We start from the raw sequence: 57671 nt of genomic DNA on the forward strand, positions 1-57671 counted from the left end.
GGCGTCGGCGGAGAAGCCGCCGAACACCACCGAGTGCACGGCCCCGATCCGGGCGCAGGCCAGCATCGTGATCACCGCTTCCGGGATCATGGGCAGGTACACGGCCACCCGGTCACCCTTGACCACGCCGAGGGATTCGAAGGCGTTCGCGCACCTTTTGACCTCTTCGGTGAGCTGCGCGTAGGTGTAGCTGCGGGTGTCGCCGGGTTCGCCCTCGAAGAAGATGGCCACCCGGTCCCCGAGCCCGTTTTCGACGTGCCGGTCCAGGGCGTTGTACGCGGCGTTGACCCGCCCGCCGACGAACCACTTCGCGAACGGCGGCTCGGACCAGTCCAGGGCCTGGCTGAAGTCCGTGTCCCAGTCCAGCAGTTCCCGGGCCTGCCTGGCCCAGAACGCCGGACGGTCCGCGTCCGCCTCCGCGTAGACCCCGGCGCCGACGACCGCGTTCGCGGCGAACTCCTCGGTCGGCGCGAACTTCCGGTTCTCATGGAGAAGATTTTCAAGGGCATCACCATCCTGCTCGGGACGGCCTGGTGGCGTATGGACGTAGTTTTCGCGCATCTTGTTAGTTCCTCGTTTCTCTGGGTTGTCCCGCCAACATGGAGGATCCTCACGCGGCACCTCCCCACTGTCCCATCGGGCGAGTTGCGTGACAGGTCAGCTCCTTCTTAATGACGGGGTCTTTCGATTGTCTAGTGACTGAGCCACAAGCGATGCGTCGAACTGGTGCGAAGATGCAACGTCCTGGTGTGAACGCACGACTCGGCCATATATCAGTGAAAAGACTGGGTCCAGCACCGAGGGTTCGAGCCCGCTCGCTGTAGCCAACGCGCGGAGCTCGTTCAAATGCTCGGCCTCGCGCTGGGGATCTGAGGCAGGAAGCGAGTGTTTAGCCTTGAGCTCGCTTACCTGTCGTGTGATGTCGAACCGCACCGCAAGAACGTGTAGCAGGGCGCTGTCGATGCTGTCTACACTTGCTCGAAGTTCAGCAAGTTCCGCGGCTGCATTCCCTTCGGCTTGCGATGGTGAATCGGGCGAGGACATGACCTAATCTTTCATGATGAAAAGCTACGGGGTGACGAAACCTTGGTCCCATCGAGAGCTCGGGCGATCCAGTCAAGTCGTTCGAGCGGCATCATTGCGTAGTGATAGAAGTCAACACTGGACGCTCCTGCGGCACGCGCGGCTGAAACCTTGGCCGCGAGGTTCCCCTCGTCTGAGCAATCAGGCTCGAGCGGCCGGAGCCCGTACGAGATCGGCACGTCCTCACCGAGCAGAGCGCGGTAGCCTCTCATCATCGTGTCCGCCCGCTCTGGGTCATCCGTGTAGATCAGGGCGAGATACTCGTCGGCAGCGCCTGCCGCTGCCCGTGGATCGATCCCGAGTCGTCGCGCGGCCGTCGATGTCGCCTCCTCCGGTGTGACATCGGTCATCACGTGCGACATCGCTCCCGAATGATCGATGAAGCCGAGACGCACTCCGTTGGCCATGGCGACATTTGTCATGTCTCTGGTCAGCGCGGTGATCGTCGCAACCCGCGAGACTGCGTACCGGTCGAGGTCCTCAATAAGGGCTGCCTCGAACCCGACCGTCGCCCCGGCCAGTGCGGCATCGATGGCGTAACGGAGCCCGGTCTCGAGCGATGGGACATCAACCCCGTGCAATGCCCCCGCTGCGGCGCATGAATCGCAGAAGCAAAGCCCTAGCGCATAACGCACCTGGCCGGGGATGTCGATGAGGTACCGCTCATGGTGCTCGCCGTGCTCGAAGGCACGATAGTGCAGGCACTCTGCCAGCAAAGTCGAGATCGGGTAGCTACAGATGTCGGCAGTGAGCGCTGCGAAATGGTCTTGCACGAGCGGATTCGACGGACATAGATCACCCCGCATCCTGTCCCCGAAGACGTTCCTGACGGAGGTGTCAGGAACCGTTGCGCTCAACCTTGAATTGTGCGAGTAAATCGTCCACGCTTTCACGTCAGTGCCGCGCCGCTCGGCGGCATCCGTCACCAGGCCGAGTACGTCCACACCGTCCGCGTCACTAGCAAGGGGAGGAGCGAATCCGCCGGGGTACAACTTCTTGTTCGGCCTGAACCAGGCGATGTCTCCCTCATGACGGTAGACCCGATGGCGCGGGTTGTGCGGGAAGACGTCCCGGGCGTTGTGATAGGTCGCCGACAGCGAGATCGTGTCCACGCCAGCCCGGGTCGTGACGTTGTCAAGCACCGTCTCGACACCCTCGCCGACGATGTCTGTGCCGAAGACGAACATCGACGATTTCATGCTCTGCTCCTGTCGTTCTTGCGGAACACCGTTCCGGCTTCCGCTCCTGTGTCTTCGCCGTCGCAGACGACGATCCTTCCATTGACCACAACGGTGCGCACGCCGGTCGAGAATTGGTGCGGCCGGTCGAAATCAGCCCGATCGGAGACAGTCGCCGGGTCAAACAACACCAAATCTGCCGCTGCCCCCGCTCTGATCACCCCACGGTCGCTGAGGCCCAGGCGCGAAGCGGGAAGCGATGTCATTTTGCGCACCGCATCTTCGAGCCCCAAGACCTGCTCCTCACGAACATAACGACCGAGGATTCTCGAGTATGTGCCGTAGTTTCGCGGGTGCGGGCGCCCGCCCGCCTCCGGGCTGAGGGTCCAGCCGTCGCTCGCAATTGCAGTGAACTCGTTAGCCATGATCGTCCTGAGATTCTCTTCGGACTGGCCGTGCACAACCGTCAGGATGTCGCCGCCCGCTGCAGCCAGCATGTCGAGAACAGTGTCGACCGGTTCCTGATTCCGTCGTCCCGCCACCTCCGTCAGCGTCAAGCCGATGTACTGGGCCAGCGGTCCTTCCGGGACCTCTGCGATGACAACGGAGTCCGGTTCGAACACCCGCAGCCCTGCGATGAGGTCTTCCGGCCGTTGTGCGGCAATCACCTCGCGGATCGCGGCGCGCTGCTCAGGGCTCGCAAGCCGTTGCTGCATGGCCGGGACGCCACCGACGAGCGCCCAGCGCGGCAGGATGACCGCGAGGGTTGTACTACCGGCGGTGTATGGGTACTGGTCGAGCATGACATCGAGGCCACCCGCGCGCGCCGATTCGATGAGCGCGAGCGAGGCAGCGAGCTTCGGCCAGTTGTCGCGCCCCATGATCTTGTGGTGACTCAACTGCACCGGAACGTGCGCCCGCCGCCCGACATCGAGTGCCTCTGCCACCGCTTCGAGGAGTGTCGTCGCTTCACTCCTGATGTGCGTGGCATAGAAACCGCCGTAAGGTGCCACTGCCTCGGCGACAGCGACCAGTTCTTCCACGGCGGCTGCGCTGGCGGGCGCGTAGGTCAGACCCGTCGACACTCCGAAGCCACCGGCCTGCATCCCTTCCGCGACGAAAGCCTGCATCGCCTTGAGCTGGGAGGCGTCCGGCGCGCCGGTGTCGAAGCCCATCACCGTCATCCGCACTGTGCCGTGTCCGACGAGGCAGGCTACGTTTGCGGCGAGAGGGAGCCCATCGAGCAGTTCCAGGTACTCTGCGGCGCTGCTCCAACTGCCCCAAGGCAACCCCGCGTCGAGGAAGCCGCTGTACTCGCGCAGCATGTCCGCGTGCTCCTCGACGACTGGGAAGGGCGAAAAGCCGCAATTGCCGGTGAGGTGCGTGGTCACGCCCTGCAGAGTCATCGAAGGCGCCCGGGGGTAACTCGGCAACGCGAAGTCCGTGTGGGTGTGCAGGTCGATGAACCCAGGGCTCAACACCATCCCGCGCGCGTCGATGGAGACAGCCGCGCCGCCCGTGACCGAACCGACGGCGTCGATTCTGCCGTCGACCACAGAGACGTCGGCGGTGAAGGCGGCCGCGCCCGTCCCGTCAACGACGCTCGCCCCGCGAAAGACGATGTCAGGCATCTTGGAGAACCGCCATAACGCTCACTTCGACCAGGACGCCGGGCCGAAGCCCGCAGTAAATGGTGGTGCGCGCGGGACGCGGCTCTGAAAAGAACGGGGCGTACGTTTCATTGAACTCGGCGAAGTCGTCGACGTCGGTCAGGTAGGCGCTGGTGCTGATGACATCATCGAACGTCGCGCCGGCCGTGGTCAGGGCAGCTTCGACATTCGCCATCGCGAGCCTGGTCTGGGCGGTGACTCCCTCAACAAGTGAGCGATCGGGAAGGTATCCGCACTGACCGGCGATGGCGACAATGTTGCCGATGCGGACACTGGCCGAGTACGGGCCCCCCGGCGCCGGACCGTCGGGGACGGGGTTTGCAATTCGAGTCATGTGTGACCTCCTGGTCAGAAAAATGTGAGAACACCGTCGACGACGTTCCAAGCGTCGTCGACCAGCGGAATGAACGGCATTTTGTCGAATGCGCCGCAGGGATGCGAGAGTCCCAGTGCGACGATGTCCCCGGGAGCGATCGACACGGAGGAACCGACGGACATGAACGCGTGCTGGTCCATCATCCCGGTGACGATGCAGTTCTCGAGTTCGGCGATGGAGCCGTCCCTGCGGTGCACCCGCATGGGCAGCGGCATCTCGACGTCGTACGGAACATCCCTTTTTCCTGTGCCGAGAATGACGAGACCGGGCTCAGGCACAGAGAGCACCACGGCCCATGACTCCAAGGCATCACGCAGGCTCAGCGTCTCGTCGGCTTCGCGTCTGCCGTCAAGGGGTGACAGCCGGTGATACCGTCCTGCATCGTGCGAGAGATAGCATCCGCTTCTCAGAACAATACGGGGAACAGCCGTTCCGGCCGGCCAGTTCGTGAAGCTCTCCACAACGCGGTCGAAATACACGCTCCCGCCGGCGCTCACGATGACCTCGTCTCCAGCGAACAATCCAGCGGAAGAGAGCGAGACCACGAGCCCGCGCACGGCGTTGAGCAAGTCGTCGACGGCGGCGATGTCTTCGACGGACGCCGACCGGCCAGCGAGCCCCTCGTAGGTTTCGACACCGACCAGTTCGAGCGTTTGCGATGCGGCGATCGATTCAGCCAGGCGCATGGCATCGGCAAAGTCGCGGATGCCTGTCCGTCCCCCTGGGACGCCAACCTCGAGCAACACGGGCAGACGCCGCGTCGTGAGCACACCCTCGAGCGCCGCATCCATCACAGCAACCGTCTCGATCGAGTCGACGAGGCAAATGAACTCGAAACCGGCATCGCGCTCAAGTTGCCCGCCGACCCACCGAAGCGCATCCGCTTCGACGAGTTCGTTCGCAAGGATGACGCGCGGAACCCCGAACTGACGCATGATCTGAACCTGACCGGGCGTGGCGGCTGTCATCGCCCATGCCCCGGACTCAAGCTGCCAATCGAACAGCTGCGGGCTCATCGTTGTCTTACCGTGCGGTGCGAGCGAAACACCGTTGCGCTCACAATACGCAGCGAGCGTGGCAATGTTGTGTCGGACCGCCTCAACGCGAAGCGTGGTGACCGGGAGTGAGAGATCCCCGCCCGCCACGTTCCAACCGCGCGAACCGATCTCGGACAACGTCACAGTCGCCCCGAGCGGGACTCCCTTGTATCTCCAGTCGAGCGTCGCGTGCTCGATCGTCGAGAGATCCATGATCAGGCGACCGGGTTCTGCGCGATGACTGTGTTCCGGAGCGTTCCGACACCCGGAATGCTGCTCTCGACCACATCCCCTGCTCGAATGACGACTGCCCCGGGGGTTCCTGGGGAGATGATGTCGCCGGGGTACAGCGGCATGACCTTGCTGTGGAAGCTCACCAGGAAAGCAGGGGAGAACGTCATCTGGGAGACGGTGTTCTCTCGCCAGACTTCGCCGTTGCGCACCGTCTTTACCACAACGTCCTCGAGGCTGCCGTCGTCGCCGAGGACCTCGTCGAGGGGAACAATCTCTGGGCCGAACGAGAAGAACGACGGAAAATTCTTCGAGCGCGTCAAGAAGCGGGGGTTGCGCTGAAGGATGTCTTCTGCGGTCTGGTCAAGGATCGGAACGACCCCCCAGACGTAGTCAAGAGCCTCTTCTTCTGAGACATCGCGGCAATAGCGGCCGATCACGATGCCGAGTTCGGCTTCTGCAGTCACCCGCTCGCTCTGCTCGGGAAGCACGATCTGCCCGTCCTGGCCGATGATCGTATGGTCGCCCTTCATGAACGACGCCGGCTCTGTCGGCACGTTCTCCGACAAGTCCCCGGCGTGGGCCCTATAGTTCAGCCCGATTCCCCAGATCTTGCGCGGCGAGCGGTAGGGTGCGGTGAACACGACGGTCTCACGCGCCGTGAACACCTCATCAGGGGCGGCCTCTGCAGCGGCACAGGCTGTCGCGAACAGTTCGTCGTCCAGAAGCGTCATGGCGTCACCGCTGAAACCGGGGACCAGGTCCTCAACCGTGGCCACCCCTCTTCCCGGGTGCACGATGACCGCTTTCGCGTCGTCTTTCTGCATGATCGTTGCGAGATGCATTGTCATTTCCTTCACCTATTCCGTCAGTACCAAAGTTCTTTGTTCACGATGTTCTCGAGCGGTGCACCTTGGACGAATGCCTCTGCATTGCGCTTCAGCACCCCCAGGCGCCGATCGTCGATATAGGGCCCCACCACGGCGACATGCGGTGTCAGCAGCGCGCGCGGTTGCCGCCAGAGCGGATGCTCGGGCGGGAGCGGTTCGACCTCGAAGACATCGAGCGCGACCGAGCCGAGAGCGCCGCGATTGAGGGCGTCGTTCACGGCCTCAAGACTTACCGTCGGACCTCTGCCGATATTGACGAGCATCGCGTGGGGTTGCATCAGGGCGATCCGGCGAGCGTTGATGAGTCCCTCACTTTCGGGAGTGTGTGGCAGGGTCAGCAGCACAATGTCTGCGCCCGGGAGAAGGGAATCGAGCTCGTCAGGTGTGTGCATGGCCACCACGCCCTCGGGAGGTGACGCCAGCTGCGGATCGACCCCATGTACGGTGACACCAAAAGCCGCGAGCATCCGCGATATCTCAGCACCGATCGCGCCTACCCCGACCACAAGGGCCGTCGAATTCTGCAGATGAATGACATCCGAGTCGGCCAGATGCCGGTCCCAGTCGCCGTCAGCCTGCTGTCGTATGTAGACAGGGATGTTCCTGGCGAGTGACAGCACGAGTGCGACGGCGTGGGTTGCGACGTGGTCGTTGTAGATGCCCCTGAAGTTGGTCACGGTCACGGGATGCGCGGTGAGCTCGTCGAAGAAGTAGCCAGGGGGCGGGGCAGCCATCGGGGCCTGAAGCCAGCTGAGCCTGTCGGCGACGGCGAGCATCCTGCGGTCGAGCGTGCCGTATGCGGCTTCTGCAGCGGGGAGCACTTCCATCGCCTCGGCCTCGTTTTCGGCGATTACAACCTCCAGTCCGTCGATTGACGCGAGCTCGGCTGCCCAGGACAGTGTCAGTTCAGACTGCGGGGGAAGAATCACCATTCGCTTCGTCATGCGCTGACCTCCGAGGCCGCATGCTCGAGCCGGTTCCGCCAGTCGGCGAGGCCGGCGTAGGCCACCAGGTTGTGTTCGAAGATTTGCGCCCACCGGGGGGCGAAGTTGGGACTGTCGCCGCCGATGTGGGGTGTGATGATGAGATCGGGGCAATCCCAGAGCGGCGAGTCCTGCGGCAGCGGCTCGGGATCGGTCACATCGATGCCCGCACCGCGCAACTCGCCGTCACGGAGTGCAACGAGCAATGCGTCGCTGTCAACGAGTGGTCCTCTGCCGACATTTACCAACCACCCTGCTCCGAGGAGGGCGAACTCCTCTGCTCCAATCAACCCGCGGGTCTCGTTCGTTGCGGGGGCAGTGATCATCAGGATGTCCGCCCAGCTGCACAGCTCGTGCAGGGCCCCAGGCCCGCGAACCACCGGGACGCAACCCTTATAAGTCTCAGGTGTGCGCTTCAGGCCGGCGACCTCCATTCCCCACGCGATCGCCCGGCGGGCGACCTCCTCGCCGATGCGGCCGAGCCCGATGATCGCCATCTTCTTGCCGCAGAGCTCGTCCACCGTCATCGGCGACCATCTGTGGGCCTCGGAATTGCGAACGGACTGGCCGATTCCCCTCGTCACTCCGAGGAGCAGTGCGAAGGCGTGCTCGGCGACGCACGAGGCGTGCACTCCGTGCGCGGTAGTGAGTTCGATGCCATTCCGGCTGAAATCCTCAAGCGGGTACTGGTCGGTGCCGGCGCCGTTCCCCGCCACCCAGCGGAGGCTCGGGGTCAGGAAGTCGTCCCTCCAGTACGAGGTGACAAGCACCTCTGCACCTGCGGCAAGTTCTGCAGCGACGGCATCCCGATCGGGGGCGAGTACGACATCCAGACCCCGCAAACCCTTCACGGTCTCGGGAACGCCCGTCGGGCATCCGGGATCGACCACAACTCTTATCATCGAATTCCTTTCCATCAGACTGTTGGTACCCCGGCGCCGCGAATGCTCTCGCTGCGCGGATCAAGTACGTCACGGACGGCGTCGCCGAGCACGTTGAAGGCGAGCACGAGTGCAACCACCGCGACGCTCGGCCCGAGCACCAGCCACGGCGCCACCGTGATGTAGTTGCGCCCGGTCGACAGCATCCCTCCCCAGTCCGCCTGGGGAGGACTTACTCCCAGGCCGAGGAAGGCCAGCGAAGCGTAGGCGAGCTGGGCGGTCGACATACTAAGCGCGGCGAGCACGATGACCGAGGGAAAGACGTTCGGCACTACGTGGGTCCAAAGGATCCTGAGTGGCCGGACGCCTGCCAGCCTTGCCGCATCGAGGAACTCGCTCGTCTTGATCTGCAACGTTGCTGAGCGACTGAGTCGCACGAATCGGGGAATGTAGAGCAGCGAGATCGCGAACGAGGCGTTCAAAAGGCTGGGGCCCATGACCGCGACGATGATAATCGCAAGAAGCAGTTCGGGGAATGCGAACATGACGTCCTGCGATCGGTTGATTAGGCCGTCGACGGCGCCGCCCGTGTACCCGGCGATGACACCGAGGACGAGTCCGATCACCAGGGCGATGCCTACAGACAGCAGCGACACTGTCATGGCGATCTTCGATGCGTCGATCACTCGGCTGAAGACGTCACGGCCTAGGTCGTCGGTGCCGAGCCAATGAGCCGCTGACGGCGACGCGAGGCTGTCGACCACGTTGCCGACGTTGGGGTCGTACGGTGTGATCACCGGCGAGAGGACGGCCAATAGGGCGAAGATCAGCACGACGGCGAACGACACGACGGCTGCGCGGTTGCGCCCAAGCCTTCTCATCGCACCGCTCTTGCCCGATCGGACCCGTGGCAGGCGCACGGTTTGGGGTATTGTCTTGCTCATCATCGCCTCTGTCGTGGATCGAGGATCGGGTAAAGGGTGTCGATTACCGCATTTATCAGCACGAATGCGATGGCGAACACCATGGTCGTCGCGGTAACGGCGGGGTAGTCGCGATTATTGATCGCCTCGAGCAGTCCCCGGCCGAGGCCGGGAAGCCCGAACAACTGTTCGACGACGATCAGCCCACCGAGCATCACGCCGAGCTGGAAGCCCAGAAACGTCACAAGCGGGGGGAGTGCGTTCCGGAGTGCGTGCAGATAGTGGATCCTGTTGCTGCGTACGCCGACAGCTCTCGCGGTAACGATGAACGGGTTCCTGAGCACCTCGAGCATGGCGCTTCGGGTGAGCTGCATCGTCATAGCTGCAAACGGGAGCGTGTTCGCGATCACGGGAAGCGCCATGGAGCGAAGGTTCCCTAGCGGATCGTCCGTGAAGGGGATGTAGCTCACCTGAAACAGATCAGGCGCGACCGCCGAGACCACAAGCAGCAGAACAATACCGATCACGAAGACGGGAATCGAAAAGATTGTCAGCAGAACCGCGCGGGCGGCGACGTCCGCCCGTTTGTTGGCGTGCACTGCGGCGATGATGCCGATGGGAACTCCCACGAGGGTCGAGAAGACGAGCGTGAGGATCGCGAGGTCGGCAGACACCGGGATCTGCTGGGCGAGGTCGGCTGCCACGCTTCGACCCGTGATGGGCGATGTCCCGAAGTTTCCCTGCACGGCCGAGGCGAGCCAGTGGAAGTACTGGACGATGAGCGGCTGGTCGAGTCCGAGCCGTTGCCGCACCGCCTCGAACTGCTGTGCCGTGGCCCCCTCCTGTCCGACGAGCACACTGGTCATGTCGCCCGGGATGAGGGTTCCGAGCGTAAAGATCAGCACGGAGACCACAAGCAGCACGGTCGCCAGGCTGAGGACTCGTTTGGTGATGATGCGGGCGATCATCGGGGCACCTCCTGGATCGTCAGTTTCGCTTCTCCAGGGAAGTGGCAGGACACCATGCGGCCGTCGCCCGCGGGTGCGAGCGGCGGCTTGATCTCTTCGCAGATCTTTTGCGCGAGAGGGCAACGGGTGCGGAAGCGGCATCCGCTGGGGGGGAAAAGGGGACTGGGGACGTCACCCTCGAGCACCACGGAATCTCGATGACGCTCGATTCGGGGGTCCGGAGTGAGGGCAGATGCCCTCAGTGCGACCGAATACGGGTGCAGCGGACGCGCCACGAACTGCTCGGACGTCGCCGCCTCGACGATCTCGCCAAGGTACATCACGACGATCCGGTGGCTGATCGCCTGGACGGCCGCGAGATCGTGGCTGATGAAGAGGTACGAAACCCCCAGGCGGTCCTGAAGGTCGACGATAAGGTTTAGGATCTGGGCCTGGATCGAGATGTCGAGTGAGGCGATGGACTCGTCGTGCACAACGAGGGAAGGATTGGCGATGAGCGACCGGGCGATGGCGGCTCGTTGCTGCTGTCCGCCCGAGAGCTGGTGCGGCATGCGTCCAGCCATCTCAGGCTTCAGTCCGACCAGTGACAGCACTTCGGCGATTCGGTCGTCGGATGTCCGGGCCCGTCGCGCGCGCAGGGGTTCGGCGATCGCCTGCCCGACTGTGCGCCGCGGGTCCATCGAACTCGCAGGGTCCTGAAAGACCATCTGAAGGCCCAGGCGGCGCTCGCGACCCTCCTGCCCCCGGGCCCAGATGTCACCGCCGTCGACCTCCACTGTCCCGTCCGACGGCTTCATCAGCCCGACGACGAGCCGGGCGACCGTGGACTTGCCGCAGCCGGACTCTCCGATCACGCCGAGTGTCTCTCCGCGGTTGATGCTGAAGGAGACGCCGTCGACGGCACGCAGGGTCTGTTCTCTGCCACCGACTCTGACGGGAAAATGCTTCTTGAGGTCGCGCACCTCGAGCAGTGAGGTGGTCGATCGGGTGTCGACAGGTGCTGTGGTCATGATGGCTCATTCGGGATCAGGGCTGAGACGGGCTTGCCGGTTTGTTGCACGACCAGGCAGCGCGTGCTGCGCCCTGGCTCGATCTCAACCAGGTCTGGGTGCGTTGTGCGGCATTGGTCTTGCGCGAAGCGGCAGCGGTCAGCGAAGCGGCAGCCGCTCGGGACGTTGGCCATGTCCGGCGGAAATCCGGGCAGCGTGGGTAGCTTGCCTCGCACGTGGTCTGCCCGGGGAAGGGAATCAAGAAGCCCCGCGGTGTAGGGGTGAAGCGGCTCAGCGAAGAGGGGTTCGACGGGCGCCTGCTCGACGATTTCTCCCGCATACATCACGGCGACCCGATCACACATCTTCGCAACGACGCCCATATTGTGGGTGATGAGAAGCAAAGCGGTGCCGCGCTCGTCGGCCAGGCGCTTCATCAAGGCGATCACCTGCATCTGGATGGTGACGTCAAGTGCCGTTGTCGGCTCGTCTGCGATGAGCAGCTGGGGACTGTTGATCATGCCGATGGCGATGACAACGCGTTGGCGCATGCCTCCGGACATTTGATGGGGGAATGAGGCGCGTTGCCTGGCCGGGTCCGGCATCCCGACGTCAGCGAGGGCCTGTTCGATCCGGGCTTCAGCCTCCCGGCCGGTGGGGCCCCCATGGGCGCGAAGCGCCTCTGCCAGTTGCCATCCCACGGTAAAGGACGGATTAAGTGCCGTCATCGGGTTCTGGAAGACCATGCCGATGTCAGATCCCCGGACCTCCCGCAGCTGCTCGGGGCTGAGCTCCTTAAGGTCCTTGCCGTTGAGCCGGATCTCCCCGGCAACGATCCGGCCGGGCTGGGGCACGAGCCTGAGGATCGAGTTGGCCGTAACGCTCTTGCCCGAGCCCGATTCTCCGACGAGGCCGAGGGTTTCTCCTGCCGCCACGTCGAAGGTCACGCCGTCGACGGCGCGGACATCGCCGGCAGGGGTGGTGAACCAGGTCTTCAGGCCGCGCACTGAGAGCACAGGCGCCTTCGTGCCCGACCCGACGGTGGTCTCGTCTGTGTCGTGCGTCCGGTCGGTGTCAGTGGTATTCATAAATCGTCTCCGCCCATGAAGTGGTGGATTCCGCCGTCCGGGTCGATGCAACGACCCGGACGGCGGAGGTGGGGTGCTACTTGACGACGACGGCGGTGAGGAACTGCCGCGCGAGGGTCGGGTCCGGCGTCGCAGATGTGACGTTCGGGCCGTAGGCGATCATCGCGTTTGGCGCAGCCACCGCGATGTCGGGGAATGTGAGTTTGTCTTCCAGCTGCATGAGCGCCTGCAGGTTTGCTCCGTACGCGGACGGGTCGTCCTGCGCGGCTTTCTGCATCAATGCCGTAACCTCAGGCGGTGTTGCTCCCTGCCGTCCCGGACGGGGGGACAACAGTGACATTGGATCGCCGGTGAACGCGTAGACGTTGTCCAGGATGTCGTAGTTGGCCTTGTTCTGGTGATCGAGCCACACCGCGTTCTGTTCGGCCTGGATGGTGACGTTGATGCCCGCTTCCGCCAGTTGTGTCTTCACGAGGTCGGCGAACCGGTCTAGGTAGGTCCCGTATCCGGCGAGGTGTGTCAGCGTGATGCTAATGCCATTGGGGAAGCCAGCTCCTGCGAGCAGTTGCTTTGCCTTGGCCACGTCGCGCGTTTGGTTTGCGAGCTGGTCGAGCGGGAGGCCCCACGGTGTTGATCCAGGGAGCTGCGCACTCGGCGCTGCCTGACCAAGGAAGGCGCCCTTCACGATGGCGTTACGGTCGAGAGCGAGTGAAATCGCCGCCCTGACGTCAGGGTTGTCGAACGGAGCGCGGCCGGAGTTGATGTTCAGGCGAATGGTGTTGGTTCCCGGAACACTTGAGACCTGCACTGTCTTGCTGTTCTTAAGTTGCAGGGCGTTCTCAGCGCTCGGGAAGATCAGGTCGACCTGTCCCGACTGCACCGCGGCCACCTGGGCAGCCTGGTCCGGCATGTACTTGACCTGAAGGTCCGTGTACTTTGGAGCGGCGCTGGGGTTCCAGTAATTTGGGTTGCGCTTGAGGACCAGTTCGCTGTTCGGAGCATAGGAGACAACCTCGAACGGGCCGGCGCCGAGGACCTGGGTCTTGAGGTCGTGAGACGCTGCCCATGCCTTGCTCACGATGCCTGAACCGATCAGGAACGGGCTGCCGAGGTTGAGCAGGAAGCCTGCGTCGGGGTTATTCAGCTGGAACCGCACGTGCGTCGCGTCGACCTTGGCGACCGATGCCAGGTTCAGGAACCGCGCCTTGGCGTAGGGCAGTCCGTCCTTGAGCAGTCGCTGGAAGGAGAACTCGACGTCGTCAGCGGTCAGAGGGCTGCCGTCGGAGAACTTCGCACCGCTCCGAATCGTGAAGTCATAGGTCTTGCGGTCGCTGCTGATGGTCCAGTCCGTCGCGATCTCCGGCTGGACCTTGCCCTGGCCGTCGACCTTGACGAGACCGTTGTAGACAAGCTGCCAAGCATACATGGTGGCAATCTGCGACGACTGGATCGGGTCGAAGGTCTGTGGCGGGACCGTCTCGGCGACGACAAGTTTAGTACCTGTACTAGCCTTGTTTGCCGTGGATGAGGTGCTGCCGCCGCCGCAGGCAGTCAGCAGGGTGAGCGCAAGCACTCCAAGGACGGCAACTCCTCTTAAACGTGTTAATCTCATAGGTGTCATATCCTCTCTAGGGCTGAATCACGGCTTCAACGTGATCCAAGGGACCCCAGGGTCGACGGAACGGTCGACCCTGGTAGGGGTATTTCGAGGTGGAATACATGTTTCGGGTGCGGGCTCTTCGTGAGCCCGCAGTGCAGTGCGGCGCGGGCTACATACTTGAGATGAGGCCTCCATCCACGCGAATCTGGGCGCCGGTCACATACGAGGCTCTGACGCTGCTCAGGAATGCCGCGACACTCCCGAATTCTTCGGCCGTGCCGTACCGGCCGGCGGGAATGCTCTTCTGGGACCGCTCGCGTACGTCGTCCGGAGTCGTGCCCTCGCGTTTCGCCTGTCCGGCGTCCAGGGATATGGCGCGTTCGCTCGCTATTCGCCCTGGGAGGATCATGTTGACGGTGACACCGTCTTGCGCGACCTCGCCCGCGAGTGTCTTGAGATAGGCGGCAAGCGCCGATCTGGCAATGTTCGACTGTGCGAGGTTGGGGATCGGCTGGTTTACGCCACGTGATCCGATTCCGAGGATGCGCCCCCAGCCGTGCGCGCGCATTGTCGGCAGCACCGCCTGGACGAGGTCGATCTGTGCCATCAGCAACGCTTCGATCGTCGACTTCATCTGGTGCGACTGCAGGACCGAAGCCTGCCCTGCGGGCGGCCCCCCGGAGTTGAGCACAAGGACATCGATCGGCCCGAGCGTGGAAACGACCTGGTCGATCGCAGCCGTCCGGCTCGCGGCGTCAGTGAGGTCCAGTTCGACTCCAACAGCTGACGGCATCCTCCCCGCATGCGTGCGGGCGAGATCGCCCCTTCGGCCGGCGACCGCGACGGACGCTCCCTCATTACTCAAAGCCTCTGCGATTCCGAGCCCAAGCCCGGACGTCGACCCGACGACGAACGCCACCTTGCCTTGGAGACCGAGTTCCATCACAACACCCCCGCTTCGTTGACGGCCGCCAGTTGCGCGGAAAGCAAGGGAATCAGTTCGTCCGGCATGACCTGACTCGGCGGGCGCACTGCCCTGTTCTCGAAGAGCCCTCGTTCGACGAATACTGACTTGCGAATTGCGAGGCCGACCTTGGCCTGTGCCTCGAAGTTAACGAGCGGCATCCAGGGAAGGTATGCCTCCCAAGCGGCAGTGAATCCGCCACGGTCGAATGCCTCGACGACGGTAACGAGCGCTTCAGGGTACGAGAACCCGGTCATCGCCCCCGCCGCTCCCGCCGCGAGCTCGTCAAGCAAGCCGAGGCCTCCCAGGCCGCCAAATACGGGAACAGTAGTGAGGGAGGTGAGGCGGCCGATGGCGACGGCCGTCGGTGGCGCTTCTGCTTTGATCCCGACAACGAAAGGACTCGCGTTGACGACGGTGGCGAGTGCATGGTTCGGAATCGTCACGCCACTCGCGACAGGATAGTCCTGGACGAGGATGCCTGCGCCCGTCGCTTCGTGGATGGCCGCGAAGTGTGCCGCAAGCTCGTCGACGTCGTTCGTGTTCACCTGCACCATGAGCGCGGGTTTGGTTTCTCCACAGACAGCAAGCAGTCGGGTAGCTCTCGCGATCGCGGTGTCCGTCTTGAGGTCGGGGAGGCCAAGCACGAGGCGCATGCCAGGGGCATGCTCGAGTGCGATCTCAACAATGCGTGCACTCTCAACGTCGTCGAGCTGTGCGCCCTCGCCGAAAACACCGAGCAGGACGAGCCCCTGTGCTCCTGCTTCCCGGTATAGATCAATGAGATTCCGCAGGCCCTGTTCGTCTACGGCAAGCGATTCGCCCGTGAACGGTGTCGCCATGACACCCCAGAGTCCGCGGTTGAGAAGATCCGACGTCGTGTTCATCGGGCAGACTCTCCCTGGTCGAAGACGGCGAGGACCATCGACATCACATGACCGACGTGTTCCTCCATAGCTTCTCCCGCGATGTCCACTCTGCCGCTTGCGATCGCCTCCGCGATCCGTACGTGCTCCTTCGCGCAACTCACGGAATCATGTTGTGTCATCGGAACGTCCCGCGCACGGAGCGCGGACGTCAGCACGAGAGCATCGTCGATCGCGGTGTTCAACAGGTCGTTCCCCGAACAGAGCGCGACCTGGCGGTGGAACTGGGCGTCAAACTCCCTGAAACCCTGCGCGTCTCCGGCAAGCGTCTTTGTGAGCGAACCTTCTGCGAACTCAGCAAGGAGAAGCATCTCGTTGTCCGTGCGCCGCGTTGACGCAAAGCGCGCCGACGCACGCTCCAGGCTGGCACGAAGTTCATAGGCCTCGCGGATCGATTCGCGCGAGGGCTGCACGACCTGCAGTCCAGAGCCGTTGGGCGAGACAAGGCCGATGTGCCTCAGCCTCAATAAAGCTTCGCGAACTGGGGTCTTGCTCACCTGCAGCTGGGTCGCGAGGGACGCCTCTGAAATCTTCGTTCCTGGAGCCAGCTCCTTATTCACGATCGCCGACTTGATCTGTTCGAGCACAAGACTCGACAGACTTTCGGGCCTCGTGCCCAAGGGCAATAACTGGGGAATGGTCACTGATTACTCCGTCCCTCGTTTGTTTTGACTTCGTTCCAACAGCGGTTCGTATAACGCATGCTAGACACTGTATCTGAGATATCGTATTCTGCGATAGACCCCTGGCGAAAAGAAAACCCGCTGACCGAGATGAAGAGAAGAAGCGAAAATGTCGACTGAGTCTGCACATCGTCCCGTCGTACTTGTCACCGGTGCCACCGGCTATATGGGGCGACAGATAGTTCCGGCGCTTCGGGATCGCTACCGCTTGCGCCTTGTTGATGTCGCGGATCCTGGCGGCGAGCACATCGAAGTTGTTGATCTTTTTAAATCGGACCCTGCCGCGTTGACGGTTCTTTTCGAGGGGGTCGACACGGTTGTTCACCTTGCGTACAAACATTCCGCACCGGGGAGCAGTTACGACAACAGTGTTCCTGCTATCGACAAGTTCGAGGTCGAGTTCGGAAACCTCCGCATGGCGCAGAATGTGTACAGGGCCGCCTTCGATGCTGGAGTGCGACGCGTCGTGGTCGCGAGCTCCAACCACGCCGCCGACTGGTACGAGCACACGCTTGTGCACCGTGGACTCAAAGACGTCGTGGAACCTTACGAACTTCCCCTTGCCGACAACTTCTACGGCTGGTCCAAGGCTTGCTACGAACATCTCGGCTTCGTCTACGCTTGCGGAGGCCTCGGGCGGTCCCTTGAGGTCGTGCAGGTCCGGATCGGCGCTCCGCGGGACCTCGATGAGGACACCTATTCCGCAGACGAGCCCCCGGCGCCTCAGCCCGGTCCGGCGTTCCCGACCGGTATTGCGCGCTTCAAGCGCGACTTGGGCGCATGGCTCTCCCAGCGTGACGCGCAACAGCTCTTCATCCGCTGCATCGAGACCGAGAACATCGAGAACGAGCACGGAGTGCCATGGCAAGTCGTCTACGGCATCAGCAACAACACCCGGGCATTCTGGTCCCTCACGTCGGCCCGGCAGGTGTTCGGCTTCCAGCCTGTGGATGACTCGGAGGTCCGCTACGAGGCAACCGTGCAGAAGCTGCTAATGCACGGCGGCATCGCAGGCGGACGGGTGGGGGCGTGATGAACGAGCTGAGCTTCTTCGACTGCAACGCCTTCATCGGCCAGCCGTCCCTTGTGAAGTACTTTCCCGAACGCGTCACCGTCCCCGTTCTTTCAAAGGAATACGACCGACTGGGAATTGCCAGGGCGCTCGTCACCCACGTCGCCGCAAAAGAATATGCCCCGGCGGTCGGAAACGACCTGCTGCGTCAAGAACTGGCAGGGGCTGATCGCTTCAGTCCCTGCCTCACCCTCATGCCCCCGCTCACCGGAGAGCTCTGGCAGCCCGAAGACATTCTCGACGAGCTGCGCCAACGCGGGGCACTCGCTGCACGCCTATTCCCATCGCTCACGGGACACAGGTACCCGTTCGATGTTCGCGTGATCGGAAGCATCTGTGAGGTGCTCGAGACAGCTCGGGTGCCGCTCTTCGTCGATTTCGAACTCGGCCGGCGTGACGAAGCCGACTGGGTCGGACTCTACGACCTGGCCGACGCTTACCCCGGGCTTCCGATCGTGGTGATCCGCCCGGGCGGCAGGAGCGACAGGGGGCTCTACCCGCTCCTCACACGATCGGCCAACGTTTACATCGAGAGTGGGGGGTATTGGGTGCACAACGGCATCGAAAAGATCTGCGACGTTTTCGGGGCTGAGCGGATCATGTTCGGCTCGGGATTTCCGTACTGGACCCCGTCCGGCGCAGTCTTCCACGTCGCGACCGCTGCTGTCTCAGACAGCGAGAAGGCCTTGATCGCCCACGGTAACCTCGATCGCCTCCTCTCGGAGGTGAACCTCTGATGGACCTCACATACAAGCCGTACTTGAAGACGTCACCGATCATTGACGGGCATGCCCACATGGGGCACTACCGCAACTTTGCGATCCCCAACAATGATGCTGACGGCATGATCGCCCGCTTCGACGCTGTGGGTATCGATGTCGCGTGCGTCAGCCACCACGCCGGGATTTCGGCAGACCACGAATACGGCAACAGCATGGTGGCGGATGCTGTCCGTCGCCATCCGAATCGCCTCGTCGGGTTCTGCGTGATCAACCCGAACTACCCCAAGACCGCTGCGAGCGAGATCGCCCGGTGCTTCGGGCAGCCCGGCTTTCGCGGTTTCAAAGTCCATCCCGAGCTTCATGGGGACTATCCGCTGGACGGACCTGGCTACCGGGCGATGTGGGAGTTCGCCAATGCGAACGGCCTGCCCGTGCTTTCGCACAGTTATTTCGGCGGCGACCGCCTCGCGACGTTCGAGAGCGTTGCCTCGAAATACCCCGACGCTACTATTTTTCTCGGTCACGCGGGTATAGACCTCGGAGCGGACAACGCTCTTGCCCTCCTCGATCGCACGAGCAATGTTCTGCTCGACATGACGGCGATCCAGCGCCACTGCAGCGCCGTAGAGTACCTCGGAAATCGAGCTGACCCGACCCGCCTGACCTGGGGGTCCGACAGCCCGTTCATCGACCCTGGCATCATTCTCGGTGCGGTCGTCCATGCGGACATCCCCGATGAGGTCAGAACGGCCATACTGTATGAAAACCTCGCACGCGCCCTGAAGATAAAGGTGGTTGACGGCGTCATCGAGGAGGCTGACCGATGAGGATCGTGCGCATTGAGGCGATTCCCCTGAGGGTACCGCGCGAACGCCCTGACCAGAGCGCTTTCGGCACGCGGGCATACACAGAAGCCGGCATTGTGCGGATTGACACGGATAACGGCATCACCGGGTGGGGCGAGATCTGTCTCGTTTGGTGGCGGATGGGCAGCGGCCTGTGCAGGGACGTGAACCGCCTGCTCGCGCCCGCCCTTCTGGGAGAAGACCCTCGCGCTGTGTCCCTTCTCTGCGATCGGATGGGAAAGCTACTCCCGGGGCGTGAGGATGCCCCTGCCATAGCGGGTATTGAGATGGCGCTGCTCGATATCTGCGGAAAAGCGGCCGGGGTTCCGGTGCACCAGCTGCTCGGCGGGGCCTACAGGGACCGTATCCCCGTCAGCTACTCCCTGCACATTAAGGCTCCCGAAGCGATGGCCGCAGAAGCAGGGCACTATGCGTCAGCGGGATACGGCACACTCAAAGTGAAGATGGGCCGTACTTGGGAAGAGGACTTGGCATCTCTTGCCGCCGTGCGTGAGGAAGTAGGTCCCGATGTCTCGATCCGCGTCGACGTGAACGGAGCGTGGACGTCGGTCTCTCAAGCTGTCCACCGGATAGCGGCCATGAGTGAGTACGACGTGGAACTCGTCGAACAACCCCTTCACGGTGACAATTTGGCAGGCATGGCGGAGCTGCGCCGGGTATCAGCGCTACCGATAGCGGCGGACGAGAGCGTCTGGAACATGCGAGATGCCTTGGAAATCACGCGCGCGAGGGCCGCAGACGTTCTCAACCTCTATTTCAGCGAGGCTGGTGGCCTGCTCCAGGCACGCACCATAGCCGAGATCGCCCGATCGAGCGGCATGGCGGTGTGGGTCGGCAGTATGCCGGAGCTCGGTCTCGGAACAGCGGCCAACGCCCATCTCGCTGCCGCCATTCCCGAGCTCGCGCTCGCAAGCGACGTTTGTGGCTTCGCCTACCATGCGGACGACATTCTCAGAACGCCCCTCTCCGTTGAACAGGGGTCGGTCGCTGTTCCGACCGGACCAGGGCTCGGCGTCGAAATCGACCAGGAAGCACTCACTCGCCTAAGAATGGAAGACGTATGACCATCACGACACCGCCGGACCTGCTCGCCCACTGGACCCGTGAAGATGCCAATAGTCACGCCGCGCACACGGTCGTCGTGCTTCCCGTCGGGGCGTTCGAGCAACACGGTCCGCACCTCCCGCTCGCGACGGATACGATCCTGGTCGAAGAGGTAGCAAGGCGGGCTGCTGCCCTTGTACCGGGGACCGTGGTCGGCCCCTCGTTTTCAATCGGCAGCTCCGACCACCATCTGCCGTACGGCGGGACGGCGTCCCTTTCGACGAACACGCTTATTGACGCCCTGACGGATGCCGTGGAGTCGTTACTGACGAGCGGCTTCGCTTCGGTGTTCCTGCTGAACGGGCACGGGGGAAACGTTGAAATCATTAGGCTGGTCGCGCGCGACGTCGGCATCCGGCGCAAGGCCTTCGCCGGTTCCGGCTCGTATTTTCAGCTGGCCGCCGATCGGCTCAAGGCTGCAGGCGCCGGCGAGATCGGTCTCGTCCCCGGCCACGCTGGCGCTTTCGAGACCTCGATGATGTTGGCGATCCGCCCCGAACTCGTTCGCCTGTCGTCTGTTCCCCATCGGGAACTGCCGACGGCAGGGTGGGCGGGCCCGACGGCATATCATCTCGCGACTCCAGCCCCTTTCAGGGCCCCGGACGGTTTCAGTGACAGCCCGGATGAGGGGACCGCTGAACGCGGGGCCGAATTCCTGTCGATTTGCGTCGACGTCGCTCGCGAAGCCTTGGCTGACTTCGCCGCCGTCGTCATCCGCCCTGAAGGCTGAATCGTCCCAAGAAAGGTCTGACGTGAACTCTTTAACGGATGCCGTGCTCGCGGTGCTCTCCTCGGTCGACGGTGAGTGGGTTGTTCGATTCACCGACTCCCGGTCTGCCGCCTTGCCGGTCACAGACCTCGCCGTGACGAGGGGCGATGCGGTGTTCGAGACCATCGCGTTCTTCGACGGACGCCCACAAGCACTCGAAAAGCACCTCAAGCGCCTGGCATCTTCTGCCCGGAAACTCGACATGGCAGAACCCGAGCGCGATACGTGGACGTCAGCAATTCTCGCCGCTGTCGCCGAGCATCCGCCTTGGCCGGAACTATCGGTCAAGGTGGTGCTCACCCGTCCTCAGGCAGGTGAAGACGGAACGGTGTACGGCTGGGTTCACGTTGAAGCCGCCGCCGACCACTCGAAGAGGCGAAACACCGGGGTCAGCATTGCGACGATGTCACGGGGCGTGACGCGCGCGGCAGCGAGTGAAGCACCCTGGCTGCTAATGGGTGCGAAGACACTCTCGTATGCGCTCAATATGGCGGCCACACGGGAAGCGCACCGGCGGGGCGCCGACGAAGCTCTGTTCCTTAGCGTCGAAGGATTTGTGATGGAGGGGCCGATCTCTTCGGTCGTGATGAGGCGCGGCAACGATTTGCTTACGCCGGATCCCGGCATCGGGATCCTTGAGGGCACGACACAGCAGGATGTCTTCGCTCACGCCCCGTCACTCGGACTCAAACCGCTCTACGTTGAGATCCATAAGGACGAACTCCCGGCAATGGACGCTGTGTGGATGCTCGGGAGCGGAAGTTTGGCGCTTCCGGTCTACCGCATCGACGGCACCGATGTGTCGACGGACCCCGAGATGACCGGGCGCCTGAACCACCACCTGCGCTTCGGCCGTCGCGCCTGAACCTGCAACTTCGGACGCGGACTTCACCAGTGATGAGATTCAAGAGGATCGACGAATTGCCCAGAAGAGAGGAAGTCAGTCCGATGATTGAGCCCCGGGATCTGACGTTTAAGTGCCGGCTGCGTTACAGGGGGATCCCTGGCGTAGACCACGACCCCGAAGACTATCCGCTCAGGTGGGTTGTCAAGATCTCAACCGTGGTCCATGTGGACGATAGAACCGATGAAGGGGAGGAGATTGACGTTGGTGAGGCCGTCTTTGTCATCGTTCCGGACGCGGGCTTGATCGATCTGCTTGGCACCCTGTCCGCAGTGGACCAGGAGCTGGCTGACGTGGCGGAGATGCTGATCGCCAAGCGGCCGGACCTGGTTGATTTCGGGCTTGGGATCGGCGGCGACCTGATGTGGATCTCGTCGATTGAGGTAGTTCCGGAATTCCGCGGCCAGAAGCTAGGGCACGAAATACTGCGTGCAGCACTCCGGACCATCGGGAGGGCCACCACCCTTGTCGTCCTCCGCGCAGCACCACTTCCCACCAATAATGGCGCCAACAATCACACTCGGGAGAACGACATAGCCAAGGTGTCTCTGGCCAAATACTGGAAAGACTTTGGGTTCATCCCCGCGGATGGTGACTACATGGTCTACGGCGACGACCTTGATGAGTTAGTGGGATCCAAGCGACAGTATTGGACAGCAGCGGCGGCCGTCCAAGCCGGACGGCCGCCGTCGCGCCTTCAGCTCAGGGGGGAGAAATCTGTCGACTTCAGGTACACGGACTCGACGCCTGCGACGATCTCACCGTTTTCCGTGGAGGCAGCACGGGCCTTTAGCCAACGGGGATCGGTTCTGAAGGCTTCCCAATTGGCCTCGGGGTCGCCCTCGTGCTGCACAAGGTAGACCAGAACGTCGTCCTGATCCACAGGATGCCAGTAGCCAAGGCTCTGAATCCCGTGCTCGGTGAAGAGCTGGAGGGTGTGATCCCGGAACCGGGTCAGCAGGTCCTCCATCCGACCCTCGGTAGATGTGTAGGTACGCATTTCAAAGGTCACGAAGGATCTTCCTCTCGATGGTCGGTGTAAAGCTGGGAAACGCCCCTGCGGAAGCGGCGTGCCTGAAAGAAATAATCATGCGGGCTCGGATTACTTTGAACGCAGCCGCAGGCCGCCCATCCCGCCGTCGACAGCAAGCGAGACGCCGACCGCGGAACCGTTGAGCGGGCTTGCGAGGTATCCGATTGCTGCGGCTACTTCCGTTGCCGCGACCAGCCGTCCGTGAGGCTGACGGGCATTCAGCGCGGCACGCTCCGCTTGCGCGTCAGGCGCGGAGTCAAGCAGCCGGGCGACCCACGGGGTGTCGGCAGTGCCGGGACTGACGCAGTTCACCCTGATACCTTCCCCGACGTGGTCTGCCGCCATCGCCAAGGTGAGTGAGTGCACGGCGCCCTTGCATGCGGAGTACAACGCCCGCTGTTGCAACCCCGCCGTGGCAGCGATGGAAGACGTGTTGACGATCGCGGCATTCCGGGACTCCCGCAGGTGCGGCAAGGCAGCTCGCGTCACGCGCGCGATTCCAACAACGTTGGTGTTCAGTACTCGCGCCCATTCTGTGTCGTCGTTGGCTGTTATATCGCCCTGAGCCCCGATTCCGGCGTTGTTAATCACGATGTCGATACCGCCCAGGTGCTGTGCCGCGTGGTCCACGGCGGCATTGACTGACTCAGTGTTCGATATGTCGCAGTGAATCCCCACAGATCCTCTTGGGGCACCTTCGGGGTTCAAGTCCAGAACTGCGACTTTACACGCACGGTCCTGCAGGTATTCCACCGTTGCGGCGCCGATACCAGACGCCCCGCCGGTAACTATTGCCTTAAGTCCTTCAAATTCCATTTGCTGCTCCTTTCCAATACGGGCTAACTTCATCGGCTTGTGCTCCTTGCTGGGGAAGAAATGGATACTGGTCGTGGGCAAAGTTGCGCATTGTCCGCACGTTGACCCGTGGGCGGAAACCATAAAGTTGGTAAAGCCGGTCGACGGCGTACAACGGGCCATCGGAGTTGCCGGGGCTTTCATAGAACGAAAGATCCAAGACATCGGCTTTGGCGCCGAGCACAGCGCGCAGGGCTTCGGCTGTTGGGATGGGGGCTCCGGCCAACGGTGCGACGAGGTTCATTTGCCGCACTCCGGGGCCGATGGGGTGCGTGGCTGCCAGGGCAATGGCATCGACAACATCGGATGCGGCGATGGTCCCCATCTGGCAAAACGGCCAGTTCATTGTCTGCAGGGCCTCCGGTTTTGCAGGTTCCGCCTCCTCCGGCAGCACGGCACCGATGCGGAAAACCGTGAACTCGAGGCCGGGGTCAGTTCGTCCGAAATACCTGATGGTGGACTCCATCAGGGACTTCGAGAGACCATACGCATCAAAGGCACGGCCAGGATGGTCATCCGGGATGGGCAGGTCCGAGGGAAGGAATTCATCCGAGAGACAACCAGCGGCGGCGATGGAACTTGCCACCACGAAGTGATTTATCCCGCGGTCGATGGCGTACCGGAAAAACCGGCGGGACCCGGCCACATTGACACGGAAGGCGTCTTCCTCTGAGCTGCCCCCCGTAACGCCCGCCAGGTGCACAACGGCGTCGATGTCGTATCCATCGAGCTGAGCGAGATCCTCGGCAACGGAAAAGTCGCCGCGAAGGCTCACGGAAGCTTCTGTGACTTCCCCCCTGGCAAAGGCGATAACGTCATGATTTTCACGTAGCTGACGGACGAGCCTGGATCCGATAAACCCTGTCGCCCCGGTGACAAGCACTGTGCTCACGAAATATCCTCCTTTTGAAACAAGTCGAGACCACGAATCAGAGGATGAGGCCGCGATGGCGCAGCTCGTCCCAGAGGGCGCCCGGTACAGGAACCTCCGTGAGGTCCAGGTTCCGTTTCACCTGTTCGGGGGTGCGCATGCCCAGGACAACACTGGTGACCGCTGGATTCTGGAAAGAGAAGGCGATGGCAGCGGCGGGTAGCGTTGTACCGTGGGCCTCACAGATTTCGGCCAGCTCAGTCGCCCGGCCAACGAGATCCTCCGGCGCCCGCTCATAGTTGAAGGTGGCATCGGGTGAGACTCTGTTCTTGGAGAGCAAACCCGAGTTGAAGACGCCGACGTTGACGATACTTACGTGCCGTTCGATACAGGCGGGGATAAGCTCAGCGGCGGCGCCTTGCTCCAGCAAGGTGTATCGTCCGGCGAGCATGATGACATTGATGTCGCTCTCCATAACGAACCGGTGCAGCATTTCGACCTGGTTCATACCAACGCCGTACGCGCCGATTACGCCTTGGTCCCGGAGCGAGGCCAGTGCGGGAACGGCACCGTCGAGGGCTTCAGCCCAGTAGTCGTCCGGGTCATGGATGTAGACGATATCGATCCGATCGGTATCCAGACGGTCCAGGCTCTCTTCAATCGAGCGCATCACGCCATCGCGGGAGTAGTCCCGGACCCGGGTCAAATCATCGGGCACGTCGAAGCCATCAGTGTCACGCCCTGTCGGTGCCGGGTTCGGGCGCAGCAATCGGCCCACTTTGGTTGAAAGGATGTATTCGTTCCGGGGACGCCCTCCCAGCGCTTCGCCCACTCGGCGTTCGGAAAGTCCGAGCCCATAATGAGGCGCGGTGTCAAAGTAGCGGATGCCTCGGTCCCACGCAGCGACTACCGCATCGACGGCTTCCCGATGGGAGACCTCCCGGTAAAGGTTTCCGATGGGGGCTGCGCCGAAGCCCAGAGTTGGTATCTCAACGCTCGTTCCCGCAATGGTACGCGTACTCACTTCGTCGCTCTCTTTCACTGATCGAGTTGGTAAAACTTTGTGGCCGTGTCGTGTGCGACGGCGGCCAGTTCTGCCGCTGTGGCGCCTTCGAGAGCCTGATTCAGGACGATGTCGGCCCATTCGCCGTAGCTGTCAGGGCCGTTATCCGAGGACCGGGCGGCGCGGGAGACGGGCCAATCGCTGCCGAACATGCATCTCTCTGCCCCGAAGGTCTCAAGTGCCGTCCCTAGGAACGGCATGACCTGACTGCGGAGGTCCCTGTCCGGATCGGCTTCCGGGGCGGCACCGGAGAGCTTAAGGAAGACATTGGGTAATGCGCCCAGCCGCTTGAGATTGGCACGCCAGGGCGAAAGTTCGCCGGAAGAAATAGGCGGTTTACCCATGTGATCGAGGACGATCCGCAACTCCGGAAGAACTCGGGCGAAGGCTGCCAAAGCCGGCAGCTGATCGTGCCGAACACAGGCGTCAAAGGTCAGCCCTGATTCGGCCACCGCCCGTCCACCTGCGACCGTAGCCTGATCGGTAATGAACGACGGCGACTCTTGTTGAAAGAGCCTGCGCACACCCTTCACAAGCGGCCGTTGCCGCAGCGACCCGAGGTGCGTGGCGAGCCTGAGGCCGGATTCAACGGGCGCAAAAGCAACGATGCCGCCGAGCCGAGGCACGACGTCGGCCATTCCGCTGACCCAGTCAACTTCCGCGATGCTCTGCCGGGGTGAGCAGTCACCTTCTACAAAAACGATCCGGCCGACACCCACGCTCCCGGTGTCCAGGTCGGTAGGCACGTACGCCTTATTAAGTCTTGGCGCGCTCTCCAACCAGGGGTAGTCCAGTACCGATGGATCCCAAAAGTGCAGATGGGAATCAACAATGTTCATCGCGATCCTCATCCTGCACTTGTTTTCACACCGATAGTCAGGAGCAGGTTTGCGTACTGCCGGATGTCCCCGCTGGCGACAATGACGGCCACGCTCGGACTACGGGCGGCGTCATAGAAATCGAACCGGGGATAGGATGTCACGGGCACCGAGGGGCCGAGAAGTTCCCTGTAGCCACGAACTGCCGGGGGATCGTTGCCGTCCGGCGGGCTCATCACCGCCGCAGCCTCGATGGGTATGGCTGTAACAAGCACTTCGAGGATCTGGTCCACGCTCAGGAGCCCGGGCCGGAGGTTCAGCGGTACACGAACGGCGCCGGTCGGCCCGCCAGTGTTGTGGGGGTAGTTTCCATCCGCGATGAGAATCTGTGTCCCATGACCCGATTGCGCCAGGGCCTCCAGGAGGGTCGGATGAATGAGTTCGTAGTTGATCACGATATTTCCCCGGATCTAACCGAGGCGAAGGCGATTCCCTCGGTTACGCGCCTCGCTCGTCTGCTCCGTTCCGCTGATCCCCTGGGCGTAGCGGCCCAGAACGAGCCGTTCGGGTAGGCAAAACGGTCCAGTGAAGCCTGGAACATTTGTGCCGAATAGCCGGGTTTGGAGGGTAGGACGTACGCTCCGTCGGAGACCAGGCACGGGTCAGTGAAGTGTTCGTGGAGGTGGTCGACGAATTCGGTGACCCGACCCGCCAGATCGCCGGACACCGCAATGAAGTCAAAAACGGACAAATGCTGTACAAGTTCGCACAATCCAACCCCGCCTGCGTGCGGGTTGACCGGAATCCCGAACTTGGCAGCCATTAGCTGCACAGCGAGAATTTCATTTACGCTGGCCAGCCGGCACGCATCCAGCTGACAGTAATCGATGGCGTTGGCTTGAAAGAGCTGCTTGAAGAGCACCCGGTTCATTCCGTGTTCTCCGGTGGCAACTCCGACCGGAGCGACCGCATCCCGGACCGTCGCGTGCCCAAGAATATCGTCGGGACTGGTGGGTTCTTCGATCCACAACGGTTTGAACTGGGCCAGTTCGCGGACCCAGGCGATCGCTTCCGGGACGTCCCAAACCTGGTTGGCGTCGATCATGAGGTTGGCGTCGGGACCAATAACTTCCCGGGCGATCCCAAGTCGGCGAATGTCGTCCTCGAGATTGGCACCGACTTTCAGTTTGATGTGCCGGTAGCCTTCATCGACGGCCTCCTGGCACAACCGTCGGAGCTTATCGTCAGAATAGCCAAGCCAGCCGGCGGACGTTGTGTAGCAGGGATATCCGGTCCACTCCAGCTGGTCGATGCGTTCTTGCTTGGTCAGCTCCAGTTTGGCCAGCATGTCAATGGCTTCATCGCGGGTCAGGACATCGGACAGGTAGCTGAGATCTGCTGCGTCCACCAACTGTTCCGGCGTCATTCCGGCAAGGAGTTTCCACAGCGGTAATCCGGCCCTTCGCGCCGCCATGTCCCAGACCGCGTTCATGACCGCGCCCAGAGCCAGATGTTCCACGCCCTTGTCCGGGCCCAGCCAGCGGAGCTGGGAATCCTGTTTCAACATCCGGTATGTCGTACCGGGAGTATCACAGAGCTGCGCGGCTTCGCGTCCTAGCAGCGGCAGTGCCCGCTGCTCGATGGCTGCCGCACAGATATCATTACCTCGACCAATAGTGAAGGTGAACCCGCACCCGAAGGTGTCCGGGTCGTCCGTGTGCAGCACAATGTAGGCGGCCGAATAGTCGGCATCCTTGTTCATTGCATCGGAGCCGTCGGCGGACGATGAGGTGGGGAATCTAACGTCGTAAACGTCGAATCCGGTAATGGTTGTCATGGTTCCCCTTAGATCGCAGTCTTGGCGACCACAGTCTTGTAGCCTTGATCCTGTACAGAACGGATAGATCGGATGAATATTGGACTTGTATGAGAAATATACAGGAACAGGATGCAATGTCTACAGATACATCCGATGATTATCTGGAATCCCCGGTTTACTGAAACGTAACGCCTCCAGGAAGTGAGTTCACCGAGATGACAACTGCAGCGATGTCCCAGACCGAGGTGGTCATCAGCAGGATCAAGGAGATGCTTTCGAGCGGGCGGCTGGTTCCCGGCGAGCGGCTACCGATTGAGAAGGACCTGGCTGCTTCACTGGAAGTCTCCCGCGGCTCGCTGCGTGAGGGCATCCGCGCCCTGTCGACTATGGGAATAATTGAAACCCGGCAGGGGGCGGGTACTTTCGTCACTCAGCTGGAGCCCGCGGAACTCCTGTCCGCCATGGAGTTCTGGGTCAGTCTGCAGGAAGGTGAACAGGCGGGAGAGGTCCACGCCGTCCGACGGTCCCTGGAGACGGAGGCTGCCGGTGCCGCTGCGCGGAGGATCTCGCAGGAGGATCTGGAACGGGCCGAAGCTGTTCTCATGGTGGCCGATTCCGCGATCAATGCGGATCCAACGGACCACGAGACGGCCCTGAAAGCCGATATGGAGTTCCACCGTCTCATCGCCGAGGCCTCGGGAAACCGGGTCCTGTCGGCTCTGATCGAGGCGTTGTCGGGGCGGACTCTCCGCGGACGAATGTGGCGCTCCACCCACGACAAACCCGGCCTGAGGGACACCCACCGGGAACATCTGGAAATACTCGGCGCCCTGCGGCTGCACGATCCCGAACGCGCCCGAGTCCGCATGGCAAGCCATCTGTATGCCGTTGAAGACTATGTGCGGGACATCCCGCCTGGCGCCCTGGCCGATGCTGAGGCGCCTGAAATCTGAACGGGCGGCACGACCGCGACCGGGGGAGCCGCGCCCAGCTGAATCCTGATGATACATCAGATGTATATGCCCACTGCTTCGGATTAACCCGCTGAGATGCCTCTTCTCGGCCTACTTAATCAACAAAGATCTGATGAATATCGCAAAACAACCTTGACTTCCCATAATGTGCATTGCATTCTGATGAGACCCCCGTCACGCAACGCAGAAGATGTTTGCTGAAGACGTTTTCGAATGCAGCGCTGTGCGACGACCCTTCTCTGTTTTCTACTGAAAGGTTTTCCCAGTGTCGCGAAACCTCCCCGCTGGCCGCATTGTCAGCGCTATCGCCTTCTCGGCTGTTGCGGCTCTCACCCTGGCTGGCTGTGGCTCAAGCGGAGCTGCAGCCAGCGGCCCCGGAGCAAGTTCTGCCGCCTCGGCCATGTATACATGGATTTCTAACGAAAATGACCGCTCACAATGGCAGTCATTCATTGACGCAGCGAAGAAGACCGATCCCGGCTTCAACCTCACCCTTGAAGGACCCAGCTTCCCTGACTACTGGACCAAGGTCAAAACCCGTGAGGCCAGCCCTGGCGCGCCCTGCATCATTACCACCCAGGGGGCCCGGGCACAGGAGCTAAAAGACCTGCTGGCGCCCCTGGATGACTTGGCGAAGAAGAACAATATCGACCCCTCCAAGTACAACCAGGCGATGATTCAGGGCATGACCGTCGACGGTAAACTCCGGGCGATACCTTACGATGCAGCGCCTTTTGTTCTCTACTACAACAAGGACCTGTTCCAGGCTGCCGGGCTGAAGTATCCGACGGAGAACTACACCCGGGCGCAGTTCATCTCCGATGCGAAGGCACTGACCAAGAACGGCGTTTACGGACTCTCTCTCCCGCCGCAGTTTGTTAACGGCCCGGCTCCGGCCTTGGCATTCGCGGACGGACACTACCCCGTCAAGGACGGCAATCTGGATATCACCAACCCCGACTTCGTCAAAGACGTGCAGTTCACCTTCGACCTGGTCAACAAGGAACACGTTGCGCAAGCCCCGCAGGCGTCCGACGTTGTGGACGTCTCGCAGCAGCAGTTCATGAGCGGTCAAGCGGCAATGACCTTCGGCGGCCCCTGGATGTACCAGACATTCACTACCAAAACCAAGGGCACGGTCGGAGTTGCCGTTATTCCGTCCACCTCCGGGAACCCGATTTCCATGATCCAAGGTTCAGGCTTCGGCATTGCTGCCTCTTGCCAGGATAAGGAAGCCGCTTTCGCGAACATTATGAAGATCACCACCGCCGACGTTATCGGGGCCGTGGGTGCAGGCCACGGAAACGTACCCACGCTTCAGGCTGCGATGAAGGCTTGGGCCGGAACAAAACCCGCCGCGGATGTTTCCACGATCGAAACACTACTCAAGAACGGCAAGCCGCTGCAGACAACGAAGAACTGGAACCAGGTCGAAACCCTGTTCACCCAGTACTCGGTTGAGGGATTCCGCGGCACGAAATCCGCCGAAACCATCCTGAATAGCGTTGCGAGTTCCGCGAAATAGGTGACATGCCGGCCCTACGGGTTACCGCGGGCCGGCAGAGTCAACCCCCCTGGTCCATCCATGATGCGTTAGGTCCATTTCATGATTGTTCTGCCTGAAGTAAACAGCGAAGCCATGCCCGCAGCACCAGCCGCTGCGCCCGAACGAATCCAAGGCCGCGCACAGGGCCGGCTGGCAGCTCTGTATCTCGCCCCGGGAATGCTCGGATTCCTCATTTTCATCATCATCCCGTTGGTCGCGTCGTTGGGTATCAGCTTGTACAAGTGGCCCCTGTTCGGGGACCCGGAGTTTGTGGGTTTTGACAACTACGCCTCGCTTTTCAGTTCGGATCCGGTCTTTTGGACCGTGCTGGGAAACACGCTCGTCTTTGCTGTCTGCTACACGGTCCTAAACCTCGGAATTTCCCTCGGACTTGCCACCTGGTTGCATCACATTGGCAAATGGGGGCCTTTCTTCAGGGTGTTGTTCTTCATTCCGGTTGTTACGCCGATGACGGCCAATGCGTTGGTTTGGCGGTTGATGCTCAGTGACAACGGTGTTGTGAACTCGGGACTGGCAGGAGTCGGCATACACGGACCGTCCTGGCTCAGTGACAGCAACCTTGCCATGGCGTCCCTGATCGCTATGTCGCTATGGCAGGGGATCGGCTACAACATCTTCGTCCTGGGAGCGGGGTTGAGTAACATCTCTCCCGGCCTGCTCGAAGCCGCGACGATTGATGGTGCAGGGCCATGGCAGCGTTTCTACCGGATTGTCTTTCCCATGCTGTCACCGACGCTATTCTTCTGCACCGTCATGACGATCATCGGCTCCTTCAAGGTCTTCACCCAGCCGTACCTGCTTACCCTTGGTGGCCCGGGGGAGTCGACGAACACCATCGTGCTCTATCTGTACCGCAACGGTTTCTCCTTCGACAAGATGGGCTATGCCTCGTCGCTGGCCTGGATCCTGTTCGTGATCGTCATGCTGATCACGGCCCTGCAATTTTCCCAGCAAAAGAGGTGGGTCAACTATGACAACTGACACCCTGACACGAACCGACCCCCAGACAGGAAAGCGCGATCGTAGCCGAGGCCGCAGAGGGCGGATCATCAGCCGAACGGCGATGATCGTCGTCGGCCTGGGATTCATTTTCCCGTTCATCTGGATGCTGGCAACATCCTTGAAATCCACCGAGGAAGTCTTTTCCACCGGTGCCAATTTCCTGGGATCACACCTGGCATGGTCGAACTACAACACGGCATGGACGGTCATCCCCTTCGGCCGGATCATCGTGAACAGCTTCATTGTGGCTCTGGCCGGGGCCCTGCTGACCACGACCGTTTCACTGCTCTCGGCTTATGCCTTCGCACGGTTCCGGTTCCGCTTTCGGGACAGGCTTTTCCTGCTATTCCTGGGCACTCTCGTACTGCCTCATGAGGTACTCGTGATCCCCCTGTACATCATGATGAACAAGCTGGGCCTGGTGAACTCACTGGTTGCCTTGATCGTGCCGTTCGCCTTCGGCGCCTTCGGGGCCTTCCTGATCCGCCAATTCCTGCTGACCCTGCCACTGGACTACGAGGAAGCCGCCCGCATCGACGGCGCAGGTTCCTTCCGCATCCTATGGAGCATCATCCTGCCACTAGTGCAGGCCCCGCTCGCCGTCGTCGGAGTCTTCAGTTTCATTGACTACTGGGGCAGTTTCCTGTGGCCCCTGATTGTGATTAATGACAACACCCAGGGCACTATCCCGCTCGGCCTGTCAATGTTCTCCGGCGAACGGGGAACCGACTGGGGCCCCCTCATGGCAGCGTCCACACTGGCCGTGCTGCCTAGCCTGGTCGTCGTCATCGTCCTACAGAAACAACTCGTGAAGGGCATCAGCATGGGCGGCTTGGGAGGCCGCTGAACCCACCCGGATCCGCCCCCAAGACGTAAAGAAAATTGTCACACTGTCTCAACAACAACGAATCGGAGTCTGATGTCTCAGCCCAGCACGTCCACAGAAACCCAGCCAGCTGCCCCGGAAGAATGGGCACAGCTAAAAAGGGAGCTGCCCGAATGGTTCCGCAACGCACCCTTCGGCATCTTCATCCACTGGGGAGCCTACTCAGTCCCGGCTTGGGCCGAACCCATTGGAGCTCTCGGAACCGTAAAGGACCCACGCGAGTGGTTCACGCACAATGCCTACGCCGAGTGGTACATGAACACCATCCGAATCGACGGAAGCCCGGCACAGAAGCACCATCAGGAAGTACATGGCGGCGTTCCCTACGACGAGTTGCTCGACCAGTGGCACGCCGAAAATTTTGACCCCGCCAGCTGGGCCGAGTTGTTCAAGGAAGCCGGCGCCGACTACGTAATACCAACCACCAAACACCATGATGGCATCGGCCTGTGGGATGCGCCGGGAACGAACGGACGCAACGTGGTGCACCGCGGCCCGAAGCAGGACCTGATTGGCGCCATTGCCGGCGCTGTCAAAGAACAGGGCATGCACTTGGGCCTCTACTACTCCGGAGGACTGGACTGGCATGTCCGCCCCTTCCCGCCGCACATGAGCTCGGACAGCGTCCACGACACCGACCGGCCCAGGGACCCCGGGTATGCCCAATACGCCTACGACCACGTGGCCGACCTGATTGAGCGGTACCGGCCAGAAATCCTCTGGAATGACATCGAATGGCCCGACGCCGGAAAGCACTTTGGACCGGGCGGTCTGGGCACACTGTTCAAAGAGTTTTATGCCGCTTGTCCGACGGGCGTAGTCAACGACCGGTGGGGCAGTACCACGCACCAGGACTACGGCACCAGCGAATATGAAGCCCACAAGGATGCAGAGTCGTTTGACGCGTGGGAGAACTGCCGGGGCATAGGCTTCTCGTTCGGGTACAACCAGGTTGAAGGAACGGAACAGTCGCTGACCGGCAAACAGCTTGCCCGCCAGCTGGTCGACGTTGTTTCGCGCGGCGGACGCTTCCTGCTCAATGTGGGGCCGAAGGCGGATGGCACCATCCCGGCAATCCAACGTCAGTCCCTCACGGAGCTGGGTGCCTGGATGGCCGCCGGAAAACAGTATCTGGTTGGAGCCACTCCCTTGGATTCCGCCGTTGCGGTGCCCACGGACGAACCCTGGATCCGGTGGATTGACCGCGGAACCGAAATCGTGGCCTTCGTCGATTCCCTCGATGAAAGCACGACGGCGACCGATTTGGCACCCACTGGGGTGCGCTTGGAAGGTGCCACCGTTGAAGGCTGTGGCGCTACCATCACCTATGACGGCGGCAAGCTTCATGTGCAGCTCTTGGCCGATCGCGTGGGTCCGGCCGTCATCCGGATTCCACGGACATAGAAGTCCACTGATTTCCCGCAACCTCGCCAACGAAGTGCCGCTCCAGGATTGATTCTGGAGCGGCACTTTTCTGCATTTCGCCGAGTGTTCAACTAGCGGAGCGGCCGGAAAGTCGCTCGACGAGGAGCATTAGCGCTGAATGGTCCAAGGAGCCGTGCCCCTGGGCGCGCACCGCCCCCATCAAGTGCGCCGCCATGGCACCCAGCGGGATGGCGACGCCGGCCTCGCGGGCGGCGGCGGTGACAATGCCCAGGTCCTTGTGATGCAGATCCACGCGGAAGCCCGGCTCGAACTTGCGGGCGATCATCGAGGCGGCCTTGCGGTCCAGGACCCGGCTGCCGGCCAGACCGCCGGCGAGAACCTTGATGGCGGCCTGAGTGTCCACCGAGTGTGCCTCAAGGAAGACCAGCGCCTCGGCCAGCAGCTCAATGGTGCCCGCAACGATGAGCTGGTTGGTCGCCTTCACGGTCTGCCCGGAACCGGACGGACCGACGTGAACCACGGTGCTGCCGATGGCCTCAAGGACCGGCCGAACGGCTTCGACATCGGCGGTTTCGCCGCCGACCATGATGGAGAGATTGCCCTCGATGGCGCCTGTCTCGCCGCCGGAAACAGGGGCATCCAGAGCCTTGATGCCGGCTTTCCGCGCCGCCGCGGCCAACTGGACGCTGACATCCGGTCGGATGGTGCTGCAGTCAACCCAGTAGGCACCCTTTCGGGCGTTGGCAAAGACGCCGTCCGGGCCGCTGACGACCGCCTCGATGTCCGGGGAGTCCGGCACCATCGTGATGATGACGTCGGCGTCCTTGACGGCTTCGGCGGTGCCGGAGGCCCCCACGCCCCCGGCACTGACCAACTGGTCGATCTTGCCCTGGCTGCGGTTGAATCCCGTGACTGGATGACCGGCCTTGAGCAGGTTGACGGCCATGGGCAGACCCATGATTCCCAGCCCGATTGCGGCGACTTTCCGGGGAACAGCATTCATTTTTCGTGTCCATTTCCTGAAGCGTTTGCTAGTACGTACGAATGTGCGCAGACCGGATTGGCTTGGCTTCGCGCAGCCAGCCGAACGGTTCCGCAGTGGTGGCTTTGTATTCGAGGCCGATATACCTGGTATAACCGAGTTCGATGCTCCGGCCGGTCCATGCATCCAGAGTCAGGTTTCCCGTGCCGGGTTCTCCGCGCCTGTTGCGCGCACCTTGGCGATGATGTCCAGGACGTGGGCGGCCTTGAGCAACGGGTACTTTGCCGCGTCGGAGTCTTCCGGGACCGAAGATTCAAACGGCCACCAGAACTCGACGGCGTCGAAGCCGGCCGCCTTCGCCGCAGCCGGACGCTCCAGCAGCGGCAGGTCCGGCCATAGGATGCTGCAGTTCACTGTGTACGTCATCGTGGTTTCCTTCGCTTTGACATCGCCGGCATTACGCGAAAGGTCCGCGTTGTACCAGGTTGTCCGGGACCTTCCCCCGCGCGAACGCCTCCATCTGCTTCTTGAGGAGCTTGACCACTCTCGGGTAGAACGCCGAAGTGTTTCCGCCAATGTGCGGGGTGATCAAGGCGTTTTCGGCAGTCCACAAGGGATGATCGGCCGGTATCGGCTCGGGATCGAAGACATCGATGGCACACTTGAGTCTGCCCTTCAGCACTTCCGCCGTCAGGGCGTCGGAGTCGACGACGGCTCCGCGCGCAACGTTGACAACGAGAGCGCCTGCCGGCAGCGCGGCTAGGACGTGGGTGTTGATCATATGGTGGGTCTGCCCGGTTAGCGGAGTGATCACAACCATGACGTCCGCCGTGGCAGCCAACGCAACGAGTTCCTGCGCGCCGTGAATGTGGCCGTCGGCGTCGTCCCGGGCGGAACTGCCGACCCGGGTCAGTTCAACCTCGAAGGGCTGCAGACGGCGGGCAATTTCTTTGCCGATTCCGCCGACACCAACGAGCAGGATTTTACGGTCCGCAAGCGAGAGATGGCGCTGCGGCCGCCAGGCACCCTCTTGTTGGTCGCGCACTGCCGCGTCGATGCCACGAAGCGACGCCAGGATGAGCCCGATCGCCAATTCGGCCGTTGCAGCGGCGTGGACTCCGCTGGCCGATGCTACGGCAACTGTCTCGCCCACTGCCTCGCGTACACCGTCATAGCCGGTAGATTGCGTCTGGACGAGTTTGAGATGGGGTACACGGCCTAGTTCCCCAAGCACCTCAGAGGCATTGATATACGGCAAAACGACCGCATCGACGTCGTCGAGGTCAACTCCGATCGGCGCACTGCGAAGGTCCCACACCGCTCCCCGCACCCCCACCGGCAATGGTTCCAAAGCCGCCAGCAGTTCCCTGTCAGGGAATGTAACGGTACTGATCTGCGAATCATTTGTCATCTACGAATACTTTCGGGAGACGGCGGTCAGCCGGTGGAACGGAATGGATTGGCGAATAGCCAGAACAGAATCGACCCTGAGAAAGTGCTCCTTGCCACTGGAATCATGGCTTTGGCAACCTCAATTTCTGCAGCTCAGAGCACTTTCTCAATGACTCGATTAACTAATGCTCTCGACTAAATCGGCGTCGGCCTCTTGGACGCCAGCCGCATCTCTCCGGAAGCGGTCGTTGATGATTTCTCCGCGGAAATCTTCGTTGGGGAAAACGCCATCCCTGAATACCACTGTTCCGCCAACAACCGTGGCGGAGGGCCAGGTCTTGAGGACGTATCCGTCGTAGGGCGAGTAGTCCACGGCTGAGTGCAGTTCATTCGCCCGTACCACCCGCTCACCCTCGTCGAGAATTACCAGGTCCGCGTCAGCGCCAATCGAGACATGGCCCTTATTTGGTAGGTTGAATCGGCGGGCCGCATTCGTAGACGTGAGCTCGATAGCGCGCTCCATGCCCATTCCGTGCTCGTAAACAAGGTGAGTGAGCAGTAGCGGAAGCATCAAGGCGATTCCCGGCAATCCCGGACGGGCAGTCACCCAGTCGGTTTTCGCGGCACTAGGCCAGACATTATGGTCCGAACCAAAGAAGTCGATCTCGCCGTTCATCACGGCGTCCGTGATTGCAGCTGCCAGTTCGGGGTCGCGCAGCGGTGGGGCTACCTTGCCCTCCGGGCCAATGCCGGAGCTGGTTGTCAGGAGCATGTAGTGCACGCAGGACTCGAGTGCGGCGTCGCTATAGCCCGCAGCCCGTCGAGCGCGGATCGCCTCGAGGCTCGAGACGTGAACAATCGTGACCGGACAGTTGGCCTTTTCGGCCAGGTAGAGGGCGGTCCACGCGGCGTCGCCTTCGGCCTCGGTTGGCCGGGACCGTTCCCATGAGGCCAGCGAGGTCATTCCTGCCGAAATCTCATGTTGCATGCAGTGATCAACGATGTCACCGTCCTCGGCGTGCACCAGCGCCTGCACCCCGTGTCGAGCGATCTCCCGGAAGGCTATTCTCATTTGGGCGTGGTTGAGGCTGCCGATGCCGCCCAGGGCTGCTGCCTCTTCGCCGCGATAGGGCATGAACAATTTGAATGTTGTGATACCTTCGGCGACCGCCTGGGGGATCTCAGCCACCTGTTCCATGTTCATGACGTAGCCATGGAAGAGGACGTTCATCATGCTCTGCTGACCGGCGGCGCGGAGACCCTCACGGTACGCCTCCAGCATTGAGCCCAGTCCGAATTGCGCGTAGTTCAAGGCTGTGGTGCACCCACCCGCCAGTGCTCCCTTGGATTCCACCGCGAAGTTGTCGTCAGGGCCGAAACCCGGCAGATCATTGTATTCGGGGGCTCTCTGGTTTATGTGAGAGTGGGTGTCGATAGCACCTGGTATCACCCAACGGCCTGCCGCATCGAGCGTCTCGGCGGCGGTGCCGAGGTCCTCCGCCTGGCCAGTGAGGGCGACGATGACCCCGTCCCGGACTCCGATGTTGTACAGTTCCTGGTCGTCCGTGTTAAGCCGTGCATTTTTGATGATGAGCTGTAGTTCGGTCATGCTCTGTTCTCTCTTTCGAGGTCTTAGTTTGCTGGGCGGTGAAGGATCACTTTTTGTTCAGCCAGTTGTCCTCCAGATAATCCGGGCTGACGTAGCCTCTGGACAGCTGCTCACGGTGCCATCCTTCCTGCAGTTCCTCGGGGAGGGCGCGATACTCTCGCCACAGCAGGCCAATCGCCACAGCGGCATACAACTGGTAGTCCACGATCCGTTGCAATGCTTCAGGATCGTTCAACAGCTGCCGAGCCTCCGGATCCGTCAATGTTCGCCCTGAGAGCGCCGCGAAATCCTCAAAGGCGCCGCTTTCCGTGTTGCCGATCTGTTCCAGGCTCGGTCGCCCTTCCGGGCGTCCGTCAACGTGGGTCACCAATTGGTCGTATAAGTCCAACCATCCGGACCGTTCGGGCTCATCAAGCCACAGGGCCGCGTAGAACAACATGAGGGCGTGGTGCCGGATCATGCTGTAGTTCCCTTGGACCGTGCGCAGCTGAATCTGGAGAACGTCGTTGGTCAAAGACATTTCGGGCCGACTCGTACCACTCAAGAGGCTCCGGAGCTCGGGACGCAACTCGAAGACAGGCCCATAGGTGAGGTCCAGCAATTGCAGAAAAAACGCTGCGTCGGGAAGGTGGTTCACTACCCGTGGGTCGCTACTGTTATCGAGCCAAGCGAGCATGAAGTTCCCGTACAGCCGCTCACTTTCCTTTTCGACAACTTGGGGAATAACGGTCGCCGGGTCCGCGACCGGCCCGGCCAGTTCAAGCAGCGGGATCGAGAGACGCCGACCCTTGTCAACCCAAGTGGACGCGAGTTCAGCGGTGACTGGGGTTGGGTGTTTCCAGCGCCCCTCTTCAAGATCGTCCTCGCGGACCGCCTCGGAATGCCTGTTCATTTGAATCCTTTCCGTCCTGGACCGTGACAATAATTCGGCGGATGCTGCCGGCGCGGACGGCCGCGGTCCCTCAGCTGTTGCCCATGCCATCGACATGCATCCACGTTTCAAGAGCCTTGATTACTGGGTGATACGTGTCAGGAGCGCCGACTCGATGCGCGACAGCAACATGTACAGCACTGCCGTAACCCCGCTCAGGACCGCCAATGCAGTCCACAGGGCCACATATTCGGAATTTCCAATGCTGGTCGCGACCGTGTAGCCAATCCCATCGCCTGTTGCCAGGATCTCTACGAGGACGGCGCCAAGAATGGAGCCCGGAATCGCCACCCGGGCGCTTGCGGCCAGGGCTGGAATGGCGTAGGCCAAGCGGACGCTGAAGAGCGAGCGAACCCACCCGACGGCATATACGTGCATCAACTCGGTTGCAGGTTTCGGAACAGCGCGTAACGCCGCCAAAACGATCACCAGGGTCGGCACGAAGGTGACTGCGCCGGCGAGCACTGCGATCGTCAGGACGCCGCGCCCGAAGACGAGGGCAATGATCGGAGTCATTGCCACAAGCGGTACGGCACGGATGGTCATGACCACTGGCAGGAACATGCCCTCGACCAGTGAAGAGTTGAGGAAGATGACTGCCGCAATGAGCGCTGCGATGGTGCCGGCAACATAGCCGACGGAGGCGTCGCTCAGTGTCTTTGCCAGCCCGGAGAAGATCAGGTCTCGATTAGCCGCCGCATCTGGGCCGGCGGTGAGGTACGTCCATACTTGGTCTGGAGTCTTGGCGAGGTAGGGGTCGAGGCCTGACCCGCGCACCAGTGCGAACCACAGAAGAATCACCGCCACCAGGGAAGCAATTGTGCGCCCGATAGCCAAAGTCACCTGTTTGGTGCCCTTCGACCGGACCGTAGCGGAGATGCCGAATTCTGTCGACGTGGCGGTGTACGCCAGGCGGCGGGCAATTGCGCCGATCAAAAGGTAAGCCACGGTGGAAAGTGCTGTCGCTTCGACCGCTACCGCCCAGGCCCGCGCCTCGTTCAGTGACTGCTGAGCCTGCACCATGACCACGCCGAGTCCCTGGTCCCCGCCGAGATACTCTCCGATCATGGCGCCAACCACCGCGGCAGGTGCAGCTAGGCTGAGCGCGGCGGCTATTTCGGGCACCGCCGCACGAACGCGTACACGTGCCAGAGCAAATGCCCGGGATCCACCAGAGACGTGCACGAATTCCAAGGCTGACTTGGGGCCGCCTTCCAGGCCCACCAGTGCCCCGAGCAATGTCGGAAAGAACACTGACAGCCCCGCCATGCTGACCTTCGCCCCGTCCGGGGAAGACAGCACGATCAACAGCGGCGCGATGGCAATGGTAGGGGTGGAATAGGTGGCCATTGCCAGCCGCGTCAAGATGTTCTTCAAGCGAGGCAAGAGCAGGCAAATGGCGGCAACACCCAGCGCCGCCAGGTTTCCCCAAAAGAATCCGCGGCCTGCTTCCCCAAGGGTGGTCGTCACACCGTCAAAGTAGAAGCCGTCGGCGACCATGGTGCCAACTACGTCCGGTACGGTCGGCACGATGTGCTTACCCGCCGCGATGGTTCGCGCGATGAGTTCCCAACCCACGAGCAGCGCGGCGAGCCCCGCCATCGGCGGCAGCCAGCTTCTAAAGCGGCTCTTTAGTCTGGACGCAGGGGGCTGGCGCTCGGGCGCCGGCGCGGACGTGCCTACAGCACTGGATGCTGCCACGAGGTTCCTTTCGGTAAGAGCACTGACGGCATCAGGCGTTGACTTTGGCGGCATGCCGGTCCCCGCGCGGGCTGGACTCTCCCGTGAAAAGGAGTCCACTCAGCCGGTCGGCGATTTTATGGAACTCGGGTGAGCGCAGCATCTCCGGGGTACGGGGCCTTGGCAGGTCTATGTCAATCTTCTCGACGACGTGACCGGGACGTGGTGCCATTACGGCTACAGAGTCGGAAAGGAAGACAGCCTCAGCAATCGAGTGCGTGACCAGTACCGTCGTGGTCCGGCGTGCCGTCCAGACCCGGAGCAACTCAAGGTTCAGCCTTTGCCTGGTCATTTCGTCCAAGGCACCGAAGGGCTCATCCAACAGGAGGACCTGGGGCTCGTGAATGAGCGCCCTGGCGATTGCGACGCGCTGGCGCATTCCGCCGGACAACTGTGCCGGCTTTGCCTTCTCAAAGCCGGTCAGGCCGACGAGAGAGATAATATCCCGCAGGTCATTTTCGGCCAGCTTTCGGCCGGCCGCCTCGAGGGGAAGCTTGATGTTTTCCTCCACGGTGCGCCATGGCAATAGCGCGGCATCCTGGAAAGCGATCCCGAGATGGTGGTTCTTCCGGGCGACCGAGGGAGCTTCGCCGTGAACAAGGACCTGGCCCTTGGTCGGTTCGTCCAAGTCCGCCAAGATGCGCAGCATGGTGGACTTGCCGCAACCGCTCGGGCCCAGCAGCGACAGGAATCCTCCGAGCGGGACCTCCAGATTCACTCCCGAGAGCGCCAGGACCTCCTTGCCACGAACGGCGAACTTCTTGGAGACGTCGCGAATGCTGACGCCCTCATTTCCGGGTGTAGTGCCCATGGGTCAGACCGTGGCCTTTCCTTTGTATACGTCATTCAGGACGTCAAGGGTGAACATGTCCTTCGTCGCCTCGACGCCGCCGAGCTTTAGCGAGTTGACCGTGCCGTTGATAAGTGTGTCGGTCATCCAGAAGAGCCCGTGCGCCTTCGTGTCGGCCGTGACGACGAGATCAACTTCCGACTTCATCGCCAACACCTGCTGGCTCGTATCGAGCTTGAGGTCCTTGCCGTAGTTGTTGACGGCCAGGTCGGCCGCCTTGTCCACGCTGGCAACAGCATCCAGCCAGCCCTTCGATTCGCCCTGCATCAGCGCCACGATCTGCGCCCGCTTCGCGGGGTCCTGCAGATTCGACTTCTTCACGATGTAGGCCTCCTCCATGAGGGGGTAGTTGAAGCTGTCAAACAGCAGGTTGTAGGGTTCGACCCCCTTGATGCGCAGGAAATTGGGCTCGTTGCTGTAGAAGCCCATGATGCCGTCGAGTTCGCCGGTCACCAGCGGTGTGGGGTCGGACTGCAGCGGGACGATCGTGAAGGTGGATTTGTCGATTTTGTTGGCCGTGAGGAAGGCCGTAAAAACCGGGAGGTCCAGGGCCTGTACCCCGATCTTCTTACCGGCCAGATCCTGCGGCGTCTTGATAGGCGCAGCCGCGCGGGAGATCAACACGAAGGGGTTCTTCTGGAAACCGGCGCCGATGATCTGCAGGTCAGCGCCGTTGATGATGGCTTTCACGGCCTGCGCCGTGTGGGTTATCCCCACCAGCGCCTTGCCCGATTGGACAACCGGCTCCACCGTCAGGTTGGGTCCACCGGCCATCAGGTTGACGTTCAGGCCCAGGTTCTTCCAGTATCCGTTCTGGTCGGCAAAGTAACTACCGGCGAACTGGACGTTCTTGATGAATACCAACTGCAGACCCACTGTCCCGCTGGCCGCGCCGGAAGAAACGGTGCTGGATGAAGTCGTCGCCGCTCCACAGGCGGCTAACAGCGACCCGCCAGCAACCGCCAGCGCCCCCGCCCCCACCCCTCGCAACAGGTGTCGTCGGGACATGGCAGGTGACGGCAATGCTGACATAAGAGTGGCCTCCGCACTAGAGGCGACGGACGCATCATTGGTATTAATCACGGAACTATCCTTTTCATCGGAAAACCGGGTGGAATTTTGTCTAGGAGAAAATCGACAATTGATGTTCATGACGAACATTTCAGCGATGGGGTTATTACGCGTGGGGATTGGCAGCGCATCAGCCAATTGTGGGGAGCTGTTCGCGGCCCTCGGGTTCCCGTTTACGACAGCCGGCGAACCGGAACTGCCAACCGCCACGGGCCGGGGATCTATACGTTTAGATTTACGATAGGAGCGAACTCCGAGACGTGTCAATACGATCAGCCCCGGCTTTACAGTCAACGCCGGAAAGTTAACACGGCCGCAACAATTCATGCTTAAACTCGTAACAAGCGGTCGGCCGCGCCGTGCTCTAGGCTTGGGTCCATAAAGGCGGGCGCGAGTTTGATGCGAGTTCGCGGAATACACGATAGGAGTAACGGATGATCACCCAGGAGGAGGTCGCGCGAGAGGCCGGTACGTCCACAGCGGTTGTTAGCTATGTGGTCAACAACGGGCCGCGAAAGGTTTCCGAGGCAACACGGAAGCGCGTTTTGGATGCCGTGGAGAGACTGGGCTATCGCCCGAACGCGGTAGCGCGGTCACTGCGCTCTGCGACAAGCACGACCCTCGGCCTCATCGCTGCCGACATCACGAACCCCTACTGCGGCGAAGTTGCCCAAGCCGTCGAGACATCCGCGCTCGAACGCGGATACAGCCTTCTTCTTGGTAACGCAATGCAGAACGATGAGCGACAGGCCAAGCATCTGCGCACTTTTATCGAGCAGCAGGTCAAGGGGATTATCTTCGCGGGCAGCTCGGTGACGAACGAAGCATTTCTTCCCGCAACAGTGGCAGCGCTGAAGGGCAACAAGACGCCTCTCATCTTCCTGGACCGATCGGCCAGCGAAATCTGGGGCACCTCAATCATTGTCGACAATAGAGCGGGCGCTTTTGCCGGCACGACGCACCTACTCGACCACGGGCACACCGAAGTGGCGAGCTTCAGCGGTCCCCTCGGGCTGTCGGCCGTCAGAGAACGCCAAGAAGGCTGGGAGCAGGCCCTGATTGCGCGGGGAATCGAACCGGACGGCCAGCTGAATGTCCAAAGCAATTTTGATCGCTATGACGCTTTCCGGGTTGCCAAGATGCTCTTGGCAACCCGGAAACGGCCGCGAGCCATGTTCGTGCACAGTGACGAGCAGGCAATCGGAATACTGCATGCGGCAGCGGAGGCTGGGGTCCGAGTCCCGGAGGACGTCGCCTTGGTTTCGTTCGACGGGATCCGCGAGGCAGGCATCATATCCCCGGGGTTAACGACCGTGCAGCAGCCGATCGCTCGTGCGGGCTCCCTCGCCGTTGACCTGCTTCTCCGGGCGAAGCCGGGCGAAGCGATGGAACTCCAGAGCGAGATGCTCCCTGTGGAGCTGATCATCCGCCACAGTTGCGGCTGTGCTTAGGAGAACCCTTGTGCTGCAGCATCTTTCCTGGCTGCTTGAACGCACAGCCCGAATTGCTGGTGGAGTACGTGCAGGTGGCGGTCAATGACTGACAGGTCCATCCGACCCGACGTCTGTGCCAACGGCAGCGCTGCCTTAGTTCCGTGGCCAAGTTCCAGCCGGCGGTTCAGGCTCAATCTCCCACGCGACTTGGTGTAGGGCGGTCGCCAGCCAACCCCGCAGACGAGCCGGTCTTTTGCGTGCGTACCCGGCGCGTCTTTCCACTACAGCAGGCGCGTCTGGCAACGCGCTGCGGCCCTCGTCCTTCATTGTGTTGATGAGTGTGCAAGCCATCATCAGCGAATAGTCCATAATCCTCTTCTTGTCATGTAACGTGCATTGAACTCGTGCGCCGCATTGCCCCGCAATCTTTTGGGACAAGTGCGAAGACGCAGGCATTTTCGGTCCGTCGGGGGCCAGATGCGTCCCGGGTTGGGGGAGCCCGACCACCACGTCAAGGACTGACCTCAGTTTCGCTCCAGCCTTGGTGTGGTTGGCTACTGCCTTGGCGGGTGGACTTTCCGGGACAGTTGTTGCCCACCCGGGTGGGGTGGTCTGGGTTGGCACAAACTCAACCGTCGATGCTGGCGCCGCTGGCTCCAGAGGGGTCCTGATCTCAACGCACCTCTATGGTCTATGCCTGGAGTGCCTTGGCCCAGAGGTTGATGTCGGACTCGACGGCGAATTCGTCGATCCTTTCGAGCTCATCGCTGGTGAAATCCGGACCTGAGGTTGCCGCCAGGTTGTCTTCGAGTTGCCGGACGCTGCTGGCACCGATCAGGGCCGATGTGATCGGTATTCCCCTGTTTTGTGGGCGCAGCACCCAGGATATGGCCATCTGGGCGAGGGTCTGCCCACGCTGCGTCGCGATCTCGTTGAGGCCCCGGATCCGGGTGAGGTTCTCCTCAGAGAGCTGCGTGTCCACTAGCGACTTGCCTGCGGCAGCGCGGGAGTCCTCCGGGACGCCGTGTAGGTACCGCGTGGTCAGCAAACCCTGTGCGAGGGGCGAGAACGCGATGGCGCCTGCGCCCACCTGCTCAAGGGTCTGGAACAAGTTGGGCTCGCCCTGTTCGGTCCAACGGTTGAGCATTGAGTACGAGGGCTGGTGGATCAGCAACGGTGTGCCAAGGTCCCGAAGGATGGCAGCTGCCTCGAGCGTCTTGTCCGGGGAGTAGGAGGAAATGCCCGCGTACAGCGCCCTGCCCGAGCGGACCGCGGTGTCGAGCGCTCCCATTGTCTCCTCAAGGGGAGTGTTCGGGTCCGGTCGGTGGCTGTAGAAGATATCCACGTAGTCCAGGCCCATGCGTTCCAGGGACTGGTCAAGGCTCGAGAGGAGGTATTTCCTGGATCCCCATTCCCCGTACGGGCCGGGCCACATGGGGTATCCCGCTTTGGTGGAGATGACGAGCTCGTCGCGGTACGGCTTGAAGTCGTCCCTGAGGTGCCGGCCAAAATTGGTCTCGGCACTGCCGCTGGGCGGACCGTAGTTATTGGCGAGGTCGAAGTGTGTGACGCCGAGCTCGAAGGCGCGGCGAAGGATGGCCCGTTGCGTTTCGAAGGGTTTGTCGTCCCCAAAGTTGTGCCAGAGGCCCAGTGAGACCGCTGGAAGCTTCAGCCCGCTTCGGCCAACCCTTCGGTATGGCATGGAATCATAACGGTCCTGCGCAGGAATGTAGATCAAGGGTTCAGTTTCCTTCGGTTGTTGTCTTGCGCTTGCGGTTCTTGTTTGTCGTTTTGCGGGCGCAGGCAACGGCGGGGGCCTCCTTGAGAACCATGAGACCGATCCCGTCTCCAGCGTGTACCATCCGACGACCGCGGCCCCCGTCCAGCCAGACCCAAGCTGTAGTCCCATCTGCCGAGACCATATCCATCCAGCCCTTGGCAATCATGTGGCCACGGCTGATGAGGCCAACGTAATTGCCCACCAGGAGCTGCACCAGCAGCGAGGAGCCTAGGACCTCGATCCCGCCAAATACCCGGACGTGAAGTTCCCCCGAATCGCCGGGCCCTCGGGTTTCGATTTTGACTTTCCGGGTGCTGTTCGGGGCGTTCGAAACGGTGCTGACCGAACCGCCCGCGACGGCGGCGACGTCGCTCGTGCCAGATATGAACATCTTTTTGGTTCCTAGAATTGGTTTCGCTTTGTAGGAAATGGGGGAGTTCCAGGCGAACGAACGGTTTGGGCGTCAATGACGGAGGTCTTGAGCCGATGGACTGGACGGCCTTGCGGCCGTGGCGATTGATGCGCGCGTGCCGGCTGCCACCAATAGCTTAGGTCTTCTGCGATCACCTGGAATGCGATGATCGTGGCCCTCTCGAACCTAGGATCGCGAGCCCCACGTAAGCGTTCTTGGCCAAGCCCGGCGAAGCTGACACTTCTTCTCGAAAAAGATAGGGACGTCGACGGCGGTCGTTGGCGAGCACGCCGTAGCGACGTGGTCGAGGTGTAGCCGGTGGGAGTGGGAGTCCAGTTCGAAACCAGCCCGGCGCCCTCCCGGGTGGCCGACCCTTCTTCCGAATAGTCCACCCGGCCGGGTAGTAGCCAGCCACACCGCATCAGGAGTGAAACTGAGGTCAGGCCTCAATGTGGCATGGATCACAATCACCCGTTGAGGAATACGCCGCTGGTGTCACCGCGCCTCAATATACAAAGGAGTATCAATGGAACGGCTCATTAACATCGACAACGGTGGAACGCTGACCGATATTTGTGTCTGGGACGGCGAGAATTTTTCGTTCACCAAGACGCTCACCACACCTTTCGACCTCTCCCAGTGTCTCTTCGACGGCATAGCCAAGGCCTCCAAGGACATCTTCGGTGAGGAAGATCTTCCGGGACTCTTGCACTCCACGCGTCACATCCGGTATTCCACCACCCAAGGCACCAACGCACTTGTAGAGCGCAAGGGGCCACGCATCGGCATCCTCACAGACAGCCCCACCCTGGCCGAAGAACTTCGCAAGGGCGACGCGGCAGCGGAGCTGTTCGAAGACCTCGTCGGCGCACGAGTAGCAGTCATCAACGCCGAACAGGAAGTGGAGGAGCTGTCACAGGAACTCGTCAAGCAGGTCAATCGGCTGACAACCGACGGCGCGGCAAGACTCGTGATCGCCATGGCTGACAGGGAGAAGGAAAGGGCCGTCAAAGGCGTCTTGCTGCGGAAGTTCCCCCGTCACTTGCTCGGTTCGGTACCCATTCTTTTCTCTTGGGAATTCACTCCCGACGCCGTCCAGGGGCGCCGCGTATGGTCCGGAATCATCAATTCCTTTCTGCACCCCACCATGGAGAGGTTCCTGTACAGCGCCGAGCACCGACTTCGCGACCATAAGGTCAAGAACCCGCTTCTTATTTACCGCAACGACGGAGCTTCTTCACGTGTGGCTAAATCTGTGGCGTTGAAGACCTACTCTTCGGGGCCCCGCGGTGGACTTGAAGGAACAAAGGCGCTTTCTGAGGCCTATGGACTTGCGCATGTGCTGATGATCGACGTCGGCGGGACAACCACTGATGTCGGCTCGGTGAAGAACTCAACCATCTCGACGGACCGCCGGGGATCCATTCAGGGCGTTCCGGTTTCCTTTGAGATGAGCAACGTCCATTCCAGCGGCGTCGGGGGCAGTTCGGTCATCGCACTCCGCGACGGCGTCATCACCGTCGGCCCCGAAAGTGTCGGGGCTGCCCCGGGCCCCGCTTGTTTCGGCTTTGGCGGCAAGCAAGCCACGATCACGGACGTGAACCTGCTGCTGGGAGTCCTGGATCCGGATACCTACCTCGACGGAGGATTCAGCCTCGACGCTGAGCGGTCGCGTGCCGTAATCACTGAAGTCATTGCGGACCCTCTCGGCATAACCCTCAATGAGGCGCTGATTCGGATGGAGGCTGCCTACTTCGAACGCATGTCGCAGTCCTTAACTGACGACGTCGAGGATGCGGACGCCACAACGGTTGCGGCGTTCGGGGGCGCGGGCCCCATGAGCGCATGCGGCGCAGCACGGATCGCCGGCATCCGCCGAGTCCTCGTGCCCCAAATGGCCGCGGTTTTCTCGGCTTTCGGAATCGGCTTCTCCGACATTGCGCAGACGTACGAGGCCAACGTCGCGGGAATGGACGCCGAAGAATTCGGTGCGAGCAAAGCGGCGCTCATGGACCGGGCGACGCGGGACATGTTCCAAGAGGGCCACGAAATCGACGAATGCCGGCTCGAATGGAACGTGGTGCTTGAAGATGCCGAAGGCCAGCTGATTTCTGAGCTCCCATACCTGGATTCCGATCCGCAGCCCGGTATCCGCGGACACAACACCATGCTGACCCTGACCGCCCGCTTCGAGCTGCCGCACACGTCAATCAGACGCGCCGAATCAATCGCGAAGAGGCCCGCCGTCGCCACCTCCACCCGAAACGTCCGCTCCGCGGTCGACCAGGTCGATGAGGTCCCGGTATTCGAGCTGGAACGTCAGACAGCCGGTGCCTCGGCCTCGGGCCCCGCAATCGTGGAGGGCCCCTATTTCACGGCCCGTGTGCCGCATGGCTGGACCTTCGACGTGACGGTCTCCGGTGACCTCATGCTTACAGACACCATCCAGAAGTGACCCCACACAACCATCATTAAGAAGACAGGTGAGACAAGTCATGCGGATTCCAATGACGGAATATCTGATCATCGATCTCGACACGGAGCGGTGGACCTGCCGGGTCTGCAGCCATGACCTCGGCGACGCCCGGGGCAATTACAAGGAGGGAACCCTGGTTTACGACCGGGACCCGAGAGAAATCCATCAGTCGATTCTTGATCCGGAAAGGTACGAGTTCACTTTCGCTCCGGACCCCGCTTTCTGCAGGATTCTCGAGTTTTACTGCCCGGGTTGCGGGACGCAGCTCGAAACGGAGTACGTACCGCCGGGACACCCCCCGACCGTGGACATGCTCTGGGATATCGACTCGCTCCGCGAACAGTGGACGAAACGTGGAACCAACCCGGAGACCGTCATCAACTACGGACCCGGCGAAGAGGCCGTTGCAGACTTCAGCCCGGCCCTTGGTTCGTACAACAGTCTGTCCCCGTCCACCAGTCACTCGCACAGCTAAGGAAACCACTGGTCATGAAACGAATTTCCGTTGACATCGGCGGTACATTTACGGACTGCTTTTTCGCTTGGGACGGCCTGTATGTTGAGGCGAAGGCGCTGACAACACACCACAACCTGGCCCAAGGCTTCAATGAAGCACTCGACCTCGCCTGCTCGCGAGCTGGACTCGACCGCGATCTCGTTCTGGCGGAAGTCGATTCAGTCCGCTATGCAACAACCCTCGGCACCAATGCACTTATTGAAGGGAAGGGCCCGAGGGTAGGCGCACTGGTGACCCACGGCTTCGAGGACACCATCCCTCTCTCCCGGGGCCGTGGCTACGGCGAAGGGCTGGACCCTTCCAAGCAGCAAAATATGCCGGATGCCACCCGCCCGGATCCTCTCGTGCCCCGCAGCCTGATCCGCTCGGTCAAGGAACGAATCAACTCGGCCGGCAAGGTTGTCGTGTCCCTGATGGAAGACGACGTCCGCACCCAGGTTCGCGAACTTGTGGACAACGGGGCAGAAGCAATCGTCGTCTCCTTGGTCAATTCGACAGAAAATCCCGTCCACGAGCAGCAGATCCTCGAAATCATCCTGGACGAGTATCCGGCCCACGAACTCGGCGCTATTCCCGTTCTGTTGGGAAGCCAGGTGTCCGGCCGAAAGGGCGAATATGTGCGGGCAACGTCCACTATTGTCGACGCCTTCCTGCACGAAATCATGTTCCACGCACTCGGGCAGTTGTCCAACAACCTCCGGGGTTCCGGCTATGACAAACCCATGCTTGTCATCCACAATTCCGGCGGCATGGCCCAGTCGAATTCCACCGACGCACTGCAGACCATCCACTCCGGACCCATCGCCGGGGTGGGGGCCGCCCAGCACCTGGCTGACAGCACGGGACTGGGAAATGTCATCTCCACAGACATGGGCGGTACCTCCTTCGACATAGGGCTCGTCCCCGAGGGCGGAGTCAAGCACTACGACTTCCAGCCGACCATCGGACGCTGGCTTGTCTCCGTTCCGATGATCCACCTGTTGACCCTGGGTGCAGGTGGTGGATCGATAGCAAGCTACGACCGCATTCACCACTCAGTACAGATCGGGCCGGAATCAGCTGGCTCAGACCCCGGTCCGGCATGCTACGACCGTGGCGGCCTCCGCCCGACGGTCACCGACGCGGACCTGGTCCTCGGATACCTTGATCCCGACAACTACGCCAACGGCTACATTAAGCTGAACAAGAAGCGCTCCATCTACGCCATTGATGAGGTCCTCTCCGATGAACTGAACATGGACACCGTTGAGGTCGCCAAGATCGTCAAGAACGCCGTCGACGAGCAGATGGCCATCGGCATGTCGAAGGAGTTGCGCGTCCGCGGCTATCTTCCGGAGGACTTCACCATGCTGGCCTATGGCGGCAACGGTCCGCTGCATGCGTGCGGCATCGCCGACCACGCAGGTATCCGCAGGATTCTCGCCCCGCCGTTCTCCTCGGTCTTCTCAGCCTGCGGAGCCGGCAACATGAAACCCCTCCATATCCACGAACGGGGCTCACATGTCGTCCTGTACAACCCAACGGACCGTAGCCTCTACAAGAACTATGGCGAACTGAACCGTGTCATCCAGGAGCTCGAAGCAAAGGGCAAGGAAGACCTCGTTCGTCAGGGTTACAACCCCGCCGACATCCGCCACAGTCTCGAGATGGACTTGCGTTACGGTAACCAGCTGGTGACCACAGCGGTCGTCTTCGACATCAACCGCGTGAATGGCGTGGTCGATGTGCTCCATCTGATCCGTACGTTCTCGGACATCTACGGTCAGCGCTACGGTGCCGGCAGCCAGGCTCCCGAGGCCGGGATCAGAGCACAGACCGTGCGGGTCGCGTCCTACGTGGAGGGTGACGTGGTCAAGTTTGACTCGATCGACTCCGGACATGACAGAACCATGCCGTCCCCGATTGGCACAAGGCAGGTCCACTTCGTGAAGATCGACGGAGCCGTCGATACGCCCGTCTATGATGCCGAGGCGCTGCACCATCAGCACGTCATCCACGGCCCGGCAATCGTGACCACCGAAAACACCACCTATCTCGTCGAGCCGACCTGGCGCCTGGAGCCGACATCCCAAGGCGCCGTGTGGTTCCTCAAGGACTGATCCGTGCCTTTCAGATCCTCCACCTACCTTCCCGCTACTCCCATTGAAGGAGCTAGATAGCAATGACGCTTACAGCAAATGAAAACAGCACGGGCGGCGGAGCCGCCGCCGCCCAGCCGCTGACCGCCCAGGAACAGCAGTGGGTGGACCAGTTCATGGACGAAACCACGCTCTTCCTCGGCCCCGACCCGGCGATCATGCGCAGCCACCAGATCACCTCCCGCTCGGCCTACGAAGAGGAATGCATTTCCAAGGGCGTGGACCCCATCCAGGTCGACCGTATCCGCAAACGGCTTGCCGGTGCCCTCGACGAAGGCTACGAAATGTGCGAGGCCATGGGTGCCGCTCCGGGCGCCAAATGGGGGGACCTGACGACAGCCATTTACACGGCCGAAGGGGACGTCACCTACCTGTCGTGCCACGGAGTCATCGCGTTCTCCGCGATTCTCCATCACCCGATCCGCTACATCATGAAGTATTGGAAGGACGAGCCGACGGTTGGGATCAATCCCGGCGACGGATTCATCCACAATGATGCCCGGTACGGAAACGTCCACAACACGGACCAATCGATGATCACGCCGATCATGCGCGACGGCCAGATCATCGCGTGGGTAGCGGCAACGATCCACGAAGGTGAGAACGGCGCCTGCGAGCCGGGCGGAATGCCGTCTGGCTCAGAGACCCCGTTCGATGACGGACTGCGAATGTCCCCGTTCAAAATCGTTGAGAAGGGCGAACTTCGCCGGGATCTTCTGACATTCCTGCAGCACTCGGTCCGAGACCCCAAACTGCAGCTGGCAGACCTCAAGGTCAAGATCGGTGCCGTTCAGCGAATCCAGGAACGCGTTGACAGCATCATCGAGGAAGTGGGCGTCGAGACGTTCGTAGCGGCGCTGCGAGTCACAGTCGAGGACGTGGAACAGGAAGTCAAACGCCGCATCAGCGAGCTCCCCGACGGAACCGTGTCCTTCAACCAGTTCATGGACTCTACCCTCAAAGAGAACATCCTTATCAAACTCGCCTGCAAGGTCACGGTCAAGGGCGACAAGATGACCGTGGACCTGAGGGGAACTGGTCCGGAAATCCTCAACCGGGCCATCAACTCCCCGCTGTGTTCAGTCAAGTCAATGATGATGCAAGCGATCCTTGCATTCTGGTGGCCGGACCTGCCGCGGTGTACTTCAGCGATGTCGCCCATCGACATCATCTCGGATGAACATACCTGGGCCGACGCCGGTTACGATGCGCCGATGGGTCAGTCGCTGCAGGCCTCGTTCCGCGCGTTCTCGGCCCTGCAGACGGCCTTCGCCAAGATGCAGTTCTCCAACCCGGAGAAGTTCTCAAACGTCCTGGCTCCGTGGTTCAACCAGATCAACACCTTCCTCTGGGGAGGTCTGACCCAGCATGGGGATCAGGTGGGCAATCTGTGTGCAGACCTTAACGGTATGGGCGGCGGGGCCAAGGCGTTCCGAGATGGTGAAGATGCCGTCTCCCCACTGTTCTGCGCCATGGCTGACACCGCTGAACAGGAGGTCATGGAGGAGGAGGTTCCCTTCATGCAACTGGTCAGTAAGCGGATCGTGCGCGACAACCAGGGTTTCGGCAAGAACAGCGGCGGTATGGGCTACGAGATGATTGTCGCCGCTGAAGGAACGCCGATGTGGGGCTTCATGACGGTTGCTTCGGGGTCCAAGTTTTCCTCCATCAGCGGGATGTTCGGCGGTTATGGCTGCAGCACAAACCCGCTTGCCATGGTCAAGGGCATCAACATCTACGACATCATCCGCAAGGATTCCAGCAAGTTCGATTTGTCCATGGAACGGATCATGAACGAGCAGCCCTACAAGGGTGGCAAATACAGCACCGCCCATATGGGCCTGCAGTTCGATGTCGCAAAGGACGGCGAGCTCTACATGATCGCCCAGGGCTCCGGAGGTGGCTACGGCGATGTCCTGGAACGCGACCCGGAATCGGTCGCCAAGGATCTGGAGCTCGGGCGCATTTCGGCGAACGTTGGCACCCGCATCTACGGCGTCGTCTGGGATCCTGACACTTTCGTAGTGGACCACGAGGCAACCACCCAGTTGCGTCATGACTCGCGGCAAGCCCGGATCGCCCGCGGCAAGCCGTACAAGGAGTTCCTTGAGGGCTATGTGAAGGCCGAGCCCCCGAAGGATCTGCTTTACTACGGGTCCTGGGGCGACGACACGGAGGAGCTCACCGCCACCCACTTCACCAGCAACGGCCCGGAACGGGTCAAAGCGACCATCGACAAATTGCCACTGATCATGCTTCCGGACCGCCGGGAAGTGAAGATCACCGAACTGGAGGAGAGAATTCGCGAACTGGAAACGAAGCACGGCGAAGTCGTCCAGCGCAAGTCCTAGCCCTACAACGTAGATCCTGATTCGGGACCAACGCATTCAAATCCCCTTCAGCGCCGCATCCTCCGGAATCCAGGACGGTGCGGCGCTGAAGGCCTGTAACAGCCAAAGTTCGGAGAAAGACAAATGACCACTTCCACTGCCGCCACACTTGCCAACGTCGTTGCCTCCCCTCCCTCGGGGCGGGCGAAGGCCGTGGTGTTTGATCACCATGAGTACGCAGCGTCCGTGATTCTTCGAGGCCATACCGTGCCCTGGGACAACGCCACCGCTTACGCGGCTTTCTTCTCTCAGGCACAGGGGCTGCTCGGGCCGGACATCGCCTTGTTGGACTTGAAGCGACTTTACGATCATCTGACAGCCGGAAATACAGGGCTCGAGACCGCGATGGCGGCCAGATCCCGCACAGGGTACGCGCTTCGGACTTTGTTGGCAGACAATGACACAAACAAGGCGGTCCTTGAATTCGCCACGGTATTCGCCCAGACGGCACGCCAGCCAGTGGTTCTGCGCATCCCCTCGCCGATGGAATGGCTCATCGCCACACACCGTTTCGGCGGCGCTGACAACCTGAGCGAGCTGGTCGCGGACGACGCTGAAAACGCCTCGATGTATGTCAGCGACTGGCTACGCGCCTTCGCAGCACTGCCCGTCGCCGGCCTGTTGCTGGATAACCGCGCGCCTGACGAAGGCCTCGGACGCGTGCCCGTTGCGCTGGAGGCCTATTCACCGATCGCCAACGTGACCAGAAATTATCGGTGGACGCTGGGGCAGTTGGACGACGAGCAAGTGCGTCTGCAAGCCGACACCGCGGTGGGCGGGTACATCCCTCCAGAGTTTTGGCTAGATCCGGATGTAGAACTTCCCTCCGCAGACTTTTACCTCGCCGAGATACCACGTTCAGCCCGACCGGAAGACGTGCTGTTGCGCCTTGACGCCCTGAGGTGACCGGCCGCAGTCATGTCCGGCCCTGCAGTTCAAGCTTGCTTCAGCAAATCCCTGCGGCGCGCCTCATCCACACAGGCCTGACGGCCGCTTACGCCGAGGCTACTGAAGAGATTTTTCAAGTACCACTTCACCGTGTTGATCCCCAGGTGAAGCTCCAGGGCAATTTCGCGATTGGACCGACCCTTGTCGATAAGCAGTAGAATTGTCTGTTCGCGTTGCGACAAGGCCGGTTCCGGGACAAATGCGCGCCGGGGTCCTCCATGCAGCTGCCGACCTCCGCTTAGACCGCGCGAGGTGCCCCCGTTGACTGCAGTATTTAGATCGAGCCGAATCAGGAGACTGAGAAACGACCCAAGATTTGGGTGGTAGTCGTAGTTGGCCGTACCCAGCCTTAGCTCCTCAGAGATGCTACGCACGAGTTCGGAACAGGCAACGCCGCCGTCCAGCACTGGCCGGACAAGGTCCAACCGGCAACATGTGTTCAGGGCTGGCAGAAGGGTCTCTTCCGCCTCGCTATGAAGACCTGCCTGCTGGAGCGCTGCGGCCAACAGTATGCGGGCGTGTAATTCCGCCCGAGGGCCGGTGTAGGCCGCAGCCCGGTCCAGTAGATACCGGGCCTTTTCTACCGTTGCCAGGTGCTCAGGAGTAGTTCCGTCGGCGGGGGCGGCATCGGCCAGCGCCGACCGGATCTGGGTGGTCAGGAAAATCTGGTAGCTGGTTTCGGCCAGTCCCTCAAGCCGTTGTCCCGTGGTGCCGTGCACTACGGGAACAGGAGCGAGGCCCGGTTGGAATGTCCTGGATTTGAGGCCCAGCTGCACCCGTTCAAGATTGATGACGAGTTTAAGCCTCGAAAGTCCCAGACTGTCGGCGACCGCGTCGCCTTCGTCGAGTATCTCAGCGGCCTTAGACGAGTCTCCACGAAGTTCCTTGATTCTGGCAAGAGTGGCAAAGGTGGAAATCATGAAGTCCACGACTCCGCCTTCTGATCCCAGCTCGTGTGTCTCTTCAAGAAGCCTTTCGGCTTTGTCTAGAGCACCACGTTCGTAAAGGAGTTGCCCCATCATCGCGCCTGCCAGGCGGGCTGCGTGGGAGTGTCTTCCTGCGTGGCGGCGGCCCAATTCGACGGCCAGGGCGAATTGCTTTTCGACCTGATCCATGTCGAGCAGCGCATAGGCTGCCAGGCCCGCAAAGCAGTGTCCGTAGACATTGCTGAATGGGCCCGAGACTTGGTCATGAAACCTGTTCGCCCAAAGTTGCTGTTCCAATCCCAGCTCATACTGGCCGTCGTGAATTTTCTTGAACGTTGACAGATTCGCTCCGACCGAAACGATCCAAGGTCGAAGCCTGCCCGCTTGCGCGAAGCACTTTTCATCCAATTCTCCGATGCGGCTCACATTGTCACCGTACATATCGATGCAGCTCTGGACGACGAGGCTCTCAACGCCGAGTTCAAAGCGGTCGTCGTCGCTCAGTGTCGCATCGGAGGGCATCACGGTTTCAGCTTGGTCGAGTGCGCCCTGCGCTTCTGCGGCTAGGTGAAGCAGTGTGTTTGCCCATGCGATGGCCATCTGGAGCCTTGCCTGGCCAGGAACACGATCAGCCGGGATTTTGCCGACGAGCGCAAGCAAGGTCGCCATACTTGAGTGTTCCACCAGCCACATCGCGCGGGACTCCACGATTTCTACGGCGAAGTCGATGTCGCCTGCGGCCAGTGCGTGGTCCACGGCGTCGCTGGGGAATCCGTTGTCCGAGTACCAGTGTGCCGCGGTCAGATGCAGCTCCCTGACACGTCCTGGGTAGTCGCGGTCCAGTCGGCGACGCAGATAGCCTTCGAAGAGATGGTGGTAGCGGTACCAGGTACCGTCCTCGTCAAGTGGCTGCAGAAACAAGTCCCGGGCCTGGACCTGTTCGAGCATGGACTGCCCCTGTTCCACACCCGACAATGCCGACGCGAGCCCGGCGCAGAGCCGCTCTGGAACCGACGAGGTCAAGAGGAAGTTCAACACATCCGGTTCCAGAGTGTTAAAGACGTTTTCCGCTAGATACTCGCCAATCGACTGATGCCCTCCGGATAGTCTTTCGATGAAGGCTGACGCTTCACTATGATCGCGTAGGGACAAGGACACGAGTTGCAGGGCAGCGATCCAGCCTTCCGTTGTCCTATAGAGGCTGGCCACGTCCTCTCCGCCGAGGTCCAGACGGTTAAGGTCTACCAGGAAAGACTGGGATTCGGCCTGGTCGAACCGCAATGAGACAGCATCCACTTCAACCAGTTGGTTGCGGACCATGAGCCGTCCGAGGGGGAGGCCTGAGCGGGTACGGCTTGTGATGATGAAGGACAGATGGGTGCCCCCGGCGTCCAGTAGCCGCTCGGTGACGTTTAGAGTTCGTTTGTCCGTGACCAAATGCCAGTCATCCAACGCGATGACGATATCTTGACCGCCCTCATCGATGGCATTGATGAGGGCGGGAATAACGTATCGCTCCGCGTCATCGGGTCTTTCCTCGAGCAGTTGCTGTAATTCGTCATCGAATCCCGCCTTTGCTCTTCCAATCGCTTCCAGCAAGTGGGACAGAAACCAGACGGTGTTGTTGTCATCCCGGTCTAATGAGAGCCAGACTGTCGTTCGCCCTTGCGAGGCGAGAAGATCCATCCATTGGGCGGCCAGGGTGGACTTACCAAAGCCTGCCGGAGCGTGGATCAGGGCAAGACGCCAGCCAGTGTCGGCGCGGAGAACGTCGGTCAGGCGGGTACGGGGAACCCATTGACCGACGGGTTTAGGGGGGCGGAACTTGCTTGAAGCGCCGGGGGGCACCACCGCCATCTGCCACCTCCTTGTGGTCCCGCGTTCGTAAGGATTGC

Annotated in this window: 51 protein-coding genes and 1 pseudogene; 17 read left to right on the forward strand and 35 right to left on the reverse strand. The window is 61.4% G+C overall.

The window, feature by feature from the left end:
* The 17 genes from ABH924_RS08905 to ABH924_RS08985 form a co-directional block, all read right to left on the reverse strand.
* On the reverse strand, positions 1 to 561 hold a 561-nt coding region (locus ABH924_RS08905), incomplete at its 3' end, for an AMP-binding protein (RefSeq protein WP_404498119.1).
* Between the two features lie 96 nt (positions 562 to 657).
* Positions 658 to 1044: a chorismate mutase gene (locus ABH924_RS08910; RefSeq protein WP_404498120.1), complete on the reverse strand. Its 387-nt coding sequence runs from the start codon at positions 1042 to 1044 to the stop codon at positions 658 to 660.
* A gap of 11 nt (positions 1045 to 1055) precedes the next feature.
* On the reverse strand, positions 1056 to 2282 hold the full coding sequence (locus ABH924_RS08915; RefSeq protein WP_404498121.1) for a hypothetical protein: 1227 nt from the start codon (positions 2280 to 2282) through the stop codon (positions 1056 to 1058).
* Positions 2279 to 3892, reverse strand: coding sequence for an amidohydrolase family protein (locus ABH924_RS08920; RefSeq protein ID WP_404498122.1), 1614 nt, complete (start codon positions 3890 to 3892; stop codon positions 2279 to 2281). The genes ABH924_RS08915 and ABH924_RS08920 overlap by 4 nt, the downstream gene beginning before the upstream one ends.
* Complete coding sequence (locus tag ABH924_RS08925; protein ID WP_404498123.1) at positions 3885 to 4265, reverse strand: RidA family protein; 381 nt, start codon at positions 4263 to 4265, stop codon at positions 3885 to 3887. Before ABH924_RS08925 ends, ABH924_RS08920 begins: the two co-directional genes overlap by 8 nt.
* A 14-nt stretch (positions 4266 to 4279) precedes the next feature.
* On the reverse strand, positions 4280 to 5557 hold the full coding sequence (locus ABH924_RS08930) for an amino acid deaminase (RefSeq protein ID WP_404498124.1): 1278 nt from the start codon (positions 5555 to 5557) through the stop codon (positions 4280 to 4282).
* A 2-nt stretch (positions 5558 to 5559) separates the two neighbouring features.
* Positions 5560 to 6420: a fumarylacetoacetate hydrolase family protein gene (locus tag ABH924_RS08935; RefSeq protein WP_404498125.1), complete on the reverse strand. Its 861-nt coding sequence runs from the start codon at positions 6418 to 6420 to the stop codon at positions 5560 to 5562.
* A 23-nt stretch (positions 6421 to 6443) separates the two neighbouring features.
* Complete coding sequence (locus ABH924_RS08940; RefSeq protein WP_404498126.1) at positions 6444 to 7409, reverse strand: D-2-hydroxyacid dehydrogenase; 966 nt, start codon at positions 7407 to 7409, stop codon at positions 6444 to 6446.
* Positions 7406 to 8350, reverse strand: coding sequence for a D-2-hydroxyacid dehydrogenase (locus tag ABH924_RS08945; protein ID WP_234753483.1), 945 nt, complete (start codon positions 8348 to 8350; stop codon positions 7406 to 7408). Before ABH924_RS08945 ends, ABH924_RS08940 begins: the two co-directional genes overlap by 4 nt.
* A 14-nt stretch (positions 8351 to 8364) precedes the next feature.
* Positions 8365 to 9210 (reverse strand): ABC transporter permease, encoded by an 846-nt coding sequence (locus ABH924_RS08950; protein WP_344787980.1) that lies wholly within the window; start codon positions 9208 to 9210, stop codon positions 8365 to 8367.
* 62 nt (positions 9211 to 9272) lie between these two features.
* The gene (locus ABH924_RS08955) at positions 9273 to 10220 is read right to left on the reverse strand and encodes an ABC transporter permease (protein ID WP_234753487.1); all 948 of its coding nucleotides are present in this window, start codon (positions 10218 to 10220) and stop codon (positions 9273 to 9275) included.
* On the reverse strand, positions 10217 to 11230 hold the full coding sequence (locus tag ABH924_RS08960) for an ABC transporter ATP-binding protein (RefSeq protein ID WP_234753488.1): 1014 nt from the start codon (positions 11228 to 11230) through the stop codon (positions 10217 to 10219). Before ABH924_RS08960 ends, ABH924_RS08955 begins: the two co-directional genes overlap by 4 nt.
* On the reverse strand, positions 11227 to 12297 hold the full coding sequence (locus ABH924_RS08965) for an ABC transporter ATP-binding protein (RefSeq protein WP_404498127.1): 1071 nt from the start codon (positions 12295 to 12297) through the stop codon (positions 11227 to 11229). Before ABH924_RS08965 ends, ABH924_RS08960 begins: the two co-directional genes overlap by 4 nt.
* Positions 12298 to 12373: 76 nt before the next feature.
* Complete coding sequence (locus tag ABH924_RS08970) at positions 12374 to 13870, reverse strand: ABC transporter substrate-binding protein (RefSeq protein ID WP_234753492.1); 1497 nt, start codon at positions 13868 to 13870, stop codon at positions 12374 to 12376.
* A 196-nt stretch (positions 13871 to 14066) separates the two neighbouring features.
* A complete protein-coding gene (locus ABH924_RS08975; RefSeq protein ID WP_404498128.1) occupies positions 14067 to 14840 on the reverse strand; it encodes an SDR family oxidoreductase in 774 nt (257 codons plus the stop codon).
* Positions 14840 to 15748, reverse strand: a complete 909-nt coding sequence (locus tag ABH924_RS08980) for a dihydrodipicolinate synthase family protein (RefSeq protein WP_404498130.1) — start codon at positions 15746 to 15748, stop codon at positions 14840 to 14842. The genes ABH924_RS08975 and ABH924_RS08980 overlap by 1 nt, the downstream gene beginning before the upstream one ends.
* Positions 15745 to 16431 (reverse strand): GntR family transcriptional regulator, encoded by a 687-nt coding sequence (locus tag ABH924_RS08985; RefSeq protein WP_404498132.1) that lies wholly within the window; start codon positions 16429 to 16431, stop codon positions 15745 to 15747. Before ABH924_RS08985 ends, ABH924_RS08980 begins: the two co-directional genes overlap by 4 nt.
* Positions 16432 to 16579: 148 nt before the next feature.
* Here ABH924_RS08985 and ABH924_RS08990 point away from each other — a divergent pair, with 148 nt between their 5' ends.
* Genes ABH924_RS08990 through ABH924_RS09015 form a run of 6 tightly spaced genes read left to right on the forward strand, consistent with a single transcriptional unit; the run spans position 16580 to position 21868 of the window.
* A complete protein-coding gene (locus tag ABH924_RS08990) occupies positions 16580 to 17503 on the forward strand; it encodes an NAD-dependent epimerase/dehydratase family protein (RefSeq protein WP_404498134.1) in 924 nt (307 codons plus the stop codon).
* Positions 17503 to 18279 carry an amidohydrolase family protein gene (locus ABH924_RS08995; RefSeq protein WP_234753502.1) on the forward strand — a complete coding sequence of 259 codons (777 nt, stop codon included), beginning with the start codon at positions 17503 to 17505 and terminating at the stop codon, positions 18277 to 18279. The genes ABH924_RS08990 and ABH924_RS08995 overlap by 1 nt, the downstream gene beginning before the upstream one ends.
* Entirely contained in the window at positions 18279 to 19091 is an 813-nt protein-coding gene (locus ABH924_RS09000; RefSeq protein ID WP_234753504.1) for an amidohydrolase family protein, read from the forward strand. Before ABH924_RS08995 ends, ABH924_RS09000 begins: the two co-directional genes overlap by 1 nt.
* Positions 19088 to 20194: a mandelate racemase/muconate lactonizing enzyme family protein gene (locus ABH924_RS09005; RefSeq protein WP_404498136.1), complete on the forward strand. Its 1107-nt coding sequence runs from the start codon at positions 19088 to 19090 to the stop codon at positions 20192 to 20194. The genes ABH924_RS09000 and ABH924_RS09005 overlap by 4 nt, the downstream gene beginning before the upstream one ends.
* Positions 20191 to 20964: a creatininase family protein gene (locus tag ABH924_RS09010; protein ID WP_404498138.1), complete on the forward strand. Its 774-nt coding sequence runs from the start codon at positions 20191 to 20193 to the stop codon at positions 20962 to 20964. Before ABH924_RS09005 ends, ABH924_RS09010 begins: the two co-directional genes overlap by 4 nt.
* Before the next feature lie 22 nt (positions 20965 to 20986).
* On the forward strand, positions 20987 to 21868 hold the full coding sequence (locus tag ABH924_RS09015; protein WP_404498140.1) for an aminotransferase class IV: 882 nt from the start codon (positions 20987 to 20989) through the stop codon (positions 21866 to 21868).
* Positions 21869 to 22604: 736 nt separating this feature from the next.
* Here ABH924_RS09015 and ABH924_RS09020 read toward each other — a convergent pair.
* The 7 genes from ABH924_RS09020 to ABH924_RS09050 form a co-directional block, all read right to left on the reverse strand.
* Positions 22605 to 22907, reverse strand: a complete 303-nt coding sequence (locus ABH924_RS09020) for an NIPSNAP family protein (protein WP_404498373.1) — start codon at positions 22905 to 22907, stop codon at positions 22605 to 22607.
* A 102-nt stretch (positions 22908 to 23009) separates the two neighbouring features.
* Positions 23010 to 23756 carry an SDR family NAD(P)-dependent oxidoreductase gene (locus ABH924_RS09025; protein WP_404498142.1) on the reverse strand — a complete coding sequence of 249 codons (747 nt, stop codon included), beginning with the start codon at positions 23754 to 23756 and terminating at the stop codon, positions 23010 to 23012.
* On the reverse strand, positions 23746 to 24687 hold the full coding sequence (locus tag ABH924_RS09030) for an NAD-dependent epimerase/dehydratase family protein (protein WP_404498144.1): 942 nt from the start codon (positions 24685 to 24687) through the stop codon (positions 23746 to 23748). Before ABH924_RS09030 ends, ABH924_RS09025 begins: the two co-directional genes overlap by 11 nt.
* Before the next feature lie 37 nt (positions 24688 to 24724).
* Complete coding sequence (locus ABH924_RS09035) at positions 24725 to 25690, reverse strand: aldo/keto reductase (RefSeq protein ID WP_404498146.1); 966 nt, start codon at positions 25688 to 25690, stop codon at positions 24725 to 24727.
* A 14-nt stretch (positions 25691 to 25704) separates the two neighbouring features.
* Positions 25705 to 26568 carry an amidohydrolase family protein gene (locus ABH924_RS09040; RefSeq protein WP_404498148.1) on the reverse strand — a complete coding sequence of 288 codons (864 nt, stop codon included), beginning with the start codon at positions 26566 to 26568 and terminating at the stop codon, positions 25705 to 25707.
* Between the two features lie 8 nt (positions 26569 to 26576).
* Positions 26577 to 27002, reverse strand: a complete 426-nt coding sequence (locus tag ABH924_RS09045; protein WP_234753521.1) for an RbsD/FucU family protein — start codon at positions 27000 to 27002, stop codon at positions 26577 to 26579.
* Positions 26999 to 28384, reverse strand: coding sequence for an L-fuconate dehydratase (locus ABH924_RS09050; RefSeq protein ID WP_404498150.1), 1386 nt, complete (start codon positions 28382 to 28384; stop codon positions 26999 to 27001). The genes ABH924_RS09045 and ABH924_RS09050 overlap by 4 nt, the downstream gene beginning before the upstream one ends.
* Positions 28385 to 28581: 197 nt before the next feature.
* On the opposite strand from ABH924_RS09050, the gene ABH924_RS09055 reads away from it, so the two are divergent.
* From ABH924_RS09055 to ABH924_RS09075, 5 genes are all read left to right on the forward strand, one after another.
* Positions 28582 to 29319: a FadR/GntR family transcriptional regulator gene (locus ABH924_RS09055; RefSeq protein WP_404498152.1), complete on the forward strand. Its 738-nt coding sequence runs from the start codon at positions 28582 to 28584 to the stop codon at positions 29317 to 29319.
* A gap of 286 nt (positions 29320 to 29605) precedes the next feature.
* On the forward strand, positions 29606 to 30865 hold the full coding sequence (locus ABH924_RS09060) for an ABC transporter substrate-binding protein (RefSeq protein ID WP_404498154.1): 1260 nt from the start codon (positions 29606 to 29608) through the stop codon (positions 30863 to 30865).
* 81 nt (positions 30866 to 30946) lie between these two features.
* Positions 30947 to 31888 carry a carbohydrate ABC transporter permease gene (locus ABH924_RS09065; protein ID WP_404498156.1) on the forward strand — a complete coding sequence of 314 codons (942 nt, stop codon included), beginning with the start codon at positions 30947 to 30949 and terminating at the stop codon, positions 31886 to 31888.
* Positions 31878 to 32756, forward strand: coding sequence for a carbohydrate ABC transporter permease (locus ABH924_RS09070; RefSeq protein ID WP_404498158.1), 879 nt, complete (start codon positions 31878 to 31880; stop codon positions 32754 to 32756). The genes ABH924_RS09065 and ABH924_RS09070 overlap by 11 nt, the downstream gene beginning before the upstream one ends.
* 72 nt (positions 32757 to 32828) lie before the next feature.
* On the forward strand, positions 32829 to 34199 hold the full coding sequence (locus ABH924_RS09075; protein ID WP_404498160.1) for an alpha-L-fucosidase: 1371 nt from the start codon (positions 32829 to 32831) through the stop codon (positions 34197 to 34199).
* Between the two features lie 88 nt (positions 34200 to 34287).
* Here ABH924_RS09075 and ABH924_RS09080 read toward each other — a convergent pair whose 3' ends face one another.
* From ABH924_RS09080 to ABH924_RS09115, 8 genes and pseudogenes are all read right to left on the reverse strand, one after another.
* A complete protein-coding gene (locus tag ABH924_RS09080) occupies positions 34288 to 35184 on the reverse strand; it encodes a 2-hydroxy-3-oxopropionate reductase (RefSeq protein WP_404498162.1) in 897 nt (298 codons plus the stop codon).
* A gap of 255 nt (positions 35185 to 35439) precedes the next feature.
* Positions 35440 to 35589 (reverse strand): annotated as a pseudogene (locus ABH924_RS09085) (hydroxypyruvate isomerase); the annotation flags it as partial.
* A gap of 31 nt (positions 35590 to 35620) precedes the next feature.
* Positions 35621 to 36574 (reverse strand): 2-hydroxyacid dehydrogenase, encoded by a 954-nt coding sequence (locus ABH924_RS09090; protein WP_404498164.1) that lies wholly within the window; start codon positions 36572 to 36574, stop codon positions 35621 to 35623.
* A 159-nt stretch (positions 36575 to 36733) separates the two neighbouring features.
* Complete coding sequence (locus ABH924_RS09095; protein ID WP_404498166.1) at positions 36734 to 38164, reverse strand: dihydroorotase family protein; 1431 nt, start codon at positions 38162 to 38164, stop codon at positions 36734 to 36736.
* Positions 38165 to 38210: 46 nt separating this feature from the next.
* Entirely contained in the window at positions 38211 to 39056 is an 846-nt protein-coding gene (locus ABH924_RS09100) for a hypothetical protein (RefSeq protein ID WP_404498168.1), read from the reverse strand.
* A gap of 120 nt (positions 39057 to 39176) precedes the next feature.
* Positions 39177 to 40796, reverse strand: a complete 1620-nt coding sequence (locus tag ABH924_RS09105; protein ID WP_404498170.1) for an ABC transporter permease — start codon at positions 40794 to 40796, stop codon at positions 39177 to 39179.
* Positions 40797 to 40827: 31 nt separating this feature from the next.
* Entirely contained in the window at positions 40828 to 41646 is an 819-nt protein-coding gene (locus ABH924_RS09110) for an ABC transporter ATP-binding protein (protein WP_234753545.1), read from the reverse strand.
* 3 nt (positions 41647 to 41649) lie between these two features.
* Positions 41650 to 42894, reverse strand: a complete 1245-nt coding sequence (locus ABH924_RS09115; RefSeq protein WP_404498172.1) for an ABC transporter substrate-binding protein — start codon at positions 42892 to 42894, stop codon at positions 41650 to 41652.
* Positions 42895 to 43190: 296 nt separating this feature from the next.
* Between ABH924_RS09115 and ABH924_RS09120 the strand changes: the two genes are divergently transcribed.
* Positions 43191 to 44207 carry a LacI family DNA-binding transcriptional regulator gene (locus ABH924_RS09120; RefSeq protein ID WP_234753550.1) on the forward strand — a complete coding sequence of 339 codons (1017 nt, stop codon included), beginning with the start codon at positions 43191 to 43193 and terminating at the stop codon, positions 44205 to 44207.
* 673 nt (positions 44208 to 44880) lie between these two features.
* On the opposite strand, the gene mgrA is transcribed toward ABH924_RS09120, so the two are convergent.
* Positions 44881 to 45927, reverse strand: a complete 1047-nt coding sequence (gene mgrA, locus ABH924_RS09125; RefSeq protein WP_404498174.1) for an L-glyceraldehyde 3-phosphate reductase — start codon at positions 45925 to 45927, stop codon at positions 44881 to 44883.
* Between the two features lie 4 nt (positions 45928 to 45931).
* On the reverse strand, positions 45932 to 46360 hold the full coding sequence (locus tag ABH924_RS09130) for a hypothetical protein (protein WP_234753554.1): 429 nt from the start codon (positions 46358 to 46360) through the stop codon (positions 45932 to 45934).
* A gap of 547 nt (positions 46361 to 46907) precedes the next feature.
* Between ABH924_RS09130 and ABH924_RS09135 the strand changes: the two genes are divergently transcribed.
* The 5 genes from ABH924_RS09135 to ABH924_RS09155 all read left to right on the forward strand — a co-directional run bounded on the left by ABH924_RS09135 (position 46908) and on the right by ABH924_RS09155 (position 54808).
* Positions 46908 to 48836 carry a hydantoinase/oxoprolinase family protein gene (locus tag ABH924_RS09135; RefSeq protein ID WP_404498177.1) on the forward strand — a complete coding sequence of 643 codons (1929 nt, stop codon included), beginning with the start codon at positions 46908 to 46910 and terminating at the stop codon, positions 48834 to 48836.
* A 52-nt stretch (positions 48837 to 48888) separates the two neighbouring features.
* Positions 48889 to 49332: an acetone carboxylase subunit gamma gene (locus ABH924_RS09140; protein ID WP_404498179.1), complete on the forward strand. Its 444-nt coding sequence runs from the start codon at positions 48889 to 48891 to the stop codon at positions 49330 to 49332.
* A gap of 14 nt (positions 49333 to 49346) precedes the next feature.
* Positions 49347 to 51473, forward strand: a complete 2127-nt coding sequence (locus ABH924_RS09145; protein WP_234753560.1) for a hydantoinase/oxoprolinase family protein — start codon at positions 49347 to 49349, stop codon at positions 51471 to 51473.
* Between the two features lie 62 nt (positions 51474 to 51535).
* Positions 51536 to 53863 (forward strand): hydantoinase B/oxoprolinase family protein, encoded by a 2328-nt coding sequence (locus tag ABH924_RS09150; protein ID WP_404498181.1) that lies wholly within the window; start codon positions 51536 to 51538, stop codon positions 53861 to 53863.
* 123 nt (positions 53864 to 53986) lie between these two features.
* Complete coding sequence (locus tag ABH924_RS09155) at positions 53987 to 54808, forward strand: hypothetical protein (RefSeq protein ID WP_404498183.1); 822 nt, start codon at positions 53987 to 53989, stop codon at positions 54806 to 54808.
* Between the two features lie 29 nt (positions 54809 to 54837).
* Here the strand turns inward: ABH924_RS09155 and ABH924_RS09160 are convergent, their stop codons facing one another.
* Positions 54838 to 57633 carry a LuxR C-terminal-related transcriptional regulator gene (locus ABH924_RS09160; RefSeq protein ID WP_404498185.1) on the reverse strand — a complete coding sequence of 932 codons (2796 nt, stop codon included), beginning with the start codon at positions 57631 to 57633 and terminating at the stop codon, positions 54838 to 54840.
* Between the last annotated feature and the right edge of the window lie 38 nt (positions 57634 to 57671).

This window comes from Arthrobacter sp. GAS37 (assembly GCF_044908325.1).
GTDB classification, from domain to species: domain Bacteria; phylum Actinomycetota; class Actinomycetes; order Actinomycetales; family Micrococcaceae; genus Arthrobacter; species Arthrobacter ramosus.

What these genes read in the sequence shown, in the direction of transcription:
- ABH924_RS08910 (WP_404498120.1), bottom strand. Translation starts at nt 1,044, where the DNA reads ATGTCCTCGCCCGATTCACCATCGCAAGCCGAAGGGAATGCAGCCGCG.
- ABH924_RS08915 (WP_404498121.1), bottom strand. Translation starts at nt 2,282, where the DNA reads ATGAAATCGTCGATGTTCGTCTTCGGCACAGACATCGTCGGCGAGGGT.
- ABH924_RS09130 (WP_234753554.1), bottom strand. Translation starts at nt 46,360, where the DNA reads ATGTTCATATCTGGCACGAGCGACGTCGCCGCCGTCGCGGGCGGTTCG.
- ABH924_RS09025 (WP_404498142.1), bottom strand. Translation starts at nt 23,756, where the DNA reads ATGGAATTTGAAGGACTTAAGGCAATAGTTACCGGCGGGGCGTCTGGT.
- ABH924_RS09050 (WP_404498150.1), bottom strand. Translation starts at nt 28,384, where the DNA reads ATGACAACCATTACCGGATTCGACGTTTACGACGTTAGATTCCCCACC.
- ABH924_RS08960 (WP_234753488.1), bottom strand. Translation starts at nt 11,230, where the DNA reads ATGACCACAGCACCTGTCGACACCCGATCGACCACCTCACTGCTCGAG.
- ABH924_RS09090 (WP_404498164.1), bottom strand. Translation starts at nt 36,574, where the DNA reads ATGACAAATGATTCGCAGATCAGTACCGTTACATTCCCTGACAGGGAA.
- ABH924_RS08990 (WP_404498134.1), top strand. Translation starts at nt 16,580, where the DNA reads ATGTCGACTGAGTCTGCACATCGTCCCGTCGTACTTGTCACCGGTGCC.
- ABH924_RS09140 (WP_404498179.1), top strand. Translation starts at nt 48,889, where the DNA reads ATGACGGAATATCTGATCATCGATCTCGACACGGAGCGGTGGACCTGC.
- ABH924_RS08975 (WP_404498128.1), bottom strand. Translation starts at nt 14,840, where the DNA reads ATGGAACTCGGTCTCCAAGGCAAGGTGGCGTTCGTCGTCGGGTCGACG.
- ABH924_RS09145 (WP_234753560.1), top strand. Translation starts at nt 49,347, where the DNA reads ATGAAACGAATTTCCGTTGACATCGGCGGTACATTTACGGACTGCTTT.
- ABH924_RS09070 (WP_404498158.1), top strand. Translation starts at nt 31,878, where the DNA reads ATGACAACTGACACCCTGACACGAACCGACCCCCAGACAGGAAAGCGC.
- ABH924_RS09080 (WP_404498162.1), bottom strand. Translation starts at nt 35,184, where the DNA reads ATGAATGCTGTTCCCCGGAAAGTCGCCGCAATCGGGCTGGGAATCATG.
- ABH924_RS08995 (WP_234753502.1), top strand. Translation starts at nt 17,503, where the DNA reads ATGAACGAGCTGAGCTTCTTCGACTGCAACGCCTTCATCGGCCAGCCG.
- ABH924_RS09020 (WP_404498373.1), bottom strand. Translation starts at nt 22,907, where the DNA reads ATGCGTACCTACACATCTACCGAGGGTCGGATGGAGGACCTGCTGACC.
- ABH924_RS08955 (WP_234753487.1), bottom strand. Translation starts at nt 10,220, where the DNA reads ATGATCGCCCGCATCATCACCAAACGAGTCCTCAGCCTGGCGACCGTG.
- ABH924_RS09000 (WP_234753504.1), top strand. Translation starts at nt 18,279, where the DNA reads ATGGACCTCACATACAAGCCGTACTTGAAGACGTCACCGATCATTGAC.
- ABH924_RS09075 (WP_404498160.1), top strand. Translation starts at nt 32,829, where the DNA reads ATGTCTCAGCCCAGCACGTCCACAGAAACCCAGCCAGCTGCCCCGGAA.
- ABH924_RS08925 (WP_404498123.1), bottom strand. Translation starts at nt 4,265, where the DNA reads ATGACTCGAATTGCAAACCCCGTCCCCGACGGTCCGGCGCCGGGGGGC.
- ABH924_RS09095 (WP_404498166.1), bottom strand. Translation starts at nt 38,164, where the DNA reads ATGACCGAACTACAGCTCATCATCAAAAATGCACGGCTTAACACGGAC.
- ABH924_RS09135 (WP_404498177.1), top strand. Translation starts at nt 46,908, where the DNA reads ATGGAACGGCTCATTAACATCGACAACGGTGGAACGCTGACCGATATT.
- ABH924_RS09150 (WP_404498181.1), top strand. Translation starts at nt 51,536, where the DNA reads ATGACGCTTACAGCAAATGAAAACAGCACGGGCGGCGGAGCCGCCGCC.
- ABH924_RS09120 (WP_234753550.1), top strand. Translation starts at nt 43,191, where the DNA reads ATGATCACCCAGGAGGAGGTCGCGCGAGAGGCCGGTACGTCCACAGCG.
- ABH924_RS08940 (WP_404498126.1), bottom strand. Translation starts at nt 7,409, where the DNA reads ATGACGAAGCGAATGGTGATTCTTCCCCCGCAGTCTGAACTGACACTG.
- ABH924_RS08935 (WP_404498125.1), bottom strand. Translation starts at nt 6,420, where the DNA reads ATGCATCTCGCAACGATCATGCAGAAAGACGACGCGAAAGCGGTCATC.
- ABH924_RS08920 (WP_404498122.1), bottom strand. Translation starts at nt 3,892, where the DNA reads ATGCCTGACATCGTCTTTCGCGGGGCGAGCGTCGTTGACGGGACGGGC.
- ABH924_RS08965 (WP_404498127.1), bottom strand. Translation starts at nt 12,297, where the DNA reads ATGAATACCACTGACACCGACCGGACGCACGACACAGACGAGACCACC.
- ABH924_RS09055 (WP_404498152.1), top strand. Translation starts at nt 28,582, where the DNA reads ATGACAACTGCAGCGATGTCCCAGACCGAGGTGGTCATCAGCAGGATC.
- ABH924_RS09100 (WP_404498168.1), bottom strand. Translation starts at nt 39,056, where the DNA reads ATGAACAGGCATTCCGAGGCGGTCCGCGAGGACGATCTTGAAGAGGGG.
- ABH924_RS09110 (WP_234753545.1), bottom strand. Translation starts at nt 41,646, where the DNA reads ATGGGCACTACACCCGGAAATGAGGGCGTCAGCATTCGCGACGTCTCC.
- ABH924_RS09040 (WP_404498148.1), bottom strand. Translation starts at nt 26,568, where the DNA reads ATGAACATTGTTGATTCCCATCTGCACTTTTGGGATCCATCGGTACTG.
- ABH924_RS09160 (WP_404498185.1), bottom strand. Translation starts at nt 57,633, where the DNA reads ATGGCGGTGGTGCCCCCCGGCGCTTCAAGCAAGTTCCGCCCCCCTAAA.
- ABH924_RS08930 (WP_404498124.1), bottom strand. Translation starts at nt 5,557, where the DNA reads ATGGATCTCTCGACGATCGAGCACGCGACGCTCGACTGGAGATACAAG.
- ABH924_RS09065 (WP_404498156.1), top strand. Translation starts at nt 30,947, where the DNA reads ATGATTGTTCTGCCTGAAGTAAACAGCGAAGCCATGCCCGCAGCACCA.
- ABH924_RS09010 (WP_404498138.1), top strand. Translation starts at nt 20,191, where the DNA reads ATGACCATCACGACACCGCCGGACCTGCTCGCCCACTGGACCCGTGAA.
- ABH924_RS09005 (WP_404498136.1), top strand. Translation starts at nt 19,088, where the DNA reads ATGAGGATCGTGCGCATTGAGGCGATTCCCCTGAGGGTACCGCGCGAA.
- ABH924_RS08980 (WP_404498130.1), bottom strand. Translation starts at nt 15,748, where the DNA reads ATGAACACGACGTCGGATCTTCTCAACCGCGGACTCTGGGGTGTCATG.
- ABH924_RS08950 (WP_344787980.1), bottom strand. Translation starts at nt 9,210, where the DNA reads ATGAGAAGGCTTGGGCGCAACCGCGCAGCCGTCGTGTCGTTCGCCGTC.
- ABH924_RS09155 (WP_404498183.1), top strand. Translation starts at nt 53,987, where the DNA reads ATGACCACTTCCACTGCCGCCACACTTGCCAACGTCGTTGCCTCCCCT.
- ABH924_RS08945 (WP_234753483.1), bottom strand. Translation starts at nt 8,350, where the DNA reads ATGATAAGAGTTGTGGTCGATCCCGGATGCCCGACGGGCGTTCCCGAG.